Below are 42547 nucleotides of genomic sequence, written 5' to 3'. Positions count from 1 at the left end.
AATTGTTTTGCTGGCATCATGTTTGATGTCCAAAATTTTGTTTCGTTCACCAACTCAAGGTTAGCTACTAAAAACTTTATTGATTACGTTTTGCTCGTTCAGTTTTCAAGGTTCATTTTGTCGCCATTTCTTCAACAGCAACTCTTATATAATATCATGTCGTTCGCTAGATGTCAACAACTAATTCTATTTAATTTAATTGTTTTTCAGTAGCTGTCTTAACGACTTGTATAATACTACACTCTTAATTTAAAAAGGTCAATACATTTTCTGAAAAAAATTATGGCTTTTAACTTCAACGAGAAACTTCCTATATTATAATCGAGAAAACAATTTAATATTAGACTGACTATCTGAAGTTAATTTAATGTTTTATCGTTATTTAAATTTGATAAACTGCTTTTTTTGATCATTATGAAATTATTTTCAACTTTATCTTACAGGGTCGGATCAGGTTTCCTTGGAGCTTCCTTTGAAAAAACAGACTTACCCACTAGTTTATGTAGTTCGTCTCTCCATCTGAAAAATCCCCACTTCCTATCTCTGGTGTCTGGACTTCATTGCTGAACACAAAAAAGTGAGGAGCGATGCATAAAGCACACTCCTCACTCTTCACTTATTGTTTTACATAATAGTCTATTTGTTGAGCCTTCATAAAGCCTGCCTTCTCATAAACAGAAAGCGCCTTTCGATTGTCAATTTCTACATCCAGCATGACGAATTTTGCTCCAATTTTGCTCGCATAATCTTTGGAAAACGAAAGCATCGCAGTACCAATTCCTTGCCCCTCACAGTTTGGATGAACTGCCAATGCCGTTACCCATTGAATTTCATTTTCCTGGGCAGTCGTCACTGTTCCAACGATTTCTCCGTCTTTACGTGCTACCCATAGCTTCCTTCCAGTCGTTGATGTATTAAAAGCGATTAGCTCCTCAGACTCTTCAGGTAGGTCTCCAAACGCTGCACTATAAATAGCAATCAGCTCTGCCTGTTCACCTGCATAAGGGATAATTTCGATATCATTCTTTAATTCTACTGACTCTGCTCTTGTTTCTAAAGTGGCCTCTGAAAAGCTATATGCAAAGCCCTTCTTTTCAATAAATGTGTGTCCAAAAGGTGAGCCATCTATCACTACCGCCAATTGCCCTTCTGCCCCACGCTCTTCGAGGCCGACCTGTAAAGCTTCCACTAAAGCGGTTCCAATGCCCTTTTGACGGTACGGAGGTGTTACAACTAAAGACCATTCATATGTATGCAGCCCCATTAAATCTATTGCACTAGCTGCACCAACTAATACATCTTTGTCATCTTCATAAGCAAGTACCATAAAGCCCTTCGATTCAAAGGAACTCGCCATAGGCAAACCCATAGCAGTTTCATACACACGATAATCATCTGTGGTCGCTTCTTCACACAATAATTTTAATTCATTTAATGTTTCTCCATCTAACGGAAAAGACACTGTCATCACTGAAATATTCATCATTTACTCCGTTCTTGTATCAGCCTATTGCCCTATTGTAGCAAGAAAGAAAATAAGCTGGCAACAAAATATACTAACTACTTCTAATTATTAACAATTTTACTTCAAATATAGTGAAATTAAAAGGTTTTATATGATTTTTGACGGTTATAGACTGAAAATTACTAGAATAAGGTATGAATTTTTATACACCATCATTCATCTGAAGGCCCGTTTTCCGCTGCGATTGAACGTCGAGTCGCTCCCTCACCTAAGAAAATTACTTTCATTTAGGTGTTTATCCATAATTATACTATTTTTATAGATAAATTACATATCAATTATACCTCGGCATAATTGCGTCCGGAATCGGCTTTGTGCTTGCACAAAGAACTCCTTTCCGATTTCCGTGACATCCGCCGGAGGCTTTAACTTCTTTCAGTGGATGTTTGTACACCTGCTGAAAAGTAACTTAAACCGCATTCATCTCACCACTTATAGAGATGGGAGACTTCTGTACCTGTCGCTATGCTTTCGGTACAAAAAACATCTGCTGAAAGAAGTTAAATTATGAGATAAAAGTCAATGTTTCAACTAAAAAAAGAGCAATCCCAAGAATTTTGAAATCGCTCTTTCTTATGTTTGAGGAATGTGATTGACACTTACATCGTTACTTTCAACTTACTCATCAAGATGATGGGATGAAGATTGTAACATCTGCGCATAGATGCCACCGGATTCCATTAATTTTTGTTGAGTGCCTGCTTCAACTAACTCACCTTTGTGCATAACAAGCACCATATCGGCATTGTGCACTGTATTTAAACGGTGTGCAATAACAAAGCTAGTGCGTCCCTGCATTAACACATCGAGAGCCTCTTGTATCGCAAGCTCCGTAACAGTATCAATACTACTTGTCGCCTCATCCAACAACAAAATTTTCGGGTCGGCAATCAATGCTCGCGCAATTGACAATAACTGCTTTTGACCTTGCGATATTCCACTACCATCTGCGGCAAGCACTGTGTCATAGCCATCCTTTAGCGTCATGATAAAGTCATGTGCATTTGCACGCTTCGCGGCTTCTTCTATCTCTTCATCACTAGCATCTAATCGACCATAACGAATATTTTCACGTACAGATGCTTCAAACAAAAATGGATCCTGCAACACAAAGGCCATTTGCGAACGCAATGCTTGTCGTTCTATTTGCTGAACGTTTACACCATCAAATAAAACCTCACCCTTTGATACTTCATAAAATCTTGCAATAAGCTGCAAGATCGTTGTTTTTCCTGCCCCAGTTGCTCCAACAAGAGCTACCGTTTGTCCGGGCTCTACGTTAAAATTAATGTCCTTCAAAGTGTAAGCTTCTTCTCCTTGCTCATATTTAAAGTACACATGTTGAAAGCTCACCTGGCCTAATAGTTTGTGCTTCTGCGCAGAAGCAGCTTCCTCTTCAGGCTGTTCATCCAGTAACGCAAATACACGCTCAGCACCAGCAATCGCTGACAGCACGGTATTAAATTGATTGGCCAAATCATTTAACGGTCGTGTAAATTGCCTTGCGTATTCTGTAAAAATAACAATTACGCCAATTGACACATGCCCATAAAAAGCAAGCACACCGCCAATACCAGCCACAATTGTAAAGCTCATATTGTTTAAAAAGTTCATGACCTTTGGAATATATCCAGAGTATGTCTGTGCCCAAAAGCCAGTACTTTTTAATCGTAAACTTTTCTCGCGAAACTCCTCTTTCATTCGTTCCTCTTGTGAGAAAGCTTTCACTATTCTCTGGCCCGAAATCGTTTCTTCAATCATGCCATTCAAAGCTCCTATAGCCGCTTGCTGTTCCTTAAATAATGGTGCGGTTCTCCGGGTGATCCAACGCATCGCCCAAAACATAATCGGTATAATCGTCATCGTTATTACTGTTAGTAAAGGGCTTAAACTTAGCATGATGATCACTGTTCCCGTCAATGTTACTACACTAGAAAACACTTGGATAAAGGAGCTATTTAATGTTGAGCTAACTGCTTCAATATCATTCGTCATCCGACTCATTAATTCCCCATGTTGACGGCGATCGAAAAAGGCAATCGGCAGTCTTTGGAAATGAGCAAATACACTTGTTCGTAATCTATAAATGGTTTGTTGAGCAATACCAATCATCCAATAGTTTTGCAAAAATAATGATACTGCTAATAGAGCATAAATGCCGATTAACAGCATAATCCCCTTCTCTAGTCCTGCAAGCTCTCCATGCGTTACGTACATGTCAATCATTTTACCGATTAAATACGGACCAAGGAGAGCCAAAATGGAACTCGCCAAGACAAGTAACAGCACAATAATTAATAGTACACGTTGTTCATCAACTATTTTCCATAAACGTAGTAGTGTACTTTGCCAATTTGTCGCACGAGGTCCCTTCTTTTTCTTAACAGCCTGCTTCACATCATCTTTCGTCAAAATCGGCTCATAGCCAAAAGGTTTTTGGAAAAATCCCATTATTCCTCCACCTCCTGTTGGGAGATTGCGATTTTTTTATAGAGCGCTGAAGTTTGCAAAAGCTCTTCATGTGTCCCGTATGCGACCACTTTTCCTGCATCAATGAGTAAGATGCGATCTGCACCTCTAGCTGTCCGAATCTTTTGAGTGACCACTAGCATCGTTGCTTGTTCTTCACTCAATGCCTCCCATAGTGCCTGCTCCGTTTTAACATCAAGCGCACTTGTACTATCATCGAGCATTAATATATGCCCTTTTCTTAATAACGCTCTCGCAATCGATAATCTTTGTTTTTGACCACCTGAAAGATTGACACCCTTCTGACCGACTCTTGTCTCGTAACCATTCGGGAAATCCTCCACAGAAGCATGGATTTGCGCTTGCATTGTAGCTTGTAGCACCGCATCCATTTCAGCCTCTGCATCGCCCCAACGAACATTATCAGCAATGCTTCCCGTAAATAATAAAGATTGTTGTGGAACATAGCCGATGATTTCGCGCAGTTCTTGTAAATCCCATTGCTGTACATCTTTCCCTTCTACTACTATTTTGCCTTCTGTGACATCGTAGAAACGAGAAATAAGCTGTAGCAACGTAGATTTCCCTGCACCTGTTGCTCCCATAATGGCTAACTTTTCACCAGATTTCACTCGGAAGTTTACGTCGGAGAGGACAGGCGAGTCTTCCCCAGGATAAGTAAAACTCACATGATCAAAAGCTAATTCTCCAAAACTCATGCCATTAGATGTTTTCTCTGAAGATGATGGTAGCTCAATCTCATTTTCAGTTGAAAGGACTTCTGCCATACGCTCTGCTGAGGCTTTTGCACGCGCATAAAAAATAATAATAAAGGCAAACATCGAGAACGAGCCTGTCATGCGCATTGCATAATTGACAATGGCAACAACATCTCCAAGTGGTGTTGTACCTGTAGCTATTTGCTTCGTTCCAAACCACAGCACTGCAAGTAAACTCATATTCATGATGAATAACAGTACAGGCATAATATACTCCATTGTGCGTAGAGCCTTTACAGTATCTATTTTTAAGCGTGAGGCAACTTCATCAAAACGAGAGGCTTCATATGCACCACGTAAATAAGCCTTCACTAATCGAATAGCCTGTAAATTTTCCTGTAACACACGATTCAAACGATCAATTCTCTTTTGCACAAGTCCAAAATAAGACACGCCTTTTGCCACCATAAAAATAAGAAAAATTAAAATAAATGGTGCGCCAATAAATAAAAACAACGCTAGTTTAGCATTTACAACAAAAGCCATAACGATGCTACCAACAACGGCAAGTGGTGCACGAAGCATAATACGCAAACTCATAAACAGTACCGTCTGAACTTGCGTCACATCATTCGTTAACCTTGTAATAAGGGATGCCGTTGAGAATTTTTGATAAGTAGCTAATGTAAAGGATTGTATTTTTTCAAACAATGCATTTCGTAAATCATAGGAAAAGCTCTGTGCTGTATGCGATGAAAAATATGAATTTACGACACCTGCTATAAAGGCTACGAAGGATAAGGCAAGTAAAACAATTCCCCATTGCCAAATTACCCCTTGATTTTGAGCTCGTACTCCATCATCTATGATTTTAGCCATGATAAGTGGCTGAGCGAGCTCCACAAACAATTCCACCAGCATTAAACAAAACGCAATTAATGCAGCCCATTTATAAGGCTTTACATAGGAAAAAATTTCTTTCACATTCTTCCCCCTTGTCCTCAGTTAAAGAAGTTCCATAAAATTCAAATATAGTTAAGAACTCCTATATAGATAGTATTTTTATGCTTTTCCTTTACCTACAGAAAGCCACGTTACACAAACAAGCATAACGAATACACCAACGAATTGCCAAAAACCTAACGATGTACCAAACACGATAACTGAAATAACCTTTGCGGTTATCGGTTCAATACTAGAAAGGATACTTGTCTCAACTGCTGTAATGTATTTCATGCTACATCAATTATGCCTCGGCATAATTGCGTCCTGAATCGGCTTTGTGCTTAGGTAAAGCTTTGGTACTAACTAGCAAAGCGTCAAATGAAGCGTCCGTTAGTAGGAGGAAAAGACCTATAAGTGTACAATAATCCCTAGCGCTTGATATTTCGGTTGCCATTTCTTTAAACTAAGAGAGACATAAGCAACAACAAATATCGGTGCTAAAAACTGCAATAAGGTAGCAAATACAGCATTACTTTCATTGATTGCCGCCACGAAAGCAAACTGTACGCCCAACATTCCTGCTACCCCGAACACAAGAAGTTGTCTACTCCATAGTTTTTGTTACCAAATGCCGAAAATATCTTTTCTAGTTCAAAATCAATTTCGCCTTGGCGTAATTGTTGCTGTCGCACAGATAAACAATGCGTCCGGATTTTGAATTGTGCCTCTGCACAACTCATTCCTCTCACACCTACCGAATGAAGATAAATATGTAAGTAATATAATACCTGCAACCGATAAACGAATTGTTAACATAAAGGAGACTGTCAATGGCGTATGGTTGAGTAACCACTCCATCAAACGTTCAGTTGCTCCCCATAACATCGCACCGGAGACGATAAATACTATTCCATTTAATTGTTTTATACAATTCTCATTCCCTATATAAATACTAAATACTGTTATTTTCCATCAATCCTTTACTTATTTTTCACTAAAAAGGTCCCAGAATTTTTCATTATCAAATATTTACAATCATATTCATAATGACTAATTCCTGATAATTAACTATAATAATAGTATATATAGATTACTCAAGGAGATCGGATAATCATGAGTCATATGCATAAATCATTTACGATTGATGAACATTATTTAAATTCACTTCCTTTTCCTGCAATTGTCATGAATCAAGATGGACAAGCTATAAAATTGGGAAAGCTTGCTGAACAACTATTTGGATTTTCAGCTACTACTATTAAAGAACATACCGCTTCATTTATTCATGAAAATTTACTACGTCAGCTTTCATTAGAAAAGTTTCAAACACTTTTACAAAATGATGACAGTACGTATATCAATCAAATTCAACTGAACACATATACAAATGAAGAAATTACAACAGCGCTGCTAGCTAATCCATTTACTGAACAAGGAGAGCGTTTCATTCTTATGATGTTTATGCTACCAGAATTAATGATTAATTCTGTCTCAAGTAGCAGCACCCTCGTAGACTTAAAACAGGGATTAGACTCGACATTTATGACAGTAACGCTTGATCATGATGGATTCATTTTAGAATGTAATGCTGAATTTCTAAAAACGAGTCAATGGACACCAAAACGCGTTATTGGTAAAACGTTTTGGCAGCTGTTCCCTGAAAATAAAGAAAGTGAAAAGATTACTAATACCATCTGGCGGAATTTAAACAACGGCTATACGTGGCAAGGTGAAGTCGAAAAAGTTACAAAAACAGGTCAGTCTTATTGGGTACTCCTAACAGCTATCCCAACATTTGATATCGAAACAAATGAACAACAATTTTTTTTAATTGAAAAGGATATCTCGAAGTCCAAGAATATACAGCATCAGCTTGAAAAAATCGCTTATATCGATACAGAAACAGGCCTCATGAATGCACATCGACTCGAAAAAGTGATTTCCAAAATGATTGAGGAAGAAAGAAACTTCTCTTTTGTCTATTTAAGTATAGATAAATTTTATACGTTAAAAGAGTTACATGATCAGCAAATCGATCAAAGTCTTATTGTAGAGTTTACCAAACGTATAAAAATGTACTTCCAAGATAGCACAATGGCACGTATTAATGAAAATGATTTTGTCGTGATTACACCATTAAGTGAATGGTTTATTCAAGGCTTCCTGTCTTACTTACAACAACATCCAATTTATAACAGTAATGTTGCGGTCCCTATTTCTATTAGTGGCGGAATTACACGTTATCCAGAGGATCAAACTACATTCTCCCAACTAATGAAGGCATCCATTGCTACTATTACAACTGTCCGTGAAGCAGGTGGCGATAAAATCGTCTCACTATCAAAAGCAACACATAAGGCATTAAATCGTAAAGCTTTAATTGAAAAACGTTTACTTCAAGCTCTTGACCAAAAAAACTTAAAAGTCCTCTATCAGCCGCAAATTGATGTTACTTCAGGTAAAATTACAGCTGTAGAAGCACTAGTTCGTTGGGAAGATGAAGTAATAGGCGTTGTTTCACCAGATGAGCTTATTCCAATTGCTGAGGAAACTGGTCTCATTAATAATATTGGTTCCTTTATGTTAGAAAAAGCTTGTGAACAGGCACTAATCTGGAAAAAAGCCGGCCTTGATTTAAAAGTATCCATTAACTCTTCTGTACGCGAATTCCGTGATAAAAACATGGCAAAGTCAATGCTTGAAACGTTAGCGAAAACTGGCTGCCCTGCAAGCCTTATTCAAATCGAAATTACAGAGAAATTTGCCCTAGAAGCAGAAGCTGCTACCTTTATCACACAGCAAATGCGTAAGCTTGAAAATGAAGGTATCGCCTTTATACTAGATGATTTCGGTACCGGGTATGGTTCATTTAGATATATGCAAATTCTACCAATAGATACATTGAAAATCGATAAAGCATTTACAAGTTCTTTATTAAAATCTGAAAAAACCCAAAAGCTAATGAACGGTATGGTGCAACTCGGAAAATCTATGGAACTTAAAGTTGTAGCAGAGGGTGTCGAAACTGCTGAACAAGCAGATCTTTTGATTTCTTATGGCTGTGATGCAATTCAAGGTTACTATATTAGTAAACCAATTCATGCAGAGGAAATTGAAGCACTACTAGTTAAATAGTTAATTTAAAGGAGGCTACGTTTAAGAACGTAACCTCCTTCTTGTTGTTAAAACTATTATGTTAATGAAAGAAAATATTCATATGAAATAAAGTATGGCTCTTACGCAAAACGAGAGGTTGATTTCCGCTCCGACTGGGCGCTTTGTCGCTGACGCTTCGCTTTCGCGCAGAGCAAAGCTTCCTGGGGGCGTCCGATGAGCCGCTTGGGCCAACACGATGTTGGTCACGAAGGCGTTATCACAGGATGTGATGCTCTTAGCCTTCGTTCCTCTACCAGCTCGCTCCAGTGTCTCATCTGTGACGCTGATCCCGAAGGAGTCGCCCAGTCTCCACTCCAATCAGCCATTTCACTAAGCATGTATTTTCTGGCTTGTAACTCTAATTAATAGTGATAAAAAGAAATTTCAGCAATTTTTTTATGTGCGAAAGCGTAGCGTCAGCAAAAACAGCTGTTTTATTGCGCGAAAGCTTTTTTAATATTATAAAGGAGGTTACACTTAAGAGCGTAACCTCCTTCTTTATAGTTGTTCTATCCGTCTACATTTGATGTAGAGTCTTATTTCTTGTAGACCTTTTGGAATTTCGCTTTACCAGTACGTACAGAACGGAAAATAAGCTGTATTAGTACCTCTGCAAATACAAGTCCTATAACGATGGCACCTGTAATTAAAAATGCCTTTAACCCATACTGTAGCCCTTGTATATAATCATCCTCTACAACATTTCTCATTGCATTATAAGCCATGCCTCCCGGAACTAACGGGATAATACCACCAACAATAAAAATAATCATCGGCATTTTGAAGCGCCGAGCATACAAATGAGAAACGATAGCAATTACGAAAGAGCTAAAGAATGAGGCATTTACTACATCCATGCCATGCTCTGTTAGGACGAAGTAAATCATCCAGCCTACTACCCCAACAAAACCACAATAAATTAGGGTTTTTCTAGGTACATTAAAAATAACTGCGATACCTGCAGTCGCAAAAAAGCTAAGAATCAACTGTATGATATAGTCCATGTCATCTGCCTCCTAAAACGATAGAGTGACGGCAATAGCTGCACCAATTGCAAAAGCTGTTAAAAAGGCCTCTACGCCCTTTGCCATCCCTGACATAAAATGACCTGCCATTAAATCCCGAACTGCATTCGTGATCAAAATACCTGGTACTAGTGGCATAACAGAGCTAATAACAATTTTATCTATTTCCGTACCATGGCCATATTTCACTGAAAAGACAGCAATCGACCCTACTACTAATGAAGCGGTAAATTCTGAGAAAAATTTCACTTTTGTTAAGTCATTTATCAATAAAAGCACTAGGAAGCCTAACCCCCCTGCCAAACAGGCAAAAAGGAAATCAGACCATCCCCCCTTAAACATTATAAGGAAACAACCACTCGCAAGAGCCGATGCTAATACTTGAATATATGTTGGTAAAAAATAATTTGTTTTTTGTATCGACTTTAGCTCGTCATAAGCGTCTTCTAGTGTTATCATGTGAGATGTGAGTCTCCGAGATACTGAATTTACCAAGGCTATTTTTTGTAAATCTGTTACCCTGTTGGAAATCGATGTAATTCTCGTCGGCTGTGTCTTGCCTAACGAAAAAATGATTCCTGTAGGTGTGGCATAACATTGCGCGTCCAGCATATTTTGAGAATGTGCCATGCGTAGCATTGTATCCTCCACACGATATGTTTCCGCACCGCTTTCAATCATAATTCGCCCTGCAAGCAATAAACAGTCAATCGTAAATTCATTATCCACTTCATGTAAAACCATTACAGTTATCTGCCTCCTTCAAAAGGTTCCTTGCCAATAGTATCGAACTGCAAATAAAAACTCAACAAAAAAATTTTAACTTTTAACAAAAGTACTTTGGCTTTCATAAGTTAGAAATGGTAAGCTAATGGGTAATTTATTTATGAAGATTGGTTTCCCATAAATTGATAGCAAAACTTCGTAGATTCGTATAACTTTTTCAATGGCTAACACGTCTGATTGTATAGAAAAATAAATATGGAAAGGAGCGTATCCATCAAAATGCCGGAACGCAGAAAAAGACGCGGCCCAATGATTGATTTCCTATTAATTGGCCTCATCATTACATTAACGACTATTATTTTAGTTATTATCCTATCAAAGGATGACTTTAAGTTTCAAAAAATTAGTGCCTCAAAAGAGACAAATTCAGATTCAATAACGAGTGATCTATCCACAGAAAGCTCTGCGTTTCCAGGTATACGTATTGTAACAGATGTTTCTAATGATAAGCGAACTCCTTTTGCTATTCACTATCCAGAAACAGATAATAAAGCTTTTAACGATGCTGTATTACAGTACATAACGGATTCAAAAGAAAACTATCTGTCATCTATGAAAGAAAATAAAGATATAATGGGTGAGCTTAATATTAGTTTGGAAACTTTCCCATATCAAAAACAATACTATTCTTTTGTACTAACAAAAATGCTGTATACAGGCGGAGCCAATCCAGAGGTTTCAACAAAAACATTCTTCATCAATCATGAAACTGGTAAACTAATCTCCATTAAAACATTGTTGAACAACGATGAAAACAACTTATCGGCATTAGCTACTCATGTACGTAATGACTTACAACAAAACCTCAAGTTAAAGGATGAGCTTTTCAAGGATGATTTAATAAAGTCAACTGAACCGAAGTGGTCTAACTTCAATCGCTTTGCTATCGTTGATGATTCGTTACAATTCTATTTTGATGAGTATGAGATTGCTAGCGGAGCAGCTGGTTCACCAATTGTGAAGCTTCCCCTTTCACTTATCAATCCGTTGTTAGCCTCTGATTTCCAAATTGCTATGGAAAAGCCGACGAAGCCAATTAATACAGGTGATCCAAACAAAAAACGTATTGCCTTAACTTTTGATGATGGCCCACATCCAAAGGTTACAGAACAGATTTTAGATACGCTCGATAAATATCATGCAAAAGCTACCTTCTTTATGCTCGGTAGTCGTGTCCAATATTACCCTGATATCGCAAGGGACGTACTTGCACGAGGACATGAAATAGGTGATCATTCATGGAATCATCCTGTATTAACAAAACTGCCACTAGAGTCGGCAGTAAAGCAATACACATCTACAGTTGCGGAGATAGAAAAGGCCATTAATCAAAAGCCAACTGTATTTAGACCGCCATACGGAGCAACAAACGATGCGATTAATGCTCAAATTCCAATTCCTGTTGTTTTATGGACGATCGATACATTAGACTGGAAGCATCGCAATGCACAACAGTTACTACCTAATGTCAAAAATAATTTACACAATAACGCCATTGTCTTAATGCATGATATTCATCAATCGACTGCCGATGGTCTTGATGCCGTGCTTGCTTATTTACAAGGGCAAGGCTATGAATTCGTGACAGTATCGGAAATTCTTCCATATCGTCAAAAATAACTAACCAAAGAAAAAGTCCAATAAACTCAAGGTTGAGTTTATTGGACTTTTTTTTGTTGATAAACAAAATAGTTAAGTAAATCTTTGTGAATGTTGTGGCACTTTAAATGTGGGTGATTTCCGTTCCAGGCTACTCGCTTTCCTGTGGGCGAGCGTCGAACCGCTTCCCACGGGAGTCGAGTAGCCTTCCACTCCAATCAGCAATAACGTAGAACTTTTATAAATTTAATTTAATGTTAAAGGTGAAAGTTATGCCACTCACCATAATCAATCAGAATAGAGAATGTTATTGTACATCTGCTGCGCACCTAAAACATTTAATTACGGTGCTATGCTTTTGCATATTATCACTATAAATTAAAGAGTGAAATGCTAAAAGATACTTACTAAATGAATTGGTTGATTGGAGTGGAGACTGGGCAACATAATAAAGTAAAAGGATTCACGCACAGTTTTGTGTATGAATCCTTTTTGCTCTTCGGAAGGTGGATGTCGATAAAAATTAAAAATTGGGTGATAAAACGTGAAAGTTAATCGATAAAACTCAAAAGTTGGATGACATTTTATTAAAACGTATGTCATGCGGATAAGTTGTTTGGAGTGGAGACTGGGTGACTCCTCAGGGATTAGCAATAGAGGAACGAAGGCTAAAACCATCACGTCCTGTGATAACGCCTTCGTGACCAACATCCTGTCGCTGCCGTTGCGTTTGCACTACGCTTTCGCACAAAAAACACCTGTTGCCCCGAGACCCTGCAGCGAAGCGGCTCATCGGACACCCCCAGGAAAGCGCAGTCGGAACGGAAATCAACCATACGTTATTGTGATGAATTCATTTTTATATGAATACTTTGAAGATTTATCGAACAAAATCTCATTTTATCGGAATATTTTCTCGTTTTATCGGAACAATTCCAGTTTTTCTCTGCTATGGGCAACTACTTGGGGATCAGCGTCACAGATGAGACCCTGCAGCGAAGCGGATGTTTTCTGCGCGAAAGCGAAGCGTCAGCGACAAAGCGCCCAGTCGGAACGGAAATCAACCCCTCATTTTGCCAAAGAGCCAAGCTTTATATACTATGACACCTTAATTTCATTAACATAATAGTTTTCAACAACATGAAAAGTCCAATAATCTCAAAGATTGAGTTCATTGGACTTTTTTCTTACTTAATTGTTAATGTGTCAAGTGGTGTGAAGTCTTTTAGCTGATAGCTCTTCACTTCATTGCTAGCTACTGTGTAAAGAGCATCATCTATATAGACTACTCGCTGTACACGCTGCTCCCAACTTTCATACTGATCGCCAGTGCTTTTATTAACAATATTTCCTTTTAGTACGATTCCTTTATCCGCAGTGATTTCATAGATTTGTGCGCCCTGACCCTTGTAGACGACTTCATCGCCCTTCCCTGCATCATAAAGGACAACTGGGAAACCAAAGTAATGGTATTCCTTATTGCGGAATAGCGCTTTAGGATTGTATTGAACTTCGGAGTACGAGCCTTTTCCACCGATTTTTACTGTTGATTGTTCCTTTGGATTTTTGAAATCTGAAACATCAAACAGTGACATTTTCATATTTGTTGTAACCGTAAAATTACGCTTCGAATATGCATCATAGCGTTGCTCAGTATCATAGCCAATGCCAATTAAATGTGTATCGTCTAATGGATGTAAATAGTTACTAAAGCCTGGAATCTTTAGCTCACCTAGCACAGTTGGCTTTTTCGGATTTGCGACATCAATAACAAATAATGGATCCACTTGCTTAAATGTTACCACATATGCTTTTTCGCCCATAAAGCGTGCAGAATACACTTTTTCACCAGGAGCTAAATCTTTTACTGCACCGAGCTCTTGTAAATTTTTATCTAAAATAAATAGGTGGTTTCGTGATATTTTTTGTTCATCCCATGTACTTCCTTCAGTTGTAACGATGCGGAAATTACCTTTATATTCATCCATTGAATATTGATTTAACACTGATCCTTTTACTTCCGTAGTACCTACAAAATTCATGGCAGTTCCATCAACACCCCATTTAAAAACTTGTGTATCAGTTGTTCTTGGCATCCAGATCATATCCATAACGCGACCAGCAGCAGGCACTGGATTTCCATCATAAATGGGTGTTGTTAAATAAAGTGCATTCTCCGACATATACATTCCACTACTACCACCTAAGTATCCCTTAGTATTCGCAGTTGTCTTTGCACCATTTTTTAAATCCACTGCTGTAATTAAACTATATGTTCCATCCATTGTATTTGGTAAAATAGAAATTTTCTCTAGAGGTAAACTTTTGTACTCTTTTCCTTCTACACTATCAAATGTTTTCGGTTTTAAATCCGGCGCTTTTTGCTCTCTAAGCATCCAATAATTCGGATACATATTACCGATTAAATATAATGTGCCATTTGTGATTCGAATGTCTTGCAAATATCCCTCTTGGCCTACTTCACGTATAAGCTTTGGTTTCTTTGGATTTGAAATATCATACAAAATAGCTGTCGACATGCTTGTGCCTACTTTTTCTAAATATTCATCCCCAATCACTATTAATAAATTATCATATAAGGCTAGCTTCGAAATATATTTGGATTCTTTCAACTTAATGGTTGTCGCTAATTTTAAGTTTTTCGGATCTTTTCCATCCACTACTGTAATGCCTTGATCTTTTACAGCATAAATAAAGCCATCTTTGACAACAACGATATCGCCTTCCTCCACTCCTTCTACTTGATTATTTGTTGTAGAGGCGTTGTTTGAGCTCGCTTTATCTTCGCTGCTTGCCATTTCTACGGTTGTTTCATAGTTCAATTCTTTTTGTGAGTGGTTGGCTAAAAGTGCTTTGAAATATTGTTGTAGTTCTTTTTCTGATTTTACTGTTTCTAGCTTTTCAATGACTGTAAATGGTATTACTTGTGAGGCTGTTTTAGGTCCACTTTGTGCAAACGCTTCTTTATTCACATGTAGTTTATAACTACCAGGTGCTAAATCGCTTACGATCATTGTCATTTTATCTTCAGTCAATGTTACTGTTGCCGTTACCTTTTGATCTTTGTTATTTGTTACATAAACATTGTCTTCCGTTATTTTGCTTTCATTTAGTGTCTTAGTAAAGGATACTTGCCAGCTATGAGTTGTCATACTCGCACTTGCAGTCTGTGCCTCTACTTTTGGAACCGACATCAACATAAAAATTCCTGGCAAAATAGCTAGTACGGTAATGAGTAAAATTGCTATCCACTTATTTTTCATCATTTTTCCTCGCTTTCATAAATTTGTTTGATTGTTTATTAATTAGACTACCAAAGAACGAAAGAGTTACATTTTTCTGAAATTTTTATTAAGGCCAATCTTGAAAAATCTAAAAAAACGAGAGGGAGCAAATCCCTCTCGTTACTCTTCAAATGGCCATTTTGGTAGCATTTTTGCTAATGACTTATCTTGACGTTTTCCTAAGACATAGTCAGCCTGCATAATTGTATGAATCTCCCGCGTGCCTTCGTAGATAACCGGTGCTTTCGAGTTACGTAAATAACGAGCGACTGGATATTCATCCGAATAACCATATGCTCCATGAATTTGGACAGCATCATCCGCAGCTTTATTGGCAAAATCACAAGCTTGCCACTTTGCTAATGATGTCTCGCGCGTATTGCGTACACCTTTGTTTTTCAACTCTCCAACACGATATACAAGTAGGCGACTCATTTGATAGCCCGCTTCCATTTTGGCAATCATTTGCCCTACTAGCTGGTGCTCACCAATAGGTTTACCAAATGTTTCGCGTTCATGACAGTATTTCACACTCGCCTCGAGACACGCTTGAATAAGACCGACAGCGCCTGCAGCTACTGTAAAACGACCATTATCTAACGCAGACATCGCAATTTTAAAGCCTTCTCCCTCTTCTCCAAGGCGATTCCCTACAGGTATACGTAGATCTTCAAAAAAGAGCTCACCCGTATTACCAGCACGAATACCGTATTTACCTTTAATGGCCTTCGATGTAAAGCCCGCCATGGAACGCTCTACAATAAATGCACTAATGCCATGATGCTTTTTCGCTTTATCCGTGTAGGCAAAAACGATAAAATAGTCAGCTATATCACATAAGGAAATCCATGTTTTCTGTCCATTTAATACGTAAAAATCTCCATCCCTTACAGCGGTTGTAGACATTGCGGCTACATCTGACCCTGCTCCGGGTTCTGTTAAACCAAATGCCCCAATCCGAACTCCTTTTGCCTGCGGAACAAGATACTGCTGTTTTTGAGTCTCTGTTCCCCATTGCATTAAGGTCATGCTATTCAAGCCTGTATGAACGGAAACAGCTGTGCGAAACGCTGTATCTCCACGTTCCAGTTCTTCACAAACGATTGCCAGTGCATTGTAATCCATCCCACTGCCACCGTATTGTTCTGGTACACAAACACCCATTAAGCCAAGCTCAGCAAGTCTTGACCAAATCTTCGGATCGAAACCACCCTCAGCATCCCACTTCGCAATATGTGGAATAATCTCGGCATCCACAAACTGTCGTACTGTTTTACGTAACATTTCCTGCTCAGTGGTAAATTCGAAATTCATGACCAAGCACCTACCATTTCACGATCATTGCAGATATATGAGACGTCTCCTTAATAGCAACACCACGTTTAGCCATCTCTTCAATATAAGTGTCGCCCGGTACAATTGATTCAGGTGCAAATACACCGCGCTCTGTAATTTTATTTTCTCCAATCATTTGAGCAACGACAGAAATTGTATTTGCTGTTGCACGAGCCATAGCCGTTTCATTAATCGTCATATCTTTACGCACAACCATTTCGAACTCATACGTCACTTGTTGCTGCGCTTTTTCACCCGCTACAATAACACGTAGCAGCACTGCATCTGGTTTTGTACCAAGCTCAAGTTTCTTTTTAAGTGCTTCACGAACAACTGGACGCACAGGAACCTCTTGATTTTCTAGCTCTACCTTATTACTAGCATCGAGGAATCCTAAATCTGCTAATAGCTTAAATTTCTCTGCATGTCCCTTATAACGAATTGTTTTATATTCTAGTGTTTGAACATTTGGGAATGTCTTATACAATGTCGATATACCGCCAGATGTATAAAATGCCTCAAGCACACCAAAATCTTTGAAGTAAATAGGTTCAACACCTGATAACGATGGAACTTCTTGAAGTTTACCTTTTTGAATCATTTTTGATGGCTCTGTATAATGATCAAAGACACCATCTAGAGAAAATACTCGTGTATAGTGAAGAGGTGGCTTCGGCTCTGTTGGAATACCGCCTACAAATAGTTTAATAGATTCCACCTCATCTAATTTCGAAGCACCGTAGCCCGCTAAAATGTTGACCATACCTGGAGCAACACCCAAGTCAGGAATAATTGTTACACCTTTTGCTTTTGCCTCTTCGTCGAGATCTAATATTTTTTCTGTTACACCGCCAATATGACCACCTAAATCCACGGAATGAACACCAGCCGCGATAGCCGCTCTTGCTACACGCTCATTAAAGGAATAGAATAATGCATTAACGACTACATTGCCTTTTGAGATAACTTCCATTAACGAATCATCGCTCTCAGCATGAAGCTCTACAACCTCAATCTTATCTGTATTTAACGAGTCCACAAAGTTCTGCGCTATTGTTACGTCTATATCTCCTAAAAATACACGCTCCACTTTACTATTTTTTATTAAATCACGAGCTACCTCTTTCCCCATTAAACCTGCACCTAATACAACAACTTTCATCAAGAACATCCCCTTTCATTGATCTGTTATTCTGTATCGATTTGTGCTCTTTGTAATTTACCGCTATAGTCTACATAAATACTTTTCCATTCTGTATAGACATCTAAGGCAGCTACACCCGAGTCACGATGACCGTTCCCCGTGCCTTTTGTTCCACCAAATGGTAAATGGATTTCAGCACCTGTTGTGCCAGCATTCACATAAACAATACCTGTATCTAAATCTCGTTGTGCGCGGAAAATCGTATTCACATCTTGCGAGAAAATTGAACTGGATAAGCCAAATTTTACGCCATTGTTTACTTCGATTGCTTCTTCCAAACTTGCTACTTCAATTAGAGAAACGACCGGACCAAAGATTTCTTCCTGTGCAATAATCATGCCAGGCTTCACATTGGTAAATAGTGTAGGCTCATAATAAAACCCTTTGTCATAAGGAGGCTCAGATAATATTCTACCTCCAGCTAACAACGTCGCCCCTTCTTGTTTGCCGATTTGCACATAGTGATTAATCTTTTCCAATGCGGCTTTATTAATCACAGGTCCGATTTTTACACTTTCATCTAGGCCGTCCCCAATTGTTAGCTTTTGCATTTCGTCTAATAGACGTTTTTCTAGTTCTTCTCTTACATCTTTATGCACGATCACGCGACTACATGCTGTACATCTTTGACCAGCAGTGCCAAATGCACTCCATAAGATGCCTTCAGTAGCTAATTGTAAATCGGCATCTTCCATAACTATGACTGCATTTTTTCCACCCATCTCTAATGAAATCTTCTTTAGGTGTTTACCACCTAGCTCCGCTACCTTACTTCCTGTTGTTGTAGAGCCGGTAAATGAAATGACCTTAACGTCTGGATGTTCAATCAATGCTGTTCCAACTGTTGGCCCTGTACCAAAGACGATATTTGCTACTCCGCTTGGTAAGCCAACCTCTTCAAATATTTTACCCATTTCATACGCCATCATTGGTGTCTCATTAGACGGCTTCCAAATGAATGTATTGCCAGCAACAATTGCAGGGAATGACTTCCAAGTAGCAATAGCTACAGGGAAATTCCACGGAGTTATTAATCCTACAACGCCAATAGGTGCCCGTACACTCATGGCAAATTTATTAGCTAGCTCAGACGGCGTTGTCTCCCCAAATAACCGTCGCCCTTCACCAGCCATATAATAGGCCATGTCTATCCCTTCCTGCACTTCGCCTCTAGCTTCTTCAATAACCTTTCCCATCTCTTTTGTTAAAACGGTCGCTAAATGCTCCTTTTTCTCTTTCATTTTTTGACCGATGGCATATAAATAGTCAGCACGTTTAGGCGCAGGTATTAATGCCCAGTTTTTTTGTGCCTGTTTTGCAACCGCTACCGCTTCATCTACCTCACTTGCAGTAGAACGCGGTATTGTAGCTAGCTGCTCCCCATTAGCAGGGTTGGTCACTACTATACTTTGTAAATGTGAACGTGTTACCCATTCACCGCCGATATAGTTTTTAATTTCCACTACAAACACCCCCTAAACTATCTATGGTGCCTCTGCCTCATTGTTACCAATCGCATTGCTTGCAGACAGATATCATCTATTACTCTATATTATATAGAATCAGATGTGTCAAAATTCCGAATTTTTAATATATAGAGGTCTAAAGAGCATGCTTTTGAATCAATAACATCGGTGACAATCGTCAGAGGCTTTATTTTCTTTTAGCTGAACATTGATGTCAGTTACGGATGAAGGTCTTTTGTGAGTAATCAATTATGCCCCGGCATAATTGCGTCCGGAATCGGCTTTGTGCTTAGGCCTGCAGATGTTTTTTGTGCGAAAGCGCAGTGCTAACGTAGCGACAGCAACAGATGTTTTTTGCGCGAAAGCGTAGCGGCAGCGGCACTGATGCAGGTCAGTTAGCCGTTATCCCATGGATGCGATGATTTTAGGCTAACATCCCTTATTAACTCCTTTCCGATTCCGTGACATCCGCCGGAGGCTTTAACTTCTTTCAGCGGATGTTTGACACACGCTAAAAGAAGTTAAAACAATCACAAATTTTCAGCTGAATGAAAATAAAAAATACTCATTCTAGTTTTTTATATTCGACATTCACTAGCTTATTCCCTTTTTTTCTAAATTAATTAATTATGCAATGAAACTAATGCAACTTATAATCGTATACATTAACAAAATTATTTTTTTGGAGGAATCCCTTTATGAATAATCACGAAATTGACTACAAATTATATGGCGATGATATGCAATACGTGCAAGTGGAGCTTGACCCTCAAGAAACAGTAGTTGCTGAAGCTGGAGCTTTAATGATGATGGATGATTCTATCCATATGGAAACTATCTTTGGCGATGGTTCAAGAGGAAGCCTAGAAAGTGGTCTTATGGGTAAGTTATTTGGAGCTGGAAAACGGCTAATTACGGGTGAAAGTTTATTTATGACGACATTTACGAACGTTGGTTCAGGTAAACGTCATGTGTATTTTGCTTCTCCATACCCTGGTAAGATTATTCCAATGGATTTAAGTCAATTAAACGGAAAGATTATTTGTCAAAAAGATGCATTTTTAGCTGCTGCAAAAGGAGTTTCAATCGGCGTTGAATTCCAGAAAAAAATCGGTGTTGGCTTCTTTGGTGGTGAAGGCTTCATTATGCAAAAGCTTGAAGGAGACGGCATGGCTTTTGTACATGCAAGTGGAGCTATTCACGAAAAGACTCTACAACCTGGCGAAATATTACGTGTTGATACAGGTTGTTTAGTAGCTATGACATCTGATGTACATTACGATATCGAAATGGTTGGAGGCGTAAAAACTGCATTATTTGGCGGTGAAGGTATCTTCTTCGCTACTTTAAAGGGCCCGGGTAAAGTATGGATCCAATCATTACCATTTAGCCGATTAGCAAGCCGCGTCTTTGCTGCAGCACCAATTTCTCAAGGCGGTGGAGGTCAATCTAAAGGCGAAGGTGGCATTGGCGGTTTGTTTGATATGTTTAATAAATAATGGACGCTATTTATGAAAGGAGCACATCTAATTACGAAGTGCTCCTTTCAGCTTGTCGACAAATATAAAATAATGTGTATGATTTTCACTCCGAGTTGGCGCTTTCCGCGGCCTTGGCTTCAATCTCCTCATCACTACTTTCCTGGGGGTTATCTCCGGGTGTCATTAATCTATTCGATTCGTTACAGCCTTGCCCTGCCCATATGCGGTAAGTTCTTTAACGTTCAGCATCAGCATTGCAGTTCTAGTTTGAAGCGAAGCACTACCGATATGCGGAAGTGCTACAACATTTGGAAGCGTCAACAATGGATGATCCAACGCAATAGGCTCTTGTTCAAAGACATCCAGCCCTGCTGCCCACAACTTACCGTTTTTTAAAGTATCATACAGTGCATTCTCATCGATAATGCCACCACGTGATGCGTTAATTAATACCGCGTCATCCTTCATTAAAGCAAGTTCCTCTGCGCCTATAAGTCCTACAGTATCATTGTTAAAAGGTGTCATAATAACAACAAAATCCGATTGTTTTAAAAGTTCCTCCAACGATACATATTGAAAGCCATACATTTCTTCTACTTCATGGCGACGTCTACGATTATTGTATAAAATTTTCATATCAAAACCTTTTGCTCGTCTTGCAACAGCTTGGCCAATACGTCCCATACCAATAATTCCTATAGTGGATCCTGAAACATCTTTACCTACTAATTGCATCGGATACCAGCTTTTCCATTTACCCTCACGCAAATATCGTTCGCTTTCTGGAATTCTTCGAGCAGTCGCAAGCAATAATCCCCATACTAAATCTGCAGTCGTATTTGTTAAAACTCCTGGAGTATTAGTCGCCATTATTCCACGCTTACGCAAAGCTTTGACATCAATATTATTAAATCCAACTGCTAAATTAGTCACGAGTTTTAGATTGGGTGCATGTAACAATAACTCTTCATCGACTTGGTCAGCAATCGTTACCCACAATACTTCACAATCTGCAACAGCTGCCAATAGTTTTTCCCGTGGTATAACAATTTCCTCCTCCTCCCATTGTTTGATATCATAATACTCTTTCAACGGCTCAACTATATGCGCTGGGAACTTTCGTGTAATAAATAATTTCTTTTTCATATTCCGAACACCCCTCTACTCAATTCGCCTATAGCGTAACACTTAGAACGCTCATTTTCTAGGAATTTCTTATCTTTACGTGTGTGATAGCTATTCCTTTCTATCACTCTACAAACTTCATCCGTCTATTTATTGTTTTATCCTTCAGAAAGGCGATTTTGTCCTATCATTTATGAAAAATAAAACTAGGCTTATCATTAAAAGTTGAAAATGACATTTTATTTAAACAGTTGGTTTATGAGTCTGCGCGAAAGCGAAGCGTCAGCAACAAATGTTTTATCTGTGCGAAAGCGAAGCGTCAGCAACAAAGCGCCCAGTCGGAACGGAAATCAACCACACGTTAAGGTGATAAGCAAAAAAACTATGCATAGGCTTTATGCATAGTCATTAAAAATCTCTGATTGTTGTATCTAATCGATTGGCAGCTTGTTTTAATTCCTCGGAAGATTCTCCAATTGATTCTATAATTCCTGACAATTCCGTTATTTTCAGGCCAACGTTTTGGAAGTTTGAGATAGAACCGTTTACTGAGCCAGATATTGCATCGAATGCTTTTAAAGATTCTGCGTTTTGCTCAATACTATTGTTCACCAGCTCTTGGATTTCATGAATTGCTTGAACAACTTGGTTTGTAATTCCATTAGACATTGTTATGAGATCCGCGATTTGTTCAACCGAACTTTTCGTTTGATCTGCAAGCTTACGAACTTCGCTCGCCACGACAGCAAAGCCTTTTCCATGTTCCCCTGCACGTGCAGCCTCAATAGCCGAATTTAACGCCAGTAAATTTGTTTGGCCAGAAATACTTTTCACTATTTCGATAACAGCATTGATTTTTGAGGAAGAGTGATCTAATTGCTCCACCATACCCGACATTTCAACTGTCTTATGATGAATTTTTCCTGTTTGCTCATTAATTAATGTAATTTTAGAATAGCCTTCAGACGATACCTTTTGCATTGTTTTTGCCTCATCGATACTTTCCTTCAAATATTCATTCACTTCCTTGGCGTTATAAACAAGTTCGGTCACTGTTTCATTGGTACTATGAGATTGAGTCTCTAGCTGCGTAGATATCCCACCTATAATTTCCTTAACATGTGCTCGAACACTATCCTGTTGCTTCTCAATTAATGTATTAGCATAATTATCATATTCCTCTAGGACAATCTGTTGTTCGAAATTACAGATTTTACTGATGGCATCACAAAACTTTTCTTCTTCGTCCCTCGATAATTGAAGCTTATAAATAATATTTCTTAAAAATTTTTCAAGATTTTGAAAGGCTGCTAAATACCACTTAGGATACAAGTTAATCTTCACATGCATTTTCGCTACTCGCCTTCTCTTCTCCAAAAATGCATCGTCTATACGCCCTTCGAACATTTCTATAATATGATGGCGTAATGTTTGGCGTAACCGCTCACTAGAGCTATACTTTTCAATAACCTCACGTAAGGCTGGCACACTTTCAATTGCCTGATAGAATGCCGCTACTACCTCTAAGACATTTCGTTCAATATACGGTTTTAAACTTCTGATCAACTGCAAATCTTCTCTAGTTAGATTTACTAGATCTAACTGTAATAAACGTTCCTGATCTTGAATAATAACCCCTATGCTTGATTCATCACTTATTTCAACTGTATTTTTCTTAGGTCTATTTCCAATTTGAAACAATTTCTCCACCCCACTGTGTCTGTGTCTATTCTACTAAATATTATCCGAAAACAAAAAACTCTCTGAATCAATTATAAGTTCTAAACAAATAAAATGACAATATATAGGTAAAAAATATCTGTTTTTACAATAAGCAATAATCTATCATACTTTCAAACAATACTTATTAACCATGTGATTTTTCTTAAAACAAGATAAAAACGCTAAAAAAAGCCACTCATTCTGAACAGAAGAGTGACTTTTTTAATTACATAAAGATAATAACAGCTAGTACAGCAGCTAGTACTAAACGATAAATAGCAAATGGCATTAATTTCACTTTTGAAATAAGTGCTAAGAAGAATTTAATTGAGAGTAATGCAAAGATAAATGAACTAATGAAGCCCACTGCATAAAATCCAAAATAATCCATAGATAGCGTATCCCAGTTTTTCAGTACAGACACTAAACTAGCACCCGCCATAATTGGTACTGCCATAATGAAAGTAAAATCTGCCGCTACACGGTGACTCATTCCAAATAGTACACCACCAGAAATTGTTGCACCTGAACGGGAGAACCCTGGCCAAAGTGAAAAACATTGTACTAACCCTACTTTAAATGCTAAACCATAAGAAATTTTGTCTAGAGAATCTACTTTTGGTCTTTTCGGTGCTAATTTATCTGCAGCAATCATTAAAAGTGCTCCAGCTACTAAAGCATAAACAACATGCTCTACTTTAAATAAATGATCATCGATAAAATCTTTGAACGCAAAACCTAATATAACCGCTGGTAACATGCCCACAATAACATGTAATAAGTTGAAGTGACCTTTCACTGATTTCGATTGGCCATCAATTTTATAGAGTCCAACTAAATTTAACATTCGTTTCCACATTACAACGACTACGGCTAAAATGGAGCCTAGCTGTACAACGATTTTAAATGTATTGGCGGGATACATCCCTAAAAACTCCTCTGTCTTTAGCCACATATCGTCCACAATAATCATATGACCTGTTGACGACACTGGTGCAAACTCTGTCATTCCCTCGACAAAGCCTAAAATAATCGCCTTTAATAATTCAATGATATCCACATTGTCACCTTACCTTTTATTAATTAAATACCAACATATTATAAAATACACTTTTTCATATACTCATATACTATGACTATAGCATTCAGTTATGAGTAGACTGAGCCATCTGGCCAACTTACCAACTAACGAAAGTTTATATCTACAACCCATAATTCGGAGCGGCTGCCTATTCGCATTGGAGGACCCCAAAAGCCAAAACCTGATGAAACAAGTGTATGCATTTTCTCCTTGATCTTATAACCATAATCGAGCTCAAATACACGAGCTGTTATATACTGATTAGGCCATAGTTGACCTTTATGTGTATGACCTGACATATGGAAGTCTACACCCATTTTTGCAGGCGTAATTAAATCATTCGGGGTATGATTCATGACAAACCAAGGCAAGTCATCTGTTGTCTTCAATGCATCTAATTGCTTTCTATTCTTGTTTGTAATATCCTCTTGCCCCGTTAATACTAACACATTATCGATTCTAATAGTTTCATCACACAAAACTTTTACATTAGCGTTTTCCATCTCTTTAATAAATTCAGGAATTTTCTTACCATAGTACTCGTGATTGCCCAGTACACCATACACTCCATATGTAGATGTTAATTGTTTCATCACATCTGCCATTCCATCTTTAACAAACCATTTAGGGTCGTCATCCACAATATCCCCAGCTAAAAAGACGATGTCCGGATTTGCTTCATTCGATAACGTAACAAAACGCTGTAAATGTTTTTTATGTGATAGAACACCTAAATGAAAATCTGATGCAACTACAGCTCTCATCGAATCTAGCTCACTACTCTTTTTATCCATCGTTATTTCTAAATGACGAACAACAGGTGAATACGCTAAATAAGTGCCCACAATACTTAGTAGAAACAACATAGCAACTGCAATACCACCAATTATCTGTACACTTTTAAAAGGACTTAGCCAAAGAATCAAGTGTGCTGCCAAACAAAGTAGTAATCCGTATTCAAAAATAAACATCCAGTAATTATGGATAATTGAAAACACCCGTAAAGACTCATGCAATCTGCTAATCATAATACTAAACGCAATGATATACAGCACTAACCAATATAAAATTGGATAACGGGACCATCCCATTGCCACAAGCCAATGTCTCAATCCCCATCCTAAGTAAAAAGTTAATCCACTATATATACTTAATAAAAGAATTCCACCAACTACTTTAGGCATTTCAGTTCCCTACTTTCATATAGTCTTAGTTGATTATAGCATTATACTTAACATCCTCTTATAGAAAGTAAGTGCAAAAGGTCAACCAATCAGCTCATAATATTAAGTGTACATATTCCTTGTAATTTAACCGTATGATTTACATGACAATCTAATTAGGAAAGTGACGATATCGTAATCTAGGCGATTACATGAAGCCGTATACAACCATCCACCACTGAAGGTTGTTTGACTCCTTTAGGATCACAAACGAAACCCTGGAGTGCTCATCGGACGCCCTAAGAAAGCGCTTTTGAAATCAAACCTATGTAATGGTAAAATCCCCATTCAACCTAATTATAAGATTATGTAAAAAATCTATGAATAATATACTTTAATTTTTCTGAATATTTCAGTAACATTATAATTGCAAGAGCAAATTTAACGCATGTACGAGCGAAAAAGGGGTGTTGTTCCTATGACAAGATATAAATTCGAATCAACAGAGCATGAGTTATTTCGTAAAACCTTACGTAAGTTTTTAGCAGAAGAAGCCGAGCCACACTATCCACAATGGGAGAAAGATCATCTTATTCCACTTGAATTTTGGCGTAAGCTTGGGGAAATGGGCTTTCTATGCCCTCAAGTAGAAGAGCAATACGGCGGTCTCGGACTAGATTTTAGTTTTGGCGTTATTATTCAAGAAGAGCTAGAGCGCGTTGGTTCGAGCCTTATTGGCGTTGGTCTGCATAACGATATTGTCGTTCCTTATATTGAGGCATACGGCTCAAATGAGCAAAAATCACGCTGGCTACCGAAATGTGTTACAGGCGAACATATTACTGCAATTGCTATGACGGAGCCAGGCACAGGTTCAGATTTGGCAAACATCCAAACAACTGCTATTCGTGATGGCGATCACTATATCGTCAACGGACAAAAAACATTTATTACAAATGGTATTCATACAAATTTAGCGGTCGTTGCTGTAAAAACAAATCCTCAGGCAGAAAAAAAGCATCGTGGCATTAGCCTCCTTGTCATTGAAGACGGGACACCAGGCTTCACAAAAGGTCGCAAACTCGAAAAAGTTGGCATGCACGCGCAGGACACAGCCGAGCTATATTTTGAGGATTGTCGCGTACCTGTAGAGAATCTCCTTGGTGAAGAAGGTAAAGGCTTTATCTATATGATGGAAAAGCTACAGCAAGAGCGTTTAGCAGTAGCCATCGCCGCACAAGCCGCTGCTGAGGACATGCTAGCTTTAACAATTGATTATGTAAAATCACGCGAAGCTTTTGGAAAATCAATTAGTGACTTCCAAAATACGCAATTTAAAATAGCTGAAATGGCTACAAAAATTGAACTTGGCAAATCATTTTTAGAATCTTTAATAGAGGAACATATCGCAGGAAATGATGTTGTGACAAAAGTTTCAATGGCAAAATACTGGATAACAGAAAATGCACGCGAGCTTGCTATCCAGTGTATGCAGTTACATGGTGGCTACGGTTATATGGAGGAATACAAGATTGCTAGAAGATATCGAGATATTCCTGTCATGTCCATTTATGCAGGTACCAACGAAGTCATGAAAGTGATTATTGCCAAGAATTTAGGGTTATAACTTTGAAAGTGAGATGTATGGCTCTTCGACAAAACGAGGGGTTGATTTCCGTTCCTGCAGGCGTCCGATGAGCCGCTTCGCTTTGCATCACTTTACTGTGATAAAAAAATTCCAGCACAAATGATATGTAGATGTGAAAGTGTAGCGCTAGCGAATTGGCAGCGATTTAAAGTGAAGAGCCGGGGTGACGGATAGTAACCAAAGCGACGGATTGTTAGGCCGGAACGACGGATGATTGTGCCTAAGCGACGGTATAAAGAGCCGGAGTGACGAATAGTACCGCCAAAATCATGGATAGAACCGCCATAACAAAAAACAGCGGCAAAATGATTGCCGCTGTTTTTGTTTATGCTGTTGGAATTCGAACGATTACCTTAAATAAATCTCCATCTACCTCTATACTCATACGAGCACCATGCAAATCTACAATGGATTGTGCAATGGCTAAGCCTAGCCCTGAGCCCTCTGTATGGCGTGAAGCATCTGCTCGCTTAAAGCGTTCAAATAACTCATCGGCATCCTCGCTAATTTCATATTTCGCAACATTCTTCACCGTGAATTCAGCATCACCTTCTGCCGTACGTTTCAATGTTACATAAACACGTGTGCCTTCTAATGCATATTTCAATACATTAACGATTAAATTATCGATCAGTCTCCACCATTTTTGTCCGTCCACATACGCGTAGATTGGCTCATGTGGTTTTGTCAGGCGTAAATCTAAATGAGCTTGTGCTAAATCTTCCTCATGCTCCCCTACCGCCTGCTGTACAAGCTGGGTTAAATCAACTCGACTGCGATGAAGCTCCATATTACCACTCGCCATTTTAGACACTTCAAAAAGGTCCTCAATCAGTAATTTTAGACGTTCTGATTTTTTATCAAGGATATGAATGTATTGCTTACGCTCTTCCTCAGTAATATCAGGATTTTTCAGTAAATCTGTATACGTAATAATGGATGTTAACGGCGTGCGTAAGTCGTGACTAACATTCGTAATAAGCTCTGTTTTTAAACGCTCGCTTTTTGCCTGCTCATGCATAGACGTGCTTACGCCTTCTCTTAAATGATTAAGATTTTCGGCATGCCCCGCGAATGGTGATTTGCCCCTTACCTTGACATCGCGATTTAAACGCCCTTCTGCCATGTCTTTTGTATCCTTCATAATTCGGTTTAAATAGCCCATTCTCGAAAGGAAGAGAATCATGGCTGGAATACCAATCATTGCGCAGATGCCCAAAACTAGAACGGGGAATCCGCCACCTCCTATCATTGAGGCAACAAGGCTGCCACCACCGAAAAATGCTGCCCCAATCATCACAATTGAATGTAATGCAATGGAACGATTTATAAATAAATCTGTGATTGATCCGCCTAGTGACCATAAATAGCTAGCTTTTAAGTCCTCTTTTAATTTCTGTGTTGTATTCACTCGATCATACAACCAAATAAGCTGTACAAAGAACAGCACTGCAATAATGATTAAGGCACCTATTTTAAACAGCAAACTAATTAAGTAATGTACATAGTTAGATTGATAAGAAACAAACTCAATCGATTCAAAAGCAATTTCAGATGCTATAAAATATATGAATGCACTTATTAATAATAATCCAATTGGGTAATCAATTTTCATTTTTGCAAGAGCTTCTTTTTCCTTTAAACCTTGTACCATCTGCAGTACTTCTTTACGCCCTTTCCATGCAAAAATAGCTGCCACAATACTCGTTAACCATAAAAAGTAGAACATGTATTGATTGCGTGTAAAATGGTCATATCCTTCCAAAATGTCGACTGCTTGTGCTGATTTTTTCGAGATGGTTATGATACCAGTGTAATCAGAAGTTTCCCTTAAATTTTCTGTATCCACGTTGATATCAGTTCGATAAAAAATATCATTTAAATAACTGCTGATATTCGAAGTCGTTAATGGATGTTGCCCTGTGAACTTTATTTTAAAAGCATTACTATCCGAAATATCACCTGAACGATATGTTTTGTCTGTTTCAGTGTTCGTTAATTCATAAGACCAGTAATTATAATTTTTCACAAAACTTTTTGCTTCTTCTTTTGCTGCCTTTATATATTTATCAACAAGCTCTTCCTTTTGAGTTAGAATTTTTTTACGGACATGCTCATCATCCTCAAAATTAGCCGTTATATCTTTAATTTTTGCATCCCGCTCTTTTTCAAGCTTTGTTTTTAATTCCGCTGCATTAACATTAGCAGCTTCTTGAATACGCTCTTCATATTGAACCTTAATATTATCTATTTGTTGTCCTAATGTTCCATAAAAATTTCGATGCTCTTCAATTTCGCTTTGTGTCACCACAATTTTACTTTTTAAATCCTCAGCCGTTGGTATATTTAACACTAATGGTCCTATTTCTGACTGGAAATTATCAAGTTCATGCTGGAAATTTTCAGATTGAAAATATGACTTCCCAATATATTGGTACCCGATATTAGAGAACGTAAATATACCAAAAATTACCCAGATTAAACATATAAGAGCGAGAAGAGGTTTCCAATTTTTTAACATACTTTTAACTCCTCTCTAAAAAATTCTCTCAAGCAATTGTAGCATTCCCGAAGAGCGGGAAGTTACTATCTGATAGGCATACACACCAAAATAAATTAGTCCAATAACCCCTGCTACAAACCCTGCAATTGTAGCATACTGCTCTATTTTATTTTTCCATTTTATAGCCAACGCCCCACACCACCTTTAAATAACGTGGATTTTTCGGATCTGCTTCGATTTTTTCACGTATTTTTCGAATGTGTACAGCCACAATATTTTCTGCATTGTAAGCTTCCTCATTCCACACACGTTCATAAATCTCTCTTATCGAAAATACACGCCCTGCATTTTTCATTAATAATTCCGTAATCTTATATTCGATTGGTGTTAATCGAACAGGCTCCCCTTCTAAATTGACTTCCTTTGCATCTTCATCTAATACAAGTCCGTCGATTTCTACCTTTGCTGCTCCATCATTGTACGTCCCAAGTTGTACATAACGTCGCAGCTGAGATTTCACCCGAGCCAATAGCTCTAATGGATGAAAAGGCTTTGTGACGTAATCATCTGCGCCTACAGACAAACCATGAATTTTGTCGCCATCCTCCGCTTTTGCACTAAGCATAATAATTGGAATGTTGCGCTCTGCTCTAATTTTAAACGTCGCTGTAATTCCATCCATATTTGGCATCATAATATCTAAAATAATTAAATGAACTTCATTGTTTTCTAATTTTTCGAGTGCCTCTAAGCCGTCAGCAGCTTTAATGACATTGTAGCCTTCATTCTTTAAATAGATTTCAATACCATCACGAATATCTTGATCATCATCTGTTACAAGAACTGTTAGTTTCGTCATGATATACACCTCGCTCTCAATTAATAGTGTACCTTTTAAATCTTAAAAACCAGTTATTATAAAAATGAAGAATTTCTTAAGGTTTTAATGAATCTCGTCACTATAAAGTTGGGTTGATTTCCGTTCCAGCTAGACGCTTTCCTGGGGGCGCCTAGCCTCCACTCCAATCAATTTATATACAGGGCATATGTTTCAACATATGTAAATAAGAAAAATAGCAATAAATAATACTGATTAACCCTACTTTTTCCTAATAAAAAATATTTAAGATTGTATTGTATGACTTGTCCACAAATCGTTTTTCGTCCTCCTAATGTTAGTGCGACAATACCATCTAGTAACATTACAACGCCAATCTAGGAAAGGGCTCTACTATTGAAAGTGTAACAGTTCAGTGCAAAGGAGAGACCTGCAGAAAGGGCTAGTCCAATCCCTCCCATATGGACAGCCCCTTCCCCATTATTAATGAATTGCTATTACAGTTACTATTCCCCACACAATTGTCGGCTGTGATTTCCATAGCATCCATTCAAAAGCACCAGAAAAGACAAGAGCGCTACCAATCGTTACAACTGTTCCAATAGCTACACCTGTTAGACGAATTGATGAAAAAAAAGACCTTGGAATAACGCAATGCTCGTAGCAGTTAAACTTGTCCATTTCCATGACCATTTCAGGATACATCATGTATTGCCCCTCAACCGTCACCACTCATTAACATTAATAATACAGATTTATCCAAAAGCAAACAATTGCCTTTTTCCTTCATTTATTAACCCACAGTAGGTTTTCTATTAAAGGGAGGTTATAATAAAAACAGCAAAAGGAGCGAAAAAATGTATAAAACCATTGAAGAAACAGCCATAGACCTTGGTATGCCAGAGGATCAAATAATTCGCCTAGTTTACGAGGGCCGTATTCGTTCCGTATACGACGGGGACCAAATACTGATTAATAGCGGGCAGTTTAGTACTTATTTTGAGCAGCTAGATCGTATTAAAGAGGAAATTGAAATTTGGCGGAATACACCTATTCCAGAGGATATTGATGTTAAAGATGAGGATTAAAAAAATGCCTATCATTCAAACAAGTTGAACATTGTTGAATGATAGGCATATCTATTATATTGTTACGACAAACCCAGCTCTTTTACCGATAATTTCAGCATAATCCTCAACCATTACACTAGCTGTTGGATACATACCTGCTCCAGGTCCTATTAGCGTTAATGTACCAATATAATTTGTATCCAATGCCACAGCATTATTGACGTCATCAACTGGATAAAGCGGATGTTCTTTATCCACTAATTGCGGACCAACCATTGCTACTACTTTACCATCTGCTAGCTTCTCAACCTCAGCAACGTGGCGGTAACGCAAGCCTTTTTCGCACGCTTCTTTTACTTGCTCTGCCGAAATACTATCAATGCCAACCACCTCGACGTCAGCCCAATCTGGTTGTTCACCAAATGCCAAAGCACTTAAAATCATTAATTTTTTAAAGGCATCCTGTCCTGAAATATCATTATATGGGTCTGCCTCTGCATAGCCTAAATTTTGCGCCTCTTTTAAAGCCGTTTCGAACGACCAGCCCTGTGAACGCATTTTCGTTAATATATAGTTGGATGTCCCATTTAAAACACCCTGAATACGACTAACATCATTGACAAGCAAAATATTTTTCATCGTTTTAATAACTGGTACACCACCAGCAGTTGTTGCCTCAAAGCCTACAAAAACACCATTTGCTTTTGCAAGATCCTGTAGCTCCAAGCCTCGTTTTGCAAACATTACTTTGTTAGCTGTAATGACATGACATTTATGATCAACAGCGCGCTTTAAATAAGTAAATGCTGGCTCCTCATTGACGATCGCCTCAAAAACAACCTGCATACCTGGTTCTGCTAAGACTTCATCCATACTAGTTGTCATTAAATGCGCTGTACCTGGTACACGTTCACGGCTAGTGTCTGTAACTAAAATTTTTGCTACTTCTAGCTCAATTCCTAATTTATTTTTAAGCTCTTCACGCTTTTCGTTTAATATATGGTAAATTCCTTGACCTACCGTTCCAAATCCTAATATAGCTGCCTTTATAGTTGCCATTCCTATTCCCTCCAACTTACATTCCGCAGTTTCATTATATTTATTTCGTCTCAGCTTAATTCTTACAGATTTTGAATTGTGCGCCGACTATACAAAGCAGGTCAGTTTGCCGTGTTTCTAACACTTCGTCTTCAGACAGATATTTAGTCATGGCGTTTCACTTTCGCTACAAAAAACATCCTGAATGAAGATACACTGGGAAACAAACAAATTCAAATAATTCAAAAATCAACTTAAAGAAAATTGTAACGTAAATACATACATTGCACAAGAAAAATCTTTCTAGGATGGACATTTGTTTCCTGTAGACGTGCAAAGGAAATCGTTTTCATCCCTTTTATTATATGTTTTTTCACTTGATCTATAATAATTGAGCAACTATTGACGATTCTTTATCAATTATGCCTCGGTATAATTGTAGTTGACGCTTTACTGTCGCACAGATAAATTGCCACAGGACGTGGCGTTCTTAGACTGAGTTTCTCTCTTTCAGTGGATGTTTGCTGAAAGAAGTTAAAATAAATGCCTTTCTTCTATTATATATATGTATGTAAAGACATTTATAAAAATTGTTCTTTTGAAATATATTAATTAAAAAATTTTTCAATTATGCTGGTCTATCTTCCTTATCTAATTAAAAAGCTCATTCCCTGTAGCAGCAGAGAATGAGCCCAATTATATGAGGGATAATTAACTAGCTTTGGCTAGCAATTTATAACGATATTGTGTTAAAGCTCGTTGCACCAGTCTTATTTCATCCTGCGTAAAATTTGGTATTGCATACGTACGTTCAACTAATTGGAATGTGCCGTATTTTAAATAATACTCTGTCGCAGGTAGAGGAATATGACTTGTTCCATAGCCTTCATAAGCTTCGAAAATTTCTTGTACTGTATAGCCTTCCTCGTTGACATAAACGACTTCCTTAAAAGCAGAATGTCCAAAGATCTCTTGCCATTTACTCTCAACTGACGCAAGTATGTTTTGAATGGACATGTTGTTCACAAACACATGACCTTCATTTAACTCATAAATAAGATAAGATGCCATGTTTTGCGCACTATACACATTTCCCATTTAAAACACTCCTTTATCATCAGTTTTGTAGATAAGAGTAGCTACTGGCTGAGCAACTACTCCTCTTCGTATATATTCAAAAGTGGGGGAGCACTTATGAAACTAATTTAGTTTGAGCATTGATTGAAAACACTTTACCGATCAACTAGTCGGCGCTTTAAATTGGTTCTAGGTTGGTAGCCCTTCGAACACTTTTCTTATTTCCTAGTATAAAGCAAGGAATTAATTAAGTCAATAATACTTATAAAATTACTAGGTATTATTTTTAGGAAATTTCAGTTACTTCACCAAATGAGGTGAGCGGATGATGCAGCAACGTTTGACGCATTACCAAATGAGGCCTATCGAATGAGAAAATACGTAAACGCTACAACATTAGCCAATATGTTTTATTTATTAAGCTTCTATTTTTTGTTGTGAAGCTGTTACTTGTTCAATAGCTTGTTCTAAATCTGCAATAATGTCCTCTACTGCCTCTAAACCGATGGATAAGCGAATGAGCGACTCGGTTACGCCAGTTTGGATTAGCTCCTCAGCTGATAGTTGCTGATGTGTAGTAGATGCTGGATGAATAATTAATGATTTGGCATCCCCTACATTTGCTACGTGCGAGAATAATTTCACACTATCGATTAATTTTCGCCCTGCTTCACGTCCACCTTTAATGCCAAATGTAAGCACTGAACCGAAGCCATTTCTTAAATATTTTTTAGCTAAATCATGCGTAGCAAAATCTTCTAAGCCATTGTAATTTACATATTCCACAGATGGGTGGTTTCGTAAATATTCGGCTACCGCTAATGCATTTTCATTGTGTTTAGGAATACGCAAATGAAGCGTTTCTAAACCTTGTAATAAATTAAATGCTGCATCGGCACTTAATGTTGGTCCAAAGTCGCGTAGCAATTGCACACGCAGTTTTGTGGCAAATGCAGCCTCTGCTGTGTCAATACCATAACGCAAACCGTGATAAGATGCATCTGGCTCAGTAAAGCCTGGGAAACGCCCACGAGTCCAATCAAACTTCCCTGCATCTACTACAACGCCACCTAAAGTTGTACCATGGCCGCCTATCCATTTTGTTGCGGAATGAACAACGATATCTGCACCGAAGTCAATTGGGGTAGAGCCATATGGTGAAGCAAATGTGCTATCAATAATTAATGGTAAGCCGTTTTCATGTGCTATATTTGCTACCGCTTCAATATCTAATACCTTTAAACTTGGGTTACCGTAAATTTCAGCGAACACAGCCTTTGTTTTATCAGTAATAGCTGCTCGGAAATTTTCTGGATTTGTTTCGTCTACAAAAATCGTTTTAATACCGTAGTTTGGTAGTGTGTTAGCGAATAAATTATAAGTACCTCCGTATAAAGAGCTACCTGCAACAATTTCATCGCCTGCCCCTGCAAGATTTAAAATGGAAAACGCGATTGCTGCTGCACCAGATGAAAGTGCTACTGCTGCTGTACCGCCTTCTAATAAAGCGACGCGTTTTTCAAAAACATCTACAGTTGGGTTTGTAATTCGTGTGTAAATATTGCCAGCTTCCTCTAAGGCAAAAAGACGTTGCGCATGAGCAGTGTCTTTAAAAACGAAAGCCGTTGAGCGATATACGGGTACTGTACGAGATCCTGTTACCGGGTCTGGCTCTTGGCCACCGTGTAACAGCAATGTTTCTGGTTTAAATTTTGTCATTGTATACCTCCAAATGGTTATTTTTTTTACGATGGTACCGGAGATGAGGAGGATTTTTTCAGTAGAAAACAAAAACCCTCTTCAGCTAAGAAGAGGGTTGCGGTTGCAAGTTTTCCTCCCCTTATCTGCCAGATCCAAGTAAGAATCTGTAGGAATTAGCACCTTAGCAAGTTCGTCACTTACTGGTTGCCGGGCATCATAGGGCCTATCCCTCCGCCGCTCTTGATAAGAGTATGAGATTCAATTTCCATCGTTGTTACAAAGTATAAACATAGATTTTTTCTCTGTCAACACTAAAATTTTATTTTTTCCGAAACTTCTGTCTGCTTTTTTACGTAATACGAGCGCATACACTATTTTAGGTATTTATAATTTTTATCATCAAAAGTTAGGGATGCAATTTGTTAAAATGTATGCCTTTATATCAGTTGAGTGGAGACTGGACGCCCCCAGGAAAGCGCCCAGTAGGAACGGAAATCAACCTCACGCTATGGTGATGAGCTTATTAGAAAGGAGGATTTTTATGATAAAAGCTGTTATTATTTTTCTTCTTGTCGGTTATTTGATTGGCTGTATTCACGGCTCTAAAGTTGCTCAGTTTTTATCCGGGGTAGATTTAAAAAAGACTGGTCATGGCAATGCAGGTGCCTCTAATGCAACACTTTCCCTTGGATGGAAATACGGCATATTAGTTGCACTGATCGATATCGGTAAAGGCGTTATAGCTATAATCGGTGCACATGTCTATTTAGCAGATATAACACAATTAACAGAAGTACAAGTTTGGCTCTTTCTCTATATCGTAGCTGCTGGTGTTATTCTAGGTCACAATTTCCCATTTTATATGGGCTTCAATGGCGGTAAAGGAACTGCTTCAATCATAGGGATATTACTTGCGATTGATTGGAAAATTGGCTTATTTGCACTCATTTTATTTGTTATTTTATCTTTCGCGACGAACTATTTAATTGTCGGTGTACTTGAATTTTATCTCGTTTTTTGTACAGCCACTTATTTATGGATTCCTGGAGTTGGCCCAACGATTATAGCCCTATTACTTTTTGGTTTAGCCATCATTTTGCATATCGAAAATATTAAGCGACTGATGATAGGAACTGAACCTAAAGTGACTTCTGCATTCAAAAAGAAAAAATAATATATTTTGGATATTTTTGTCTTTTCTATGGCCGCATATTTTCTCGTAACTGCCCATTATCGCTATAAATAGAGGGTATTTCACATACTAGTTTTTTTACAATAAATAGACAAATCAACTTTCTTAATAAAGCATTTTACTAGCCGATGTTATAGAAAATTGTAATAGAAAGGATGAAAAAGTATGTCTACTTCTGAACAAGCAAAATCAAAACGTAATTTGAAGCCGCTATGGATTGGATTAGCCTTCGCTTCATTAATCATCATTACTTTTTTACCTAACAACGGCGATTTACCTGTAGCTGGACAACGAGCTTTAGCTATCTTAGCTTTCGCGGTCATCCTATGGGTTACAGAAGCAGTATCCTATCCCGTTAGCTCTGCCATGATTATTGCTCTCGTTACAATCTTACTAGGGTTAGCTCCGTCAATGGAAGATCCAACGAGAGCGCTAGGAACATCGGATGCATTAAAGTTAGCATTAAGCGGATTTAGTAATTCCGCAGTTGCACTAGTAGCAGCAGCTCTTTTCCTAGCGGCAGCCATGCAAATTACTAATTTACATAAACGTCTTGCGCTATGGATACTTTCACTAGTTGGGACAAAAACGAAAGCCATTGTATTCGGTGCTATTTTAGTATCTATTGCACTCGCATTCTTTGTCCCTTCTGCTACTGCACGTGCAGGCGCAGTTGTACCAATACTACTCGGAATGGTAGCAGCATTTGGTTTACCACGTGATAGTCGACTTGCTGCTTTACTTGTCATTACCTCTGTACAAGCTGTTTCCATTTGGAATATCGGTATTAAAACGGCAGCAGCTCAAAATATGGTCGCTTTAAATTTCATCAAAGAACAATTCGGTGTAGATATTTCTTGGGGTGCCTGGTTACTTTACGCTGCCCCCTTCTCAATCATCATGTCAGTGGCTCTATTTTTCATTATGACTACACTAATTAAGCCTGAAACAAGTAATATTGAAGGTGGTAAAGAAGTAATCAAAAAACAGCTTGCGGAACTTGGTCCATTAAAAGCTCCCGAAATTCGATTAATCATCACATCGGTAGTTTTACTATTTTTCTGGGCTACAGAGGGCAAACTCCACCCATTCGATACGACAACCGTCACAATCGTTGCAATCGCCATTTTATTAATGCCAAAAATCGGAGTCTATTCGTGGAAGCAAGTTGAGCCTCATATTCCTTGGGGGACAATTATTGTCTTTGCAGTAGGAATTATGCTAGGAACAGTCTTACTTAATACTAAAGGTGCATCTTGGTTATCAGATAAGGTATTCGGTTCACTCGGTTTAGATTCTATGCCAATTCTAGCAACAATCGCGCTTGTTACTTTATTTAATATTATTATTCATTTAGGTTTTGCGAGTGCAACAAGCTTGGCATCTGCACTTGTACCGGTATTTATCGTTTTAGCCTCAACATTAACGGCTAATGTCGATCAGGTTGGTTTTGTTATCGTGCAACAATTCGTTATTAGCTTTGGCTTCCTCTTACCTATTAGTGCACCGCAAAATATGCTTGCCTATGGTACAGGAGCCTTTACAACAAAGGATTTCTTAAAATCTGGTATACCATTAACGATTATTGGATACATCCTAGTTCTTCTATTTTCCGCAACATATTGGAAATGGATTGGATTACTGTAAGGATAAGGGATCACCACCATAAAGCGTGGTTGATTTCCGTTCCGGCTGGGCGCTTTCCTGGGGGCGTCCGATGAGCCGCTTCACTCGCGCAGCTCGCTCCAGGGTCTCGGGCCAACACGAGGTTGGTCACGAAGGCGTTATCACAGGATGTGATGCTCTTAGCCTTCGTTCCACTATTGCTGATCCCCAAGGAGTCGCCCAGCCTCCACTCCAATCAACTAATATACATGACATATGTTTTTATAAATGTCATCCACAACTTTTGATGATGAGCCAGAAGAAGCCTTGAAGGAACAAGTCAACTGTCCTTCAAGGCTTTTATTTTTATTATTTCGATAAAGCAGGGTTCTTCATCGTACCATTTTTTGCGTAATTCACATGCCAGGAGAGCGCTTTTTCTAGTTCGTGTGGCGTATGGTGTCCACCTGTTGCTTCATTGGCATCGTTAAAATACTTCCATAATTGCTCACGATATTCCGGGTGTGCACAGTTATCGATAATGAGCCCAACCCGTTCTTTTGGAGCAAGCCCGCGTAAGTCTGCTACTCCCTGCTCTGTTACGATAACGTCTACATCGTGCTCTGTATGATCTACATGCGATACCATTGGAACGATACTAGAAATATTTCCGCCTTTCGCGTAAGATTTTGTGACGAAAATACCTAATCGTGCATTACGTGCAAAGTCTCCGGATCCGCCGATTCCATTCATCATTTTCGTGCCAGAAACATGCGTAGAATTCACATTGCCATAAATATCTACTTCGAGTGCTGTATTAACAGAAATTAACCCGAGTCGGCGAATAATTTCTGGTTGGTTAGAAATTTCTTGCGGACGTAATACTAGTTTATCTGCATACTTTTCAAAATCACCATAAACTCGGTTTCCAACTTCCTCGGAAAGGGTAATAGAAGTAGCAGATGCGAAGTTCACCTTTCCTGCATCAATTAATTCGAATACTGCGTCTTGCAGTACTTCTGAATATACTTCTAAGTTCTCAAACTCAGAATCTTTAAAACCTAATAAAACGGCGTTTGCAACTGAGCCTACACCTGATTGAATTGGTCTTAAGCTTGTTGTTAAACGACCTACTTTTATTTCTTCTCGTAGGAAATTCAATAAATGATTGGCCATAATATCTGTTTCTTCATCTGCAGGAACGATCGTTGATGGCGCATCTAAAATATCTGAAATTACAATACCCTTTACTTTATCTAAATCTAGTGGTATGCCAATTGCGCCAAGCCGATCAGATACATTTTGTAATGGAATTGGATCACGTTTCCCCTGTGGTCCTGGTACAAAAATATCATGGACACCCTCTAATGCATCAAGCTGAGCTACGTTCAACTCAATGATTATTTGGTCTGCTTCTTGCACAAAAATCGGAGAGTTACCAACTGAAGTTGTAGGAATTAGTAAGCCGTCTTCTGTAATAGCAGCCGCTTCAATAATCGCAAAATCAATAGGACCAATAATACCTTGACGTACTAACTCCGCATTATGTGATAGATGCGCATCAACAAATGTGATTTCACCACTGTTGATTTTGTTACGAATACCAGCATCCGCTTGGAAAGGTCCACGTTTACGAATAACGCCAGCTTCCGCTAAGTATTGGTCAACTTCTGGGCCAAGTGATGCACCTGTATATACATCTACCTGGAAGCTCTCTTTTTTAGCTTTCTCCACAAGTGCAAGAGGTACCACTTTAACATCACCAGCACGTGTAAACCCGCTCATCCCAAGTACCATACCATCCTTAATCCAAGATGCTGCTTCTTCTGCTGTTACAACCTTGCTCCGTAGCTGTTCATTACGAAGCTTTTTCGCCAACTTTTCTGCCATCCCTATTCCTCCATCCTACTTTATTTTTATTCAACTAATTACTCGGCTTAACCCCTTGGTATAGTCATCCAATTATTAGAAATCCAACCAAATAAACCGTCCATAGATAATTTTAAACTATTTAGAATTTTTAATCTATAACTAACAGAATATTTTATTTTACGAGAGATTTTATACATTCGTAAATTATCTGAAAATAACTTCAAAATCGAAAAAATTCGATTTTGAAGAAGAAGCGTGATATGCTTTTGATATATATAAAGGGGAAAAGGAGATTTTATAAATGGTTAAAGAATTATTACGGAACCACTCTTCGGTTCGTATTTATGATGGAAATCCGATTTCAAAAGAAATTATTGAAGAATTAATTGCTACTGCACAAATGGCTGCTACATCACATTTTGTACAAGCTTATAGTGTAATTTGGGTAACAGATGCGGAGAAAAAAGAAAAATTAGGATTGTTCTCTGGTAATCCTCGTCAATACGAAACTTCTGGCGGTGCCTTTGTCTTCTGTGTAGATTTCAAGCGCCTTCAATCAGCAGGTAAATTAGAAGGTGTAGACATTGTAGCTGATTCGGCAGAAAACGTACTTGTTGGAGTAGCAGATGTATCATTATTCGCTCAAAACTTTGTCGTTGCCGCAGAATCTATGGGATATGGAATTTGTTACATTGGAGGAGTGCGTAATAAGCTTGAAGAAATAAGCGAATTATTCAATCTACCTGACTATGTTTTCCCACTATTCGGCTTAACAATTGGGGTTCCTGCTCGTCGCAATGAAGTAAAACCTCGTTTACCTGTCGCAGCAGTATTACATGAAAATGAATACAATGCAGAAAAATACGAGGAGCTTTTACCAGCTTACAACGACACAATGGAAGCATACTATAATAATCGCTCATCCAATCGAAAAATTGATAACTGGACAAAGCAAATGGCTGATTTTTTAATTGAACAACGCCGTCCTCATATCAAAGATTTCTTAGCGAAAAAGGGTTTTAATTGGAAATAAATTCATCAACAAGCTATGTGGAGTTACTATCTTATGATAGTAACTCCACTTTTTTATATTTTGTTTAATTGGATTGTACGATGAACGGTTTCAGGTATCATTATGGGAAATTTTAAAAAGATGCTAAAATTAAATAAATAGAATAGGAGGAAAATAAATTGATTACATTAAAACCTATGAACCAAGAGGAGTTCAAACAATATATCAGTTATGCAATTGAAGACTATGCAAAAGACAAGATCGCTTCCGGAAATTGGAGTGAAGATAAAGCGATTGACTTGTCGAGGGAATCATTTGAACGACTACTACCACAAAATGAGAAGACCGAGAATAATCATTTATTCTCTATCTTTCACAACGATATCTTAGTTGGAATGATTTGGATTTCACAAAAGGCGCCTACAAATCCTAATGAAGGTTTTATATATGATTTTGTGATTTTTGAACAATATCAAGGGCAGGGGTATGGCAAGAAAGCAATGAAAGAAGCTGAAATTATTGCTAAAGAGTTAGGTATGAATAAAATTGGTCTAAACGTTTTTGGTCATAATAAAATTGCACGTAGCTTATATGAAAAAATGGGTTATGAAATTACGAATATAACAATGGCTAAAACGATTTGATAATGCAACACCAAAGCCCAAGTACTCAATTAATTTTGAGCCTGGGCTTATATAATGTCGACACTTCTTCAATTAATAAGGTAGGGTTAACTTACTAAAAAATTGCAAATAAAAAAGCCGAGGAATACATCCTCGACTTTTTCTGGTGCCTAGCGACGTCCTACTCTCACAGGGGGAAGCCCCCAACTACCATCGGCGCTAAAGAGCTTAACTTCCGTGTTCGGTATGGGAACGGGTGTGA

At 38.2% G+C, this 42547-nt stretch carries 30 protein-coding genes, 1 rRNA gene, 1 pseudogene and 1 riboswitch; of the genes and pseudogenes, 9 read left to right on the top strand and 23 right to left on the bottom strand.

Translation table 11 applies throughout. The features are described from left to right. Window positions 1–616 precede the first annotated feature (616 nt). From ABH968_RS25700 to ABH968_RS25685, 4 genes and pseudogenes are all read right to left on the bottom strand, one after another. Window positions 617–1486, bottom strand: coding sequence for a GNAT family N-acetyltransferase (locus ABH968_RS25700; protein WP_370048582.1), 870 nt, complete (start codon window positions 1484–1486; stop codon window positions 617–619). A 657-nt stretch (window positions 1487–2143) separates the two neighbouring features. Further along, window positions 2144–3976: an ABC transporter ATP-binding protein gene (locus ABH968_RS25695; RefSeq protein WP_370048580.1), complete on the bottom strand. Its 1833-nt coding sequence runs from the start codon at window positions 3974–3976 to the stop codon at window positions 2144–2146. After that, the gene (locus tag ABH968_RS25690) at window positions 3976–5697 is read right to left on the bottom strand and encodes an ABC transporter ATP-binding protein (protein WP_370048578.1); all 1722 of its coding nucleotides are present in this window, start codon (window positions 5695–5697) and stop codon (window positions 3976–3978) included. Before ABH968_RS25690 ends, ABH968_RS25695 begins: the two co-directional genes overlap by 1 nt. A gap of 78 nt (window positions 5698–5775) precedes the next feature. Then, window positions 5776–6585: pseudogene (locus ABH968_RS25685) on the bottom strand (EamA family transporter). A 186-nt stretch (window positions 6586–6771) separates the two neighbouring features. Here ABH968_RS25685 and ABH968_RS25680 point away from each other — a divergent pair. Further along, a complete protein-coding gene (locus ABH968_RS25680; protein ID WP_370048576.1) occupies window positions 6772–8793 on the top strand; it encodes an EAL domain-containing protein in 2022 nt (673 codons plus the stop codon). Between the two features lie 557 nt (window positions 8794–9350). Here ABH968_RS25680 and ABH968_RS25675 read toward each other — a convergent pair. After that, window positions 9351–9818, bottom strand: a complete 468-nt coding sequence (locus ABH968_RS25675) for a threonine/serine exporter family protein (RefSeq protein WP_370048575.1) — start codon at window positions 9816–9818, stop codon at window positions 9351–9353. A gap of 12 nt (window positions 9819–9830) precedes the next feature. Continuing rightward, window positions 9831–10583, bottom strand: coding sequence for a threonine/serine exporter family protein (locus tag ABH968_RS25670; protein ID WP_370048574.1), 753 nt, complete (start codon window positions 10581–10583; stop codon window positions 9831–9833). Between the two features lie 261 nt (window positions 10584–10844). On the opposite strand from ABH968_RS25670, the gene ABH968_RS25665 reads away from it, so the two are divergent. Further along, entirely contained in the window at window positions 10845–12245 is a 1401-nt protein-coding gene (locus tag ABH968_RS25665; protein WP_370048572.1) for a polysaccharide deacetylase family protein, read from the top strand. Between the two features lie 1166 nt (window positions 12246–13411). Here ABH968_RS25665 and ABH968_RS25660 read toward each other — a convergent pair. The 4 genes from ABH968_RS25660 to ABH968_RS25645 form a co-directional block, all read right to left on the bottom strand. Beyond that, window positions 13412–15508: a beta-propeller domain-containing protein gene (locus ABH968_RS25660; protein WP_370048571.1), complete on the bottom strand. Its 2097-nt coding sequence runs from the start codon at window positions 15506–15508 to the stop codon at window positions 13412–13414. Between the two features lie 141 nt (window positions 15509–15649). Further along, complete coding sequence (locus ABH968_RS25655; RefSeq protein WP_370048570.1) at window positions 15650–16843, bottom strand: acyl-CoA dehydrogenase family protein; 1194 nt, start codon at window positions 16841–16843, stop codon at window positions 15650–15652. 10 nt (window positions 16844–16853) lie between these two features. Next, entirely contained in the window at window positions 16854–18026 is a 1173-nt protein-coding gene (locus tag ABH968_RS25650) for a saccharopine dehydrogenase family protein (protein WP_370048568.1), read from the bottom strand. A gap of 26 nt (window positions 18027–18052) precedes the next feature. Next, window positions 18053–19531 (bottom strand): aldehyde dehydrogenase family protein, encoded by a 1479-nt coding sequence (locus tag ABH968_RS25645; protein ID WP_370048566.1) that lies wholly within the window; start codon window positions 19529–19531, stop codon window positions 18053–18055. Between the two features lie 701 nt (window positions 19532–20232). Here ABH968_RS25645 and ABH968_RS25640 point away from each other — a divergent pair. Next, a complete protein-coding gene (locus ABH968_RS25640; protein ID WP_370048564.1) occupies window positions 20233–21033 on the top strand; it encodes a TIGR00266 family protein in 801 nt (266 codons plus the stop codon). A gap of 165 nt (window positions 21034–21198) precedes the next feature. Here ABH968_RS25640 and ABH968_RS25635 read toward each other — a convergent pair whose 3' ends face one another. From ABH968_RS25635 to ABH968_RS25620, 4 genes are all read right to left on the bottom strand, one after another. Then, complete coding sequence (locus tag ABH968_RS25635; RefSeq protein ID WP_370048562.1) at window positions 21199–22161, bottom strand: 2-hydroxyacid dehydrogenase; 963 nt, start codon at window positions 22159–22161, stop codon at window positions 21199–21201. A gap of 387 nt (window positions 22162–22548) precedes the next feature. Further along, window positions 22549–23850 carry a protoglobin domain-containing protein gene (locus tag ABH968_RS25630; RefSeq protein WP_370048560.1) on the bottom strand — a complete coding sequence of 434 codons (1302 nt, stop codon included), beginning with the start codon at window positions 23848–23850 and terminating at the stop codon, window positions 22549–22551. Window positions 23851–24088: 238 nt separating this feature from the next. Beyond that, window positions 24089–24922 carry an undecaprenyl-diphosphate phosphatase gene (locus ABH968_RS25625; protein WP_370048558.1) on the bottom strand — a complete coding sequence of 278 codons (834 nt, stop codon included), beginning with the start codon at window positions 24920–24922 and terminating at the stop codon, window positions 24089–24091. 125 nt (window positions 24923–25047) lie between these two features. Next, on the bottom strand, window positions 25048–26127 hold the full coding sequence (locus ABH968_RS25620) for a metallophosphoesterase (RefSeq protein WP_370048557.1): 1080 nt from the start codon (window positions 26125–26127) through the stop codon (window positions 25048–25050). 457 nt (window positions 26128–26584) lie between these two features. Here ABH968_RS25620 and ABH968_RS25615 point away from each other — a divergent pair, with 457 nt between their 5' ends. Then, window positions 26585–27733 carry an acyl-CoA dehydrogenase family protein gene (locus tag ABH968_RS25615; protein ID WP_370048555.1) on the top strand — a complete coding sequence of 383 codons (1149 nt, stop codon included), beginning with the start codon at window positions 26585–26587 and terminating at the stop codon, window positions 27731–27733. A gap of 346 nt (window positions 27734–28079) precedes the next feature. Here the strand turns inward: ABH968_RS25615 and ABH968_RS25610 are convergent, their stop codons facing one another. From ABH968_RS25610 to ABH968_RS25595, 4 genes are all read right to left on the bottom strand, one after another. After that, complete coding sequence (locus ABH968_RS25610) at window positions 28080–30275, bottom strand: histidine kinase dimerization/phospho-acceptor domain-containing protein (RefSeq protein ID WP_370048553.1); 2196 nt, start codon at window positions 30273–30275, stop codon at window positions 28080–28082. Window positions 30276–30290: 15 nt separating this feature from the next. Continuing rightward, a complete protein-coding gene (locus tag ABH968_RS25605; protein WP_199777833.1) occupies window positions 30291–30446 on the bottom strand; it encodes a hypothetical protein in 156 nt (51 codons plus the stop codon). Further along, on the bottom strand, window positions 30424–31116 hold the full coding sequence (locus ABH968_RS25600) for a response regulator transcription factor (protein WP_370048551.1): 693 nt from the start codon (window positions 31114–31116) through the stop codon (window positions 30424–30426). The genes ABH968_RS25605 and ABH968_RS25600 overlap by 23 nt, the downstream gene beginning before the upstream one ends. A 462-nt stretch (window positions 31117–31578) precedes the next feature. Next, the gene (locus ABH968_RS25595) at window positions 31579–31803 is read right to left on the bottom strand and encodes a hypothetical protein (RefSeq protein ID WP_370048549.1); all 225 of its coding nucleotides are present in this window, start codon (window positions 31801–31803) and stop codon (window positions 31579–31581) included. A 149-nt stretch (window positions 31804–31952) separates the two neighbouring features. Here ABH968_RS25595 and ABH968_RS25590 point away from each other — a divergent pair, with 149 nt between their 5' ends. Beyond that, entirely contained in the window at window positions 31953–32183 is a 231-nt protein-coding gene (locus tag ABH968_RS25590) for a MerR family transcriptional regulator (protein WP_370048547.1), read from the top strand. 54 nt (window positions 32184–32237) lie between these two features. Here the strand turns inward: ABH968_RS25590 and ABH968_RS25585 are convergent, their stop codons facing one another. The 3 genes from ABH968_RS25585 to ABH968_RS25575 form a co-directional block, all read right to left on the bottom strand. Further along, window positions 32238–33224 (bottom strand): homoserine dehydrogenase, encoded by a 987-nt coding sequence (locus tag ABH968_RS25585; protein ID WP_370048546.1) that lies wholly within the window; start codon window positions 33222–33224, stop codon window positions 32238–32240. A 690-nt stretch (window positions 33225–33914) separates the two neighbouring features. Next, window positions 33915–34301, bottom strand: a complete 387-nt coding sequence (locus ABH968_RS25580) for a hypothetical protein (protein ID WP_370048544.1) — start codon at window positions 34299–34301, stop codon at window positions 33915–33917. 396 nt (window positions 34302–34697) lie between these two features. After that, a complete protein-coding gene (locus tag ABH968_RS25575; RefSeq protein WP_370048543.1) occupies window positions 34698–35999 on the bottom strand; it encodes an O-acetylhomoserine aminocarboxypropyltransferase/cysteine synthase family protein in 1302 nt (433 codons plus the stop codon). Window positions 36000–36117: 118 nt separating this feature from the next. Beyond that, a riboswitch (SAM riboswitch) is annotated at window positions 36118–36231 on the bottom strand. 291 nt (window positions 36232–36522) lie between these two features. Here ABH968_RS25575 and ABH968_RS25570 point away from each other — a divergent pair. Both ABH968_RS25570 and ABH968_RS25565 read left to right on the top strand, forming a co-directional pair. Next, window positions 36523–37155, top strand: coding sequence for a glycerol-3-phosphate acyltransferase (locus ABH968_RS25570; RefSeq protein ID WP_370048541.1), 633 nt, complete (start codon window positions 36523–36525; stop codon window positions 37153–37155). A gap of 183 nt (window positions 37156–37338) precedes the next feature. Continuing rightward, complete coding sequence (locus ABH968_RS25565; protein WP_370048539.1) at window positions 37339–38820, top strand: DASS family sodium-coupled anion symporter; 1482 nt, start codon at window positions 37339–37341, stop codon at window positions 38818–38820. 327 nt (window positions 38821–39147) lie between these two features. On the opposite strand, the gene ABH968_RS25560 is transcribed toward ABH968_RS25565, so the two are convergent. Next, complete coding sequence (locus ABH968_RS25560) at window positions 39148–40668, bottom strand: succinyl-CoA:acetate CoA-transferase ScpC (RefSeq protein WP_370048537.1); 1521 nt, start codon at window positions 40666–40668, stop codon at window positions 39148–39150. 283 nt (window positions 40669–40951) lie between these two features. Here ABH968_RS25560 and chrR point away from each other — a divergent pair, with 283 nt between their 5' ends. Both chrR and ABH968_RS25550 read left to right on the top strand, forming a co-directional pair. Next, window positions 40952–41683 (top strand): class II chromate reductase ChrR, encoded by a 732-nt coding sequence (gene chrR / locus ABH968_RS25555; protein WP_370048535.1) that lies wholly within the window; start codon window positions 40952–40954, stop codon window positions 41681–41683. A gap of 158 nt (window positions 41684–41841) precedes the next feature. Beyond that, entirely contained in the window at window positions 41842–42306 is a 465-nt protein-coding gene (locus ABH968_RS25550; protein WP_370048534.1) for a GNAT family N-acetyltransferase, read from the top strand. Between the two features lie 147 nt (window positions 42307–42453). On the opposite strand, the gene rrf is transcribed toward ABH968_RS25550, so the two are convergent. After that, window positions 42454–42547: ribosomal RNA gene (rrf, locus tag ABH968_RS25545) — 5S ribosomal RNA — on the bottom strand; the annotation flags it as partial.

It is taken from the genome of Lysinibacillus sp. RC79 (assembly GCF_041262405.1).
Lineage (GTDB): Bacteria > Bacillota > Bacilli > Bacillales_A > Planococcaceae > Lysinibacillus.
The sequence above is the reverse complement of the archived record's forward strand: the minus strand, read 5'-3'. Positions and strand labels throughout refer to the sequence as shown.

Coding starts and splice junctions, on each gene's coding strand:
- ABH968_RS25665 (WP_370048572.1), top strand. CDS start 10,845: ATGCCGGAACGCAGAAAAAGACGCGGCCCAATGATTGATTTCCTATTA.
- ABH968_RS25635 (WP_370048562.1), bottom strand. CDS start 22,161: ATGAAAAAGAAATTATTTATTACACGAAAGTTCCCAGCGCATATAGTT.
- ABH968_RS25595 (WP_370048549.1), bottom strand. CDS start 31,803: ATGATGTATCCTGAAATGGTCATGGAAATGGACAAGTTTAACTGCTAC.
- ABH968_RS25615 (WP_370048555.1), top strand. CDS start 26,585: ATGACAAGATATAAATTCGAATCAACAGAGCATGAGTTATTTCGTAAA.
- ABH968_RS25590 (WP_370048547.1), top strand. CDS start 31,953: ATGTATAAAACCATTGAAGAAACAGCCATAGACCTTGGTATGCCAGAG.
- ABH968_RS25660 (WP_370048571.1), bottom strand. CDS start 15,508: ATGAAAAATAAGTGGATAGCAATTTTACTCATTACCGTACTAGCTATT.
- ABH968_RS25560 (WP_370048537.1), bottom strand. CDS start 40,668: ATGGCAGAAAAGTTGGCGAAAAAGCTTCGTAATGAACAGCTACGGAGC.
- ABH968_RS25700 (WP_370048582.1), bottom strand. CDS start 1,486: ATGATGAATATTTCAGTGATGACAGTGTCTTTTCCGTTAGATGGAGAA.
- ABH968_RS25600 (WP_370048551.1), bottom strand. CDS start 31,116: ATGACGAAACTAACAGTTCTTGTAACAGATGATGATCAAGATATTCGT.
- ABH968_RS25655 (WP_370048570.1), bottom strand. CDS start 16,843: ATGAATTTCGAATTTACCACTGAGCAGGAAATGTTACGTAAAACAGTA.
- ABH968_RS25670 (WP_370048574.1), bottom strand. CDS start 10,583: ATGGTTTTACATGAAGTGGATAATGAATTTACGATTGACTGTTTATTG.
- ABH968_RS25570 (WP_370048541.1), top strand. CDS start 36,523: ATGATAAAAGCTGTTATTATTTTTCTTCTTGTCGGTTATTTGATTGGC.
- ABH968_RS25585 (WP_370048546.1), bottom strand. CDS start 33,224: ATGGCAACTATAAAGGCAGCTATATTAGGATTTGGAACGGTAGGTCAA.
- ABH968_RS25610 (WP_370048553.1), bottom strand. CDS start 30,275: ATGTTAAAAAATTGGAAACCTCTTCTCGCTCTTATATGTTTAATCTGG.
- ABH968_RS25620 (WP_370048557.1), bottom strand. CDS start 26,127: ATGCCTAAAGTAGTTGGTGGAATTCTTTTATTAAGTATATATAGTGGA.
- ABH968_RS25565 (WP_370048539.1), top strand. CDS start 37,339: ATGTCTACTTCTGAACAAGCAAAATCAAAACGTAATTTGAAGCCGCTA.
- ABH968_RS25640 (WP_370048564.1), top strand. CDS start 20,233: ATGAATAATCACGAAATTGACTACAAATTATATGGCGATGATATGCAA.
- ABH968_RS25675 (WP_370048575.1), bottom strand. CDS start 9,818: ATGGACTATATCATACAGTTGATTCTTAGCTTTTTTGCGACTGCAGGT.
- ABH968_RS25650 (WP_370048568.1), bottom strand. CDS start 18,026: ATGAAAGTTGTTGTATTAGGTGCAGGTTTAATGGGGAAAGAGGTAGCT.
- ABH968_RS25575 (WP_370048543.1), bottom strand. CDS start 35,999: ATGACAAAATTTAAACCAGAAACATTGCTGTTACACGGTGGCCAAGAG.
- chrR (WP_370048535.1), top strand. CDS start 40,952: ATGGTTAAAGAATTATTACGGAACCACTCTTCGGTTCGTATTTATGAT.
- ABH968_RS25580 (WP_370048544.1), bottom strand. CDS start 34,301: ATGGGAAATGTGTATAGTGCGCAAAACATGGCATCTTATCTTATTTAT.
- ABH968_RS25695 (WP_370048580.1), bottom strand. CDS start 3,976: ATGGGATTTTTCCAAAAACCTTTTGGCTATGAGCCGATTTTGACGAAA.
- ABH968_RS25680 (WP_370048576.1), top strand. CDS start 6,772: ATGAGTCATATGCATAAATCATTTACGATTGATGAACATTATTTAAAT.